Source organism: Paenibacillus sp. (genome assembly GCF_035645195.1).
In the GTDB taxonomy this organism is placed as follows: Bacteria; Bacillota; Bacilli; order Paenibacillales; family YIM-B00363; genus Paenibacillus_AE.
In genome coordinates this window covers 57672-115342 of the sequence record NZ_DASQNA010000045.1, presented here as the reverse complement: position 1 = coordinate 115342, position 57671 = coordinate 57672, and the positions used below count along the sequence as shown (strand labels likewise).

The window sequence follows — 57671 nt, the reverse complement described above, 5'->3', positions numbered from 1 at the left end:
TTTTCAGCAACGCCTCGGGATGCTTCGCTTCCTTAAGCACCGCGTAATACGCGCCTACCGCCAAATTGACGCCCGGCCGGGCCGGTTCTCCGTTGGCAGAGACGATCGGATACGCCTGCCACTCCGCTTCCGGGTCGTTCCGCTTGTTGTCGACGAGCGGCCATAACGGATTGGACATCGTGCCGAACTGCAGTCCGAGCTTCCCGGCGGCGGCGAGCTCGGCCGCTTTGCCGACGTCCTTTACGCCGAATTCGCGGTCTATTAATCCTTGCTTGAACATGGTTTGCAAATGGAGCAGCGCTTCTCTCATCTCCGGCTGAATGCTTCCGAAGACGAGCTGCCCCGATTCGTCTTTCACCCACTGTCTCGGGTAGGCGTGGAAGCCGTTCGCGACGCCGTTGATCGCTGCATAGCCGCCGTACAAGTCTTTGTACAACGATAAGCCGATCGTATCGTTCTGGCCGTTCCCGTCCGGATCGCCCTCCGCGAATGCCTTCGCGATGGCGACGACGTCGTCCATCGTCTTCGGCTCCGGCAGGTTGAGCTTCTTGCGCCAATCCTCGCGCACCCAAATCATCGCGGCGCCGTCCATCGACGAGCCCGTATTCGGTATTGCCATCAGCTTGCCGTCGAACGTGGCGGAGGCGAGCGCGTTCGGACCGTCCTGCGTCATGATCGCTTTCGTGAACGGAGATGCGTATTGCTCGTACACATCGGTCAAATCCATGAGCAAATCCGCTTCGACGAGCTGCTTCAGCTGTCTCGCGTTGACCGGGATGAAGTCCGGCAGGTCGCCGGACGCGATCGAGACGTTCATTTTTTGCTCGCCCTGTCCGCCCGGGCCGTCGCCGCTGACGACCCAGTCGTATTTGACCGTAATGCCGAGCTTCTCCTTCAGCGATCGCGTCCAGACGTTATTGTTGATGTCTTCGCCGTCCGCGTAGCGGAACGTGTCGTTGACGATGCGCACCGTCGATATTTCGATCGGCGGATCGTATTTGCCGAGCGGATCCGCCGCGGGCGCGGCTGCGCCTCCCGCATCGCCGCCGGTTGCGCCAGCCGCGCCGCTGCCCGTTGCCGCCGGGGCTTCGCCTCCCGCGGCGCCGCCTCCCCCGGCATCGCCGACGGTGCTGCCTCCAGATCCTGAGCAAGCGCTTACAACCAACAGCATCGCGCTTAGCCCTCCGACGAGCCAAGTTCTTCTTCTTTGCATGATCGGAACCCTCCCTGCATCGAATCGCGGTTCTTCGTTCTGCCCTCAGTATAGTCCGCTCCGCAAAAGCATTAAATGGTACAATGTTCGGATTCCTTCGCTTTTGTTCTGGATTATCGAGGCGCCGACGCGTTCCGGTATTCTTGCGGCGAAACGCCGGCATGCTTGCGGAAAAACCGCGTGAAATAGCCGGGGTTATCCAGGCCGACGGCCGCCGCCACCTCGTGAATTTTCAGCCGCGGATCGGCGAGCAGCTCCTTCGCCCGCTCGAGCCGGACTTGCTGAATCGTATCGGAAATGTTCGTTCCTTTGATTTGTTTGTACAGCATGGACAAGTACGTGGGGTTCAAATACACCGCCTCCGCGAGCGCGGTCAGCGAGACGTCTTCGCGAATCCGTTCGCGGATGCATCGGTCGACTTTGTCGACGATGCGTTGCGCGCGTTCGTCCTGGACGTTCCGCCTTGCGCGAAGCAGCCGCTCCGCGGCGTCTTGCAGGCAGCGAACTGCCTGATCGCGCGATTGATGCGCGCGGAGGTCCATCAGGTCGTCGATGCGAACGCCTGTGTCCTTCCGCTCGGCGACGCCCCACCGGTTCGCGAGCGAGAGCAGCCGGTTCGCCGCCGCGTAATACGTCTCGACGTATGCCGCATACGCCGCGACGTCCTCGAAGCCGGCTTCGATCGCACTTCTCGCCCCCTCGATGTCACCGGTCTCCAGCGCGGCCTCGAGACGCTCCCGGTGGCGTGCGGCGGCCGCTTCGTCGCGCGCGTCGCCGCACGGCGGCTTCTCGCCGCTGCGCGAAAGCAACATCATGCTTCGCCCGTCCCCGACGCCGACGACGAGCGATTTGCGCATGGCGTAGCACGCTTCGGGCACCGCCTCCCAGGGCAGCGGCTCGCGGCCGCACACCGCGGACACCGTCAGCTTGAGAAGGCGGGAGCACGCGGCCTGCACCGTCTCGAGCGTGCCCTGCGCGAATTTGACCGTCTGCGCCCACGCCGCTTCGTCCGCCGCCGCGCCCGCGCCCGGCTGCACAAGCAGGACGAAGTACGTTTCGTCCGCGGCGATCCACTGCATACGGACGCTTGCTAGCAGCTCGGCGGCGATGTTCTCGATCGCGTACAGCAGCAAGGAGCGATCGGCCGCCGTCGACCCGTCGGGCCACCGATCCACGCGCGCGACGATCGGCAGCGCGGGCGCGTCCGCCGAGAGCGGGCTTTCGAGCTCGTCCAGCTTCGCCTGCGGCACGCCGTGCTCCTCGACCCCATAGTGCAAGAGCCGACGGAACCAATCGTTGCGCATGGCGGGAAGCGCCTGCCGAAGCCGCGCTTTCGCCGTCGCGAGAAACCGGTCGTTCGTCAGCTCCCGCTCGATCGCTTCGAACGCGGCGCGGATGGCGTCCAGGATCGGCGCGTCGCCTTCCGTTTTCAGAAGATAGTCCGCTCCGCCGCCCCGCATCGCCTGCCGGACGACGTCCGCGTCGTTCAGCCCCGTTAGGAAGATGACCTTGCAGAGCGGCCATCGCGCGCGGATGCTCCGGTGCAGCTCCAAGCCGTCCATACCGGGCATGCGGATGTCGCTGACGACGACGTCGACCTTCACCCGATTGAGGCAGGCGAGCGCTTCTTCCGCCGCATACGCTTTGTACAGCTCCATCTCCGGCAGGCCGGGGGCGTCCTGCAATATTTCGAACAGCCCGTCGACCGTGTACGGCTCGTCATCGACGATCAATAAGCGGTACATCCGTCATTTCTCCCTCCTTCTCTAGCGGGATCCGCAATTCCGCCAGTAATCCGCCTTCTATGCTCCGTTCGAGCGACAAGCCGTACGGCGCCCCGTAGCGGATGCGAAGACGCCGGTGTACGTTGAGCAGCCCTGTGCTCTCGGCCGACGTTTCCGGAGCGCGCAGCCGCTCGCGCAGTTCCCTGAGCGCATCCTCGGCCAGCGTCTCGCCGTTGTCCTCGACGACGATCGACAGCGCGTTCCCGTCCGTTCGGAAGCCGACGCGCAGCCGCCCGTCCTTCGTCTTTTTCTCCAAGCCGTGCGTATACGCATTCTCGATAAGCGGCTGCAAGATCAGCCGCGGGACGCGCAGCTCCGCCGCCTCCGGCGGCAGTTCCCCGAACTCGGCGCGGATGCGCGGGCCGAAGCGGAACGCTTGAATTTCCGTATACGTGCGCGCATGGTTCGCCTCGTCGTCGAGCCGCGTGTCGGACTCGCCGTCCCGCGTAATAAACCGGAAATAATCGCCTAGATACGAAGTAAACCGGGCGATATTGTCGTTGTCCTGCAATGTGGCCATTCGATGTAGCAGGAAGAAGCTGTTGTACAGAAAATGGGGATTGATCTGCGATTGCAGCTGACGCAGTTCCGCAAGCCGAACGCGGTATTGCTGCTCGTATACTTCATGGACGAGCACGTTCAGCTGCTTGACCATCGCGTTGAACCGGTTGTACAGGAAGCCGAATTCGTCCTTCCGCGGGTACGACACCTCCACCTGCAGATTGCCCTTCTCCACCATGCCGAGAGACCGAACGAGCGTCCGCAGCGGCCGATCAATAATGCGGTGCACGCTGAACGCGAAAAACACGACGACGATCGCGGACAAGCAAGCGATCCATAGCAGCCATGTCCTGTACCGATGCAGCGGGCCGAACGCCTGCGCTTTCGGCATGGAGATCGAGAGCGACGCGTCGATCCGCTCCGACGCATGCGAAACGACGAACAGGTCGCCGCTTTCGGCGGGCGCGATTTCGCCGACGCCGTCGCTGCGGATCGACCACCGCAGCGAGTCGACGGCGAGCCGGGCCACTTCTCCATTGTTCGTAAACTGACGGAGCGTCTCCCGAAGCGCCCGTTCGGACACCTCCACTGTCAGCAGAAATTGCGGAGGCCGGGCGCCTTCCGTCAGCGCGGGATCGGGGTACGGCACGCTGACGAACAAACGATCGTCCCACAGCAGGAACGGCGCTTCGTACCGGTTCGTTGTCACCGCCAGCGCCTCGAATTGCTCCCGGTCGAACGCGGCGATGTAGTTGTCGTTCGAAGAGACGGTCCGGTCGAGCAGCGGGATGAAGGCGCTCGCGTTTTCGACGAAACGGCTGGACGATTTGACGAGATCGATCTTTTGCTTCAACGCGAGAATCGCCTCCGTTTTTTCCACCTCCGTCATAACCGGGGCGGCGGTGCTGAGCATCATCAAATCTTCATCGTTCACGTACGTCTGAACGAGCTCGATGACCCGGACGAAATCGGATTCGATCAAATGGACGTACAGCTTTACCTTGTCCTCCATCGACCGCGTAATTTCGTCGCGGACGATGGACGCCCCGGAATCGTTCATCATGAAATTAAGCCCGCAGAGCGGGACGAGCAAACCGAGGAACGTCATGACGATTTTATAAAATATGGAGTCCGCAGGCGCTTTCCATAACGGCTTCATTCCGTTCCTTCCTCCCCGGGACGGCGAAAACCCATTGGAACGTTCGCCAATGGGTTTTCGCCGGGTGCCCCGTTATTTCATGTAGCCGATGTAGTCGTACTGGATTTCCGGATTCCAGGCCATGTCGCTGCCGACGGCGCGGAAGCCGATCTCGATCGACGCGACCGCGTCCCTCCCGCTCCAATCGGCGATCGGCACCTCGATCCGATTCCACCGGTCCGCCTGCATCGGCGCGACCGCTTCGATCTTCGTGCCGTCCGCGCCCGTCAGGACGACGCGCGTTTCGTACGTCGCGTTCGGGACGCCGCCGTACGAGTTGATATGGTAGAAGAACGTGCGCCCCTCGGTCATGCGGATCGGCTCGACCGGCGCCGTGCGCACCGTCTTCCACGCGGACGCCGCAACGGCTTCGGCTCTCGCGTTCAGCGCGTAGCTGCCCAGTATCGGGACGTGCGGCCCGTTCGGGAACGATTCGACGGTGCGCAGCTCCGCGACCCGCTCGCCGCGCTCCCAGCCGGCGACGCCGCGTTCGAAATTGTACAGCAGCGCGACGTCATCCGGCACCTGCTCCTCGCCGTCTTCCTTATCTTTCGCGATCGTCTTCGCGAGCGTCGTATTCCGGTAAGCGAACGCCGCCGTCACGAGCCCGTCGGCCGGAGGCGTGTAAGCGGTCACCGTCAGCACGAACGTCTTCGTCTCCCCGGTCTGCACGCCTTTCACCGGCAGCGCCGCCTCGGCGAACGTCAAATGCTCGGAGGACACTGCGATTTCCCCGGTCAGCGGCTTGTCGTCGTAGTTCGTGACCGCGACCTTCACCTGCGCGCCGGGCCCGAGCGGACCGTCGCCCTCGAGCGCAGCCGTCACGTCGAAGTTGACGCGCCCCTCCTGCGCGCCGCCCGCCTTCCGGAACGCCACGTCGTCGATCAGGAACGTTCCGCTCCAGTTCGCTAGCGACGGCGACATCATCCACACCTTGACCCGATCGACCGAGTCAAGTCCGCCCCAGCCGGTCAAGTCGACGATCGCGTGCGTCCATTCGTTCGGCCGCTGCAGCGCGACGACGGACTCCGCGCTGCGGCTGCCGCTGTAGACCTTCACCTTCGCGTAATACGGGCGATCCGCGAGCTCCCCTGGGATCTTGAGCGCCACGTGAAGCGCCGGGTGCTCCGTCGCGTCGAGCGGCGCGTCGAATGCGACGTCGGCGCCGCGCCACATTTTCGAGAGAGCGCTGAACTGGACCTCGAGCGACGCCTCGCCTTCGTACGCGTCGCCGGCATGCCGCGCGACCGCCCGGCTGTTGTCGGCGAGCCGCCAGCCGTCCGTGCCGCTCTCGAACGTCGCGACGCTCAGCTGCGAGGCGCCTTCGCGGCGCGAGGCGTTCGCGAACTCGGCCGGGTACGACGCCGGCGCCTCCCGATCGGTCAACTGCGATGCATCGAAGCCGGGAATGGCGGCTTCCCACGAGTCGATGCCGATGATGGCCTTGGCGAACTCCGTCGCCTCGAGCGATCTTGCCGTGTCGATGTCGCGGAAGACGCCGTAGATCGCTTTCTTTTCATACGGCGTCGCGATTTCCCCCGGCGCGTTCGTCCAGAGGCCGAGGTTAAGGCCGCCCTCCTGCGCGTGATCGACATGGCGGTGCAGGATGAACGAGTCGATGCCGTCGAGAAACTCGACGATGTAATAGGCGTACGCATACGCCGCCGCCTGCAGCGCCTGCGCCTCCGGCGAATTGTCCAAGCTGTGGAATCCTTGCTCGGACAAGATGACCCGCCGCATGTCGCCTTCGTACAAAAACTGCGACTGCCGCAAGTAATCGACGAGCACGGACAAGTTTTTGAACGTGATGCGCTGCGTATGGAAATCGAAGGTCGCCGATTCGTCGTTCCAAAACCGCGGATTGAACAAGTTTTCCGGATACGGATGGAACGCCATGTTCCACGGAATGTCCCCGTGCGCCTTCAAATGCTCGGACAGCAAATCGACGATGTTTTTGTTGTCGTACTTCCATAGCGAATCCGATGGCAAGTTCTCATCCCAGAAATGATCCAAAGAAATATACACGCGCGCCTGGTCGTAATGGCTGCGCACGATCGCGTCGGTCAGCCGCAGCGTCCGCGCATAATCTTCAACGTACTCGTGGATCAGCTTCGGTCCCATGTTGTTCCATATTTTGTTTTGGCCGATCTCGTTGCCCACGATGTAATTGACGGCGCGCCCGAACGCTTCGTCCTCGCGCGTGTACCGCTCCGCGAGGAAGCTCGTCACGGCGCCGTAGTAGCCGACGCCCTCCGCCGTCTTCGTGTTCACGGCGTACACGATGCCGCCCGGCTCCGAATCCGGATGGATCAAGAGATGGTTCGGCGTCGCCGGATCGAGATTCGGGTACATGATCAGAATCAGCGAGACGATCATATCGTTGTCGGACAAGCTTTTGATTTGCCCGTCGAGCCGCTCGACCGTATCCTTCCGGAAGTAATACGTCTTCCCTTGGAATTCGTACGGAATCGTACGGTCCGGACGGCTCCCGTCGATGTACAGCATCTGATCGTACGCGACGTTCAACGCGGCATGGCTGATGCCGAGCTCCTCCGCGTCGTCCGTGTATTGCACCTGCAGCCCCTTCTTGCTGCGCGCTTCGGGGAACGGGTACGAACGCTTCGCGACGGCATCCGGGTTGACGATATACTGCGGCGCGGCAACCCAGCGGCTCTCGCCGTTCTCCGTCTCCAGCGCCACCGCGAACTTCGAGTACAGTCGGCTTCGATCGCCGTCCATGAGCGGGAACGCGAACGCGAAATTCGCCTCCGCCTGCGCCGTCGCAAGAAGCTCGCGCACGGCCGCCGGGTCCGCCGGATCGGCGTACGTGGGAAACTCATATAGCGCAAGCACGCCGTTCTGCGCGCCGACCGCTTCCGCTTCGATCGATCCCGTCAGCGCGACGCTTACCCCGTCCTCCCGAATCGTCGGCGGCGCGACGGCGCCGATGTATTCCGGAGGCAGCGGCGGCATGATGCCGAATTCCGCTTCGTCCACTTGGATCACCCCGCCTTCTCCGGCCTCAAGGACCGGTTGAATTCGAAACTGCCGAAGCGTGCCCGCCCATTCCGACTGATCGGACATATTCAAGGCGTACGTCTTCATCTGCCCGAACGGTTCGATGTCGAACAGCTTCGATTTGGCATCATCCCACTCCGGATCTTCCGCCGTGATCCACTGCACTCGCAGCCGCTCGGCCGGCGTGCCGTTCGCGAGCGCCAGCATGATCGCGTTGCGCTCCCCGAGCGGCAGGGCGAACGAGCCCGACGTCAGCGCGTCGCCCGGTCCGGCGACGGTCCAGACCAGCTTGCCGCCGGTCGACGCGACCGCGCCGCGCGACGCCTCGAACCCTTCGGCGTCCCCTTCCTTGCTAAAGCGCATGTCGAGGACGTTCGTCGCCGAAATCGCGTCGAGCTGGAACCGCCCGTCCCAAAAGTCGTACCCCGGCGCGCCCGGCGGCACGCCCTCGAGATCGAAGTTTTGCATGAACGATATTTCGAGCCGCTCGACGCTCGCCCGCCCCGCCCACGACGACATGTCGACGAATACGGTGCGCCAAGCGTCCGGACGAATGTGCGCGATCGACTCGTGCACCCCGTCCCCGCCGTGCATGCGAATGCGGAGCACGTAATCGACCTGCTGCCAGCCCCAGCTGTTGGCGGCAAGCGCCAAATACCGATAGCCGGACAAATCAAGCGGCTCCGCGAAATCGCGGTATACGGTGCGCCACTCGTACACCTTCACCGGCTCCGGCCGCTGCTCGAGCGCCCCCGCCCCTTCGTAAACGCTTCCAGGACCGTTCAAAATGCCGGTCACGAACGCGACGCTCTTCGTATTTTCGCCGGCCGACCACGTCGCGACGTCTTCGGGCGTGTTGAAGTCGTTAATCGTCAAAGCCGGATAGACGGCCGTGCCGCTCGCGACGTTCGGCGAAGGCGTCAACGTCGGATCGTACGCGCCTGCAGACGCAATCGCCGCAAGCAGCGTTTGGCCTGTTATAACGGCCAAGGCGACGGCCGCGAGCATTCGTTTCATCGGTTTCATATACGACATGTCCTCCCTACTCTTTTACATTTTCAGAGCGCCTTGAGTCATGCCTTGGATGTAATATTTCATGCCGAACGCGAAGATGAGCACAAGCGGCACCGACGAAAGTGCATAAGCGGCGAACTGAACGCCTATATTTTTGATGCCGAATTGGTTTTCGAACACGGTCAGTCCCACCCCGATCACTTGGATGGAGCTGTCCCGAATCGTCAGCAGCGGCCAAATATAGTCGTTGTAAATCCCCACCGACTGCATGATGAACAGCGTAGCCAAGATCGGCACCGCCAGCGGCAGCACGACTCGCGTAAACACGGTGATTTCGTGGGCTCCGTCGATGCGGGCGGCTTCGAACAGCTCGTTCGGCACCCCGGCGATGTAGCTTCTGCAAAGGAACGTGCCGAAAATTTGCCCGCCGGCCGCATGCGCGATAATGATGACCCACGGCGTGTTCGTCAGCCCCATGCTGTTGTACAGCACATACGACGGAATCAGCGTAAGCACGCCCGGAATCATCATCATGGCCAGCATCATCATGAACAGCGTTTCCTTGCCCGGAAACCGCTTTTTCGCGAACACGTAGCCCGAGACCGAAGACAATGCGCAGACGAGAGCGCTTCCCGCCGCCGCGTACGCCACGGTGTTGGCGATGTACCGCCACACCGCAGCGTACGCTTCGCCGTAGTTGCCCCACCTAGGCGGCGCGGGGAGCGACCAGAAGCTGCCGAGAATTTGCGCGTTGCTTTTGAGCGAACTGACCAGCATAAACGCGATCGGCACGAGCGTCAGAAATACGAGCGTCCCGAGCGCGGCATGCGCCGCGAGCTGCCCGGCGGACGAGACGGGAGACCGTCTCCGCCGAGCCTCCGGCGTCGATCGGGCTTGGGCTCTTGCGATGGTCATTCGGCCTCCTCCTTTACTCGTGAGCGGTTTTGATCAGCCTCATATTTACGATCGTAATCGCCAGAATGACCGCGAACATGGCGACGCCGAGCGCGGACGCATACCCGAGGTCGTTGAATACGGTAGCCGCATAGTACATCTGCAGCGCCGGCACGTACGTCGAATCCATCGGTCCGCCGCCGGTCACGATCAAGATGGCGCCGAAGTCTTGAATGACGCCGATGAGGCACAGAATGAGCAGCAGCTTGAACTGCCCCGACAAGAGCGGCAGATGGATCGAACGAATGACGCGCCACAGGCCGGCGCCGTCCATCTTCGCCGATTCGATCAGCTCCTCCGGAATCGCGAGCAGGCCGGCGTAGAACACGAGCAGCTGCAGGATGCCGATGAACGGAAAGCCGATGAAAATGACCGCCCACAACGCGCTGTTCGGATCGCCCAGCCACGCATGTCCCGGCAGCCCGAACGCTTCGAGCGCCTTGTTGATCAATCCGACGTTAGGGTCGTACAAGTTTTGCCAAATGAGCAGCCCGGCGACGGCGGGGACGACCATGGACGCGACGAACAGCGTCCGGTACCCATACTGCGCCCGCTTGTTCCGCAGATGGTAAATCAGCTCCGCGGCGATCAATGGCGGTACGAGCGTCTTCACGAGGCCGGTGACGATCAGCAGCGCCAAGTTGCCGAGACCTTTCGTCACGTACGGGTCGTTCGCCATCCGCTCGAAATTGGCGAGCCCGACGAATACCGTCCGGCCGCCGGGATTCCAATCGTACAGCGAGTGGAACAACCCGGAGAACGCCGGGTAATACAGGAACACGAAGATCAGCGCGAAGCTCGGCAACAGCGCCGCGTACACGTATCTCGCGCGCCACGCCTCGACGAACACGCTTAGCTTGCGCTTGCGCTTCAGCGCGAGCAGCCCGCCGCCGAGCAGCGCCGCAGCCGCCGCGGCCGCGAAGACGATCGCCGCCGTGCGGACGGCTGCGCCGCTCTTCGCGGAGGCGACCGCGCCTGCGACGTCGTACGCATGCACCGTCCCGGCGCCCGAGCCGAGGTACAGCGCGGTCGCCTCGCGGTTGAACGCGACTTGCCGGCCGGCGCCGTCGATCCGGGACGACCAGAGCGTCCGGCCGTCCCGCGAGAACAAATAGACGTTGCCGGAATAATCCGCTGCCGCGACGAACGCCCCGTCCTCGGACAATGCGACGTCGGTGACGACGTCCTTCGCGGTCATCGCGGCCGACGCCGCCCCATCCGGCGAGAAGATGACGATCTCGTTCCGCGACGTTCCGACGGCGACCGTGCCGTCGTCCGTCACGGACACGGCCTCGATCGAGCCGGTCACGCCCATGCGCCGCAGCAGCAGTCCTTCGGCGTCCATCACGTACGCGTACTGGTCCGCCGCCCCCGCCGCGACATAGCGTCCGGCGGGCGAGACGCTCAGTTGCGCGGGCGCGATGCCGATATCCGATTCCCGCACCGTCTCGCCCGTGGCCGGGTCGATGAAGAAGACGGCCGGCTGCCCCTGCGCGATATACGCGGACGTCGCGCCATCCCGCGACGCGGCGACGCTTTTCACCTGGCGCTTCGCATCCTTCTCCCATACCGGCCGCCCGGCTTCGTCCAATTTGTACAGCCGCCGGTCATCCGAAGAGACGAGCAGGCTGCCGTCCCCGAGGAACGCCACTCCGGTCACGACGTTGCGCGCCTCGAACGCGAATTGCGGCGTACCGTCCGCGCCGAACGAATACGCCTTGGCGCCGTAACTGCCGACCGCGATGCGGCCGCCGTCCGCGGACACCGACAGCGACGTGACGTTCTCCGCCGCGTCCAGCGTCCAGGCGGCGGCGTTCCCCGAAGCCGCTCCCGCGAACGTGAAGACGGCGCTGAAGACGATCCACATCGCGACGAGCGCTTGCTTGCTGCGTAACGCCATCTTCGCGGTTCCTCCTTTCCGCGCAGGCGGGCGCCGTTCGCCCGAAGGTCATCCTTCGGACGAACGCCGCGCGTCCGCTCTTTAATTTCGTTCCGGCGGCCTTCGCTCCGGATGCTCGAGATCCGTAAGCTCCAGCTTCTTCTCCTTCATCGCCGGCGCCAAATATTTGTCGACGATGCCCTGATATTCGGTCAAATACTGCTCCGTCGTCACCTGGCCGCCGAAATACCGCTGCACCAAGCCGACCCAATCCTGCACCGACGGCTGGTGGTCCCACACGCCGCGGGCGAGCGAGTTCGCCGCGCTCGGGAACCCTTCCGTATTGCCGATCGCCTCGAAATTCGCGAACGCCGCCGCCATCTCTTCGGGCAGCTCGATATCCCTCAGCGCCGGCGCGCCGGCGAGCGCCGCGTCTTGGCTGTTTTGAATGGCGGTCAAGTACACCTTGTAGCCCTCCGGACTCGTCAAATACATCATGAAATCGATGTCGAGCTCCGTCTGCTTCGCGTCCTTCGCGACGAAGCTGTAGAAGCCGATCGGAATGTGGATCGTTCGAGCGGGGGCCATCACTTCGGCGCCTTCCATGGACGGCATATTGAAGAATCCGTATTCGAACGGCTTCACGCCTCCTTGCGCGCCTGCTTTCTCCTCGCTCGCGAAATCTTTCGGCAGCTGCCAGAACGAGCCCGGCGTGCTCATCATCGTCGCCGCCTTGCCGGTCAGGAACAAGCTGTACGCCTGTTCGTCGTTCACGCCGAAAAATCCGTCGGGCGTATATTGAAACAGCGTCTTCAAGTTTTCCATGAACGCGGCCCATTTCGGATTGCCCTCCACGCGGAACGGGCCTTCCTTATCCTTGATTGCCTTCCATACGCGAAGGTCGTTCTTCGTCACCTTGCTGTTGGAGTCGTTGTACGGATCCGACGGATCGAACGTCCAGGCGTCGTCGATCTCGGGCAGGTACGTGTAGTCCTCCGGCTGCGAGCGGACGACATGGATCGAATCCCGCATATATTGGTCGGCGTAAATGCGGACGAGCCAGCCGGCCTGCCCGCTCCACATCGAATGGGAGTTGCCGGCGAGCGCGAGCGGCGTATAGCCGGCCGCCTTGATTTTCTCGAAGGCTTCGATCAATTGCGAGAACGTCTTCGGCGGCTCCTGAATGCCGACGGACGCGAAAATTTCTTTATTGTACACCCAAACGATCTGCACCGATTCGAAGTTCAACATGTACATGTGGTCGTCCGCCCCGACGTTCGCCAAATTGATGCCCATGGCGTCGAGGTCGAGGCTTTCCTTCCACTTCTTCCCGGTATACGGGTTGACTTTCTCGAAGAACGGGTAAAAATCGACGAAGCTGCCGTTCTCGTGCAGGGAGGCGACTTCGTTCGTAACGACCAAATCGACGTCCGGCGTGCCGGCCGCGAACTGCGCCGTCAGCCATTCCCGGTAGCCCTCGAGCGGCTTGTTGTCGACGACGACGTTCACCTTCGGGTGCTTCTCCATGTACGCTTTGGCGACTGCGTTCCAAACGGAAGCGGAGGCGTTCGGGAGCGAGATGCGAATCGTCCCCTCCAGCTCCGTCTTCGTTTCCGTCTCGGCGGCGGGAGCGGGTGCGGCGGGTTCCTGTTGTTGGGCGGGTTGTTCCTCGGGGACGGGCTGCTGCGGGGTCGCTTCCCCGCCGGAATTCGTGCAAGCCGCGATCAATGTTGCCGTCAGCAGTACGGCGAGCAGCGGGGAAAGCCGTTTGTTCCATTTCATGCGCTGACCTCTCCTTTTTGCGGTAATCGTACGCAAAGACTGGGGTTGGTTAAGCGTTTTCATGATTGCGTGTAACGAGCGGCGGGACGGCGGAAACCAAAATACTTTTTGGCATTAAACGTATACATTTATTAACAATTATATACTTATTTCAAAAACCGATCAATGCATACCTGCCGTTACGGGGAAGCCTCCGCCGCCGTGCCGGCGCCCAGCGGGGCGGCGTCGTCGGCCGGCACGAGTCCTCGCACGCGGATCCGGTCTTTCGACGCGATCGTCGTCGACGGCTGCCTGAGGATCGGGCTGCCCCATTCGAGCGAGGCGGGCAGCTCCGCTTCGAAGACGACGGCGCCGTCCGCCTTGCGCTCCCACCTCGCCGCGACGTCCCCCCAAGGAGTCGGCACCGCCCCTTCCGCCCATGCCATGCCGCTCGGCGGCTGCGGAACGAACGCCAGCGTGCCGGTACAAAGCCGCGACGCGTCGATGCCCAGCACCCGCTGCGTCAGCAGGTATGTGGGAGACGCTCCCCAGCCGTGGCAGTGGCTGACCGGAATATGATCCGCCAGGTAGGTCGGCGTATTGCCTTGGTACGGGCTCGGGATCGCGCTGTGCGGCGTCGCCGGGTCGAACGTCTCCCACCACGTCGTCGCCCCGCGGCGCAGCATTTCGCCCCAGAACGAGCGAATGCGTTCCAGCGCGGCGTCGACGAAGCCGTAGTCGAACAGCGTCTCCAACACGATGTGGTAAAAGAATGCCCCTTTGATCGGCGGGCAGCGATCGGCCAAGTACGTGTCCGTCAGGAACCGAACCGCCTCGTCCGCCGTCGTCACGCCCGTCCAAATGGCCATGAAATTCGTTTGCGCCGTGACGCTGTCCGACAAGCCGTCCTTCGTCCGGCAATCGGCGAGCGCGTCTCGCTCCGGATGCCGGAAGCGAGCGCGGATCGATTCGCGCAGCGTGCCCGCCTTCCGCCGGCACCGTTCCGCGTACGCGCGGTCTCCGAGCGCTTCCGCCAGCTCGGCGGCGTCCGCGTACATTTTGTGCTGGAGGCACGAGACGGCCGCGACTTGATCGCGCTTATCCAAATCGTCCGACCAGTCGATGAAGCACCACCAGCCGTCCCGGTCGGCCCCGGAGAAGATGCCGTTCTCGTCCTCCTGCGCTTCGAACCAGTCGATCAATCGAAGCGCCGCCGGCCACACGTCGCGCAGGAACGCCTCGTCCGCCGCGTACCGCCAATAATCGGCGACGCCGGACAGCCAATGCGCGCAAAAATCCGGCAGCAGGAACGTATTCCGCTCGGGACCCGTTCCCGGGATCGAGCCGTCCTCGTTTTGAATGCGGGCGCCCTGCAGCAAGCATTTGCGGAGCAGCGCCGTATCGCCGAACGTTTGGTAAATCACTTTGCCCATGACGATCGCGTCGACCACCCACAGCGCTTTCTCGCGCAGCGGGCAGTCCTCCAGATGATCTTGGCTGTTCAGCATCGTCGTGTAACGTCCCGTCTCCCAAATCCGGTTCAGCAGCTCGTCGTCGCAGCGGAACGCGCCGGACCTTACGAACGGATAGCCGACGGATTGGACGCCGAATCGTTCGACGACGACCGGCGCGGGCGTCGCCTGCGCCACCGTCTTAACGTAGCGGAAGGCGCGCCGTCCGAACGGGCGCAGCGTATTCGCTCCGCGCTTCAAGAAGAACGTGTCGTGCAGCGCCATATCGAGCGATTCTCCGTAGTGCAGCTGCAGGACGCCTCCCTCCGGCGCCGTCACCTCCAGCTCCATATAGCCGACCCGCTGCTTGCCGAAATCGAACGTCACCGCCGGGAACGAGCCCGGGCGCGACGCGTCCAGCGTCATACCCCCGCCGGTCCCGTGCGGGGACGCGTCCGCCAGCAGCGCGTCCGCGCGCTCGATGCGGCCGCCGAACGGCTCGCTGCCGGCGATCAACTGCGGCGCATGCCGTTCCCGCGAGAGGAACGGTATGTCCCTCGGCAGCAGCCGCGGCCACGGCCCGGCCGGATCGCAGGCGGCCGAGACGACGACCGCGTCCGGCCAATGCCCGTCGTCGTACTCGGGCCGCTCCCAGCCGTCCTCCCGCTCGGCCAAATACATCTCGCGAAACCCGCCCCACAGATGCAGCCGGCTGACGCTTTCGACCCAGCGGCGAGAACGCCGCGCCTTCCATGAACCGTCCGTGCCGACGACGATGCGCTCGCCGCCGGCCGCGGAGATGTCCGCCTCGGCGATCAAGCCGCCCGGCCCTTGCAGCTGCTGCGTGACGATCGCTTGGTCGCCGAAATTGTACGCCAGCAGCGCGATCGTATTGCTCCCGGGGCGAAGCAAAGGCGCGATATCATAGGAATCGTAATACTTCCACGCGTTGTCGCTCGGCGAAGGTCCTCTGCCGATCTCCGTACCGTTAACGTACAGAATGTACTCCTGGTTTGCGGAAACGCGGATCGCCGCGGATCGCCAAGAGCCGTCGGCAAGCGTGAACGTTTTTCTCGCTTCCACATAGATGTTGTGGGGCGGGCCGTCATGAGCGGCCCATATCCACTGGGCTTGCCACCGGTTGCCCAAGCTCATCCCCCCTTATGTATTGGGTTTGCAAAATAACGTATACGTTTAATATTCATTATATACTTTATTAAAAATAGATCAACCGTTTCTTTGGGAAAAAATGAAAAAAACAGACGCCGGTCGGAAGACCGTCGCCTGCGATATTGAAACATCTGAAATGTCTAGCAGCCGCTTTACGGCTCGAACTCCGACGTGCTGTCCCGCACGACGAGCTTCGGCACGATTTCGTCCTTCAGCAGCTTGCCGGATTCGGCTTGCCGCCATTCGAACAGCAGCATTTCCGCGGCGCGCCGCCCGACCGCGGTCGTATTTTGGTTCACGGTCGTCAGCGCCGGCTCGAAGAACGGGCTCGTCAGCGTATCGTCGTAACCGACGACGCTGACGTCCTCCGGGATGCGCATCCCTCGATCCTTCAGCGCCTGCAGCGCTCCCGCCGCCTTGAAATCGCTCGTCACGAACAGCGCCGTCGGCGGCGGGTCGAGCGACATCAATTTATGCGCGCCGGCGTAGCCCATCTCCGCGTGCTCCTCCTCCGCCTCGATGACCGCCACGAGATTCGGATCGAACTCGACGTCGTATTGCGACAGCGCCAGACGATACCCTTGGAGGCGCAGCGTGAATTCCTGGTTCATCTCGAGCGCCGATTTCCCGGTCAAGACGATTCCGATTCTGCGATGGCCGAGCGACAGCAGATGCTGCGTAGCGAGGAAGCCGCCGGTAAGGTTATCGACGATTACATAAGGAATCTGCAGCTGCGGATAAAAGAAATGGACGGTGACGAGCTTGCGCTCCTCCGTCTTCCACCTGCGCAAAATGTCCGGATTCATCCCTGCGTTCGGCAGCACGATATAGCCGGTACGGTCGTCCTTCTCCGGCAGCGAAGCGGCGGAACCGACATCCCACAAATGAAATTTCACCATATTTTCGTCGCACACTTCCTGAATGCCGACCAGCAGGTCGCTATAGAACCGATGGTTGAACGTCTGCAACGAAATCGACGAATGCGCAAGGTATATGCGCTCCAGGGCGACGGGCTTCTCCTTGGGCTTCCCGTCGGGCTCCAGCCGGATGAACGTCCCTCTGCCGCGCACGCGGTAAATGTAGCCTTCGTTAGCGAGCTCGGTCAACGCTCTGCGTGTCGTAATTTCGCTTGTATTATAAATTCTTGCGAATTCCACCTGCGTCGGGAGCGGCTCGTGCAGCGGGAAGGCGCCGGCGGCGATTTTTTGTTTCAAATCGTCTACGATCGTTTGGTACATCGGGGTCTTATCCGTTTTCATCGTTAGCACGCTCCGTTTCTTGAATTAAGTATACGTTATGGAATGCATGTTTTCAAGAAGAGGATGCGCTTGAAGGCTGAAACCGCCGCCCAGGCTTGAAAAGTCTCCAATACGTTACAATTTTAGAGTATACTTAATGTATCTCCGCTCCGCGAAGCGGCAGTCAACGGGAGGGCCCAATGGAATCGGTATTGAAGGGGACGGCGTTTTTCGAGGACGATGCATTTCCGTTTTTTATCCAGCGCTACTGCATCCGAAGAGGGGAAATAATCCCGTCGCATACGCACGACTTTTTGGAGTTCGTCTACGTCGTTCAGGGCGGCGCGGTTCACGATATGGCGCAGCATCGGTACGTGCTGAACACGGGCGACGTGTTCGTGCTGGAACCCCAGACGTATCACAGCTATGAAGGCTCCGCGTCGGAGGAGACCGTGCTGTACAATGTCCTCTTTAAGAAGGAACTGCTGCAAAAGGAGTTCGACGCGCTGCTCGACATGCCCGCCATCATCCGTTCGTTCTTCCTCGCGCCGTTCTTGCGCAAGCAAGCGTCCTTCGTCCCGCATTTCGCGCTGCGCCCCCGCCAGCGGGCGGACATCGAAGGCCACCTCGACGCGATCGCCCAAGAGTTCGAAGAACGGCGGACCGGGTATCGGTTGATCATCAAATCGCGCTGGATCGAATGCCTGGTGCTGCTGAACCGGTTTTACGAGGATCCCGATCGGCCGATCGGCTTGCCGCCCGTCCGCGACGAATGGATCGAATCGATCGTCCATTTCGTGCGGGATCATTTCCGCCAGCCGCTGACGCTGTCCCAGCTGAGCGCCAGCTGCGGCATGAGCGTCTCGTCGTTCACCGCCAAATTCAAAAAAGCGACCGGTATGTCCCTCATGGACTACAAACAGTCGCTTCAAATCGAACACGCCTGCCGGCTGCTGCAGACGACGGACGCCAAAATCATTCACGTCGCCTACAGCTCCGGCTTTCAAGACGTCAGCTTCTTCAACCGCGCGTTCCGAAAACACACCGGCCTTTCGCCGAGGCAGTACCGGCAGGCGCATTCGCCGAATGCTTAGTACTCGCCGAGAATCTCGACCGCTTCCTTCGCGAGGCTCGTATCGATGGCCGCCTCGATGTCGATGTCCCGAATCAGCGCGCCTCTCGCTTTATACCATTCGTACTGCGCTTTGATGTCGTCGACGAACATGTTCCCGTTCGGATCGAGCCCCGTCACGTTCACCTGCTCCCACAGCTCGGGATTTTTCAAGGCGGTATATTCCGTCATGATCCGGATGACTTCGGCCTTGTCTCCCCGGCCCTTCACGAACGCATCGTTGTAATCGCGCAGCCCCTTCAAGTATGCCGCCATGAACCGAACCGCGACGTCGCGTTTTTCGGTCACGAACTCGGGAGAAGCGAGCACCATCGCGATTTGCGCCTCCGGCGCGAAATCCGTAGCGTCCAGGAACTTGACGTGGATCCCCTCGGCTTCGCCCCGCGTGATGAGCGGTTCGATCTGCAGCGCCGCGTCCAACGAATCGGTCTGCATGCCGGCCAGCATGTTGGCGAAATCCGGAATGAGCACGAACTCGACGTCTTCCCGGGTCAGCCCGGCATGATCGAGCATTTGCTGGAAAATGTAATCGTCCACTCCGTTCTCCGAGGAAACGGCGACCCGCTTGCCCTTAAGATCTTTGTAATCCGTAATAAGACCTTCCTGCTCTTTGTCGATTACGAACGTGAAATAGGAAGCCCCTTTGCGGTTATGCCCTTTGTCGGCGATCATGCGAACGTCGATGCCTTGCGCGATCGAATTGAAGAACGAGGCGGTAGAGACGCCGCCGGCTACGTCGATCTCCCCCGTCGCGAGCGCCGGAAGCATTTCGTCGCTGTTGGCGAACGTAGCAAATTCGACTTCGATATTGTACTCGGCGAAATACCCTTTGCTCTCCGCGATGTAAAAGCCTGCCCCGGATGCGGCCCCGTCCTCCGCGATGAGCACCTTCGTCTTCTCCCGAAGCGGCGCCAAATCGCCTCCGGCCGGAGCCCCTTCGCCGACCGGCGCCGCCGGCCGATCCGTCGAACCGCACCCCGCCAGGAGGGCGACTCCGATCAACGCTGCGGATACGAACGCAATACCCCATTTTTTCATTGGACGTTCTTCCTTTCCGTTCATCTCGAACTTTGGACTTCCCGCTGCAAATGGTTCCATATGTGTATGAACGCTTCCGACGTTTGCGCATTCGCCCGAATTTGCTCCATCGTCCGCGGCCGGGGGAGGTCGACGCGCACTTCGCCCGCGATGGTGCCCGGGTGCGCCGACAGCAGTAAAATGCGATCGCTCAGCATCAGCGCCTCGTCAATGCTATGTGTAATGAATAAGACCGTCTTGCGGTCTTCCTCCCAGATGTTCAGAAGCTCCTGCTGCAGAATGAATTTGTTTTGCTCGTCGAGCGCCGCGAACGGTTCATCCATCAGCAGCAGCTCCGGATCGTTGGCGAACGCCCGCGCGATGCTCACCCGCTGTTTCATCCCGCCCGACAGCTCTTTGGGATACAGCTTGGCGAATTGGCTCAGCCCCACTTTATCCAAGTAATACGAGACCCGCTCCCGAATGAGGTGCTTCGGCAGCCTCCTCATTTCAAGACCGAAGGCAACGTTCTCCCGCACCGTCATCCATGGCAAGATGCCGTTTTCCTGAAAAATCATCGACTGCAGCGGCTTGCTTTCGTCGGTCCGCCGAATCGTCACCTGGCCGGAGCTCGGCGTTTCCAGGTTCGCGAGGATGCGGAGCAGCGTCGTTTTGCCGCAGCCGCTCGGGCCGACCAAGCAGACGAACTCCCCTTCCGCCACCTCTAGGGAGACGCGATCCAGCGCGGTGACGTGCCGGTCCTTTTTGTAAAACACTTTCGTCAATTCGCGTACGGTAATTTTGGGCTGCTCCGACACCTTTTTCCCCTCCTCACTACTGCCACGGCACCAGCTTCGATTGCAGCCAGCGCAGTAAAATGGAGAACGTGTACCCGAAGAAAGAGATCAGGATGAGGCCGACGTACATCGGATGAAAGTTAAACACTTTGTAGGAACTCCAAATCAAGTAGCCGATGCCTTGATTCGCGCCGATCATTTCGGCGGCGACGATCGTCAGCAGCGCGATCGCCTGCCCCATCTGCACGCCTTCCAACATGAGCGGAAGCGCCCCCGGCAGTGCGATTCGAAGGAAAAATTGGCTCGGGCCCGCGCCGTAATTTCGGGCGACGTCGATGTACGACCGGTCGATGTTCGCGACCCCGGCGGCCGTATTGATCACGACCGGGAAGAAGACGCTGCCGGCGATCGTCATCACCTTGGACGTCTCGCCGATGCCGAAGACGATCAGGATGAGCGGCATCAAGGCCAAGGTCGGGATCGGCATGAGCGCCATGAGCAGCGGAGAGCAGAACGACCGGAAAGGCCGATACATGCCCATGAGCAGGCCCAGGACGACCCCGGGAATCGTGCCCGCCAAAAACCCGAGCGCGATCCGGGTCAAACTGACGCCGATATGGGTGAAGAGCGAGCCGCTGACCGCAAGCTCCCAGAACGTCCGCACGATGCTTGTAGGCGGCGGGAAGAAGCGCGGATCGATCAAGGAAGTGCGCGAAAGCATTTCCCAAAGCGCTAAAATAAAAATCGGCGACGCGATCGTAAGCCATCGTTGACTTATCCGCTTGCGCTCCTCCTTTCTCCACTCCAGCATGGCGACATCCATCGGGGAGGAACGGTGTGCGCCGTTGTCAGCCTTCAAGCGATTCACCACCTTTGCTGCTTGCATCCTATGCACAGGAGCCCAGATAGGTGCGCGGCGAAATAGGCGCAAAAAATCCCGCTCGCCGGATGCGAGCGGGACATATAGCGTTATGAGGATTTCTTGGTAATGACCGCCTCGAGGAAAGACCAGGGCAGCACTTGTTTTAAAAACAGCATCGTCTTGATGCCCCGCCCGATCGGGTAATAAAACTTCGGCTTTGGTTCGAAGCAGATCCGCTTGATCAAGCTCGCTACTTCGATCGGATCCCCGCCGCTTGTTTTCGCCAACGTCGAGCCTTGCTGCGCCATCAGCATCATTTTCTTGTAATCGTCGTGAACGTCCAGGTTCATTTCCTTGAGGCCCTTATCCCATATTCCCGTTTTGTACGAGCCGGGCTCGATCAAGCTTACGTATACTTGGAAAGGAAGCAGCTCTAACCGCAGCGATTCGCTGAACCCCCGCAAGGCGTATTTGGAAGCGGCATACGGCGTCAAGCCCGGGAACGCGAAGGAGCCGCTGAAGCTGCCCATATTGATGATTTTCCCTTTCCGATTGTTCCGCATCGTCGGAACGAATGCTTTCGTCACGGCGATCGCGCCGAAGACGTTCGTCTCGAATTGCAGCCTGTACGCTTCCATCGATACGTCCTCCGCCGCCCCCCCGATGGAAATTCCCGCATTGTTGATTAGAAAATCCAGCGACGAGTATGTAGATAGGACGTATTCTTTGACGCTCTCGACCTCTTCGGGAATCGTCACATCCAGTTTTACGACGTCGATCCGTTCCGAGACGTTATGCTTCCCGGCTTCGCCGATCACAAGGTCGATCTCGTCCCGCTCTTTGACGCCCGCAACGACCGCGACGCCGGCTTTCGCCAGCTCGATCGCCGCGAGCAGCCCGAACCCGCTGCTTGCTCCCGTTATGAGCGCTGTCTGCTTTGCCAAGCTGGTCACCTCTTAGAAGTTAATGGTTCTAGTAATCGCAGCCGCGCACTCTATGGCTCGACGCTATATTTAATATAGTAAATTATGGGTCGACCATTGTAAATTTTCGTAACCTCCCGCCTCGAACTTCTCCTGCTGGGCTGAATACGATATAGGCAAGAGAGGAGAATGCGAATGCTGTACGTTGTAAGGCGCGGCGATCATTTGTCGGGCATCGCGGCCCGCTTCGGCACAACGGTGTCGACGATTTTAGAGGCTAATATCATCTGCAACCCCAACCTCATCTTCGTCGGCCAACCTTTATTGATTCCGGACCCGGGCATCGAATACCCGAGAGCGGGCGGGTTTCCCTCTTACGTCATTCAGTACGGAGACACGCTGTCCTGTTTAGCTCCCAAGTTCGGGCAGACGGTGTCCAGTCTGGCGGCGGCAAACCGGATCGCCGACCCCAATCTTATTTATGTCGGCAACGAAATCATCGTAGGATTTCCGCAGCCGAACCCCGCGGAGCTGCTTCGCTCGTGGGAGACGACCGCCGAGGAGTCCGCATGCCAGCTGTCGTCTTTGCAAGAGCACGGCATCTATTATATCGGCTCGTTCCAATGGGAAACGCTCGGGGAAACGGCGGTTCCGTACCTCGTCCGCCTGCTGAGGAATTCCTGCCGGACGGTGCGCTATTACGCCGTCATGAGCCTTGGGCGCATCGGCGCCGGGTTCGCGGCGCGCGCGGCTTTGGAGGCGGCGGCGAACGACCCCGACGCCGACGTCGCAAGGCTCGCCCGTCTCGGCCTGCGAAGGCTGTCGGCGGTGCAGCGGTTCTCCAAGCGGCTGCACGTCTCGATCGCGGATCAAACCTTATACGCCGAACCGAATCTACAGTCTTCCGCCGTGCCGCTCCCGGAAGGCGCCCACGTGATATCGCTGCGATGGAATATTCCGAGCGCGACGAACGAAGAAGGACCGCGAGGCGGTCTTCAAATCTACGACCAAGTTCAGGTGTCGGCGACCGGGCAAGTCGGTTATCTGCCTCGCGCCGGCTTTAACGATATTTTGTTAATCTAAAGATGATCGCAACGCAAGAAGGACCGCTGCTTTTTCGCGGCGATCCTTCTGCAAATCGGTCGTTTACTGTTTATCCGGTTTCTTCCCGGCGCTCGGTGTCTCGTGCACCTTCAGCCTCAACTCGTCGACGAACGTGCGGTACGCGGCCGTAATGACGACTTCCCCCTCGCGCAGCGCCGTAACGACGCCGTCGGCGGATACCGCGGCGACGGACGGATCGCTGCTTGCGAAGCTAAGCTCCTCGTTCAGCATCGCTTCCGTCCCGTCCGCATAGTGGGCCTTCACGACGAGCCGCTGTTCATAGCCCGTCTGCAAGGCGGCAGGCGCCACGATCTTAATGCGTGCCGGGTCCTCCCGCAGCACGGTCAGCGTGTAAGATGCGGACATCTCGCCGTAGACGGCAGTCAGCACCGTCGTGCCGACGGCTTTCGCCGTAACGACGCCGCTGCTGTCGATGTCCGCGGCGTCCGGGTTCGAGCTGGCGTACGTCACGCCCTCCGCGACGACGAACCTCGCGCCCGAGAGGTAGACCGCCTCGGTCACGGTCGCGTCCTGCTGACCGACCTTCAGCTCCCCGGCGCCCGCGAACGCGATCGAGGCAATGGCATCGGGCACCGTCAGCGTTGTTTCCGCGTAAACGGACGGGTTCGCTGCCGACGTCGCGCGAACGGTGACGGCGCCCGGCTTCCACGCGGTGACAAGTCCCTGCGCATCGATGGTTGCGGCGCCTTCCGGCGACTGCGCGACGATGTCCCACAGCACCTCTTGGGCCGCCCCTTCGGGCAGCACCGACGCCTGCAGCTGCATTTGCTCGCCGACCGCAAGCTCCGCTGCCGGCGCGTGAATCGTTACGCTTTTCGGCGGAGGCATTTTGACCATATCGAACCGATCTACTTCCTCGCCGTTCGGAAGCCGAGCGACAACGGTCAGCTTACCGCCATCGATCTCCACGACCGTATAAATTTGCTTTTCCTCGGCGTATACCTTCTCCTGCCAAGGCTTCGGCGTCCACGCGTAGAACTTCGGACCGCTCGAACCGCCGATGACGTACCGCGTCCCTTCGCCCTCGGCGACGGGTGCCCCGCCTTTCATCGGGTATGTTCGCAAATAAATGTGGTCGTGCCCGTTCATCACCAGATCGACGCCGTGCTTGTCGAACAGCGGCACCCACAGCTGCTGTACCCTTGTGTTGGCGTACATGCTGCCGTACGGACCTTGGTGGAACAAGACGACGGTCCACGGTTGATCGGACGCCTGCAAGTCTTGGTCCAACCAAGCCGCCTGTTCCTCGAACGACTCGAGCGACAGTTCCGTGTTCATCACGACGAAGTGCGTGTTTTCGATATCGAACGAGAAGTTCGTCCCTTTCGCGCTCGGCGCCCCGTTCAGCGGGTTGTTGAAATGAGCGAGGTAGTCTCCCGTTCCGTTCGTCCCCGTCACTTCGTGGTTGCCGACGAGCGGTACGAGCGTATGGTTCATAAGCTGCTGCTGCGCGACGGCGAACCACATGTTCCACTGTTCCTGCTCGTGGCCGTGGTCGACCATATCGCCTGCATGGATTAACAGTTCCGCGTCCGGCTCCGCGGCCGTCGCCGCGCTCAAGACGTCGCCCCACCGCTGGAACCCGTCGAGGGTCGCCGCTTGGGAATCGCCGAAAAACAGGAATTTCAGCGAATCGCCAGCGGCAGCCGACGTCCGGAACGTCCCGGCCTCGCTCGTATTTCCTAAGCCGTCACCGACGCGGTACATATAAACCGTATCCGGCTCGAGCCCCGTCAACGCCGCTTTGTGCACGCGGTACGTGCCGTCGTTGTTCGTGTTGTAAATGTCGCTCGTCCCTTCCGTGCGCGCGACGTTCGGCGCTTCGAAGCCGGCGAACGCGTCCGCTTTCACCCACTCGACGACCGTGCCGGTCGTATCCGGATGCGTGTGCCATGTCAGCCGCCGCGATGTCGCGGGATCGTCGCCCATCGTGACGCTTATATTTTTCGGCGTCGCCGTGCCGACCGGCGGCGCGACCTTCAGCGTCATGACCGGACTGTACGCGGTTCCGTGCGCCGCCTGGACCGTGTACGTCTTCGCTTCGAGCGTCGCCGCCGTCGTTACGAGCGTGCCGGAGGCGTCGCTTACCGCACCCGGTACTTCGACGCCGTCGACGAGAAGCTTCGCGCCCTCGAGGCGCTCCCCATTCCGTTCGATGGCGAAAGCGGCGGGGTACCCGAGCCCGATCGCGGCATGGTTCCACCGCAGCTTCAGCTCTGCGCGCACCGTAGAGGTCGGCGATACGTCGACGAACGGCGTCGGGGCGTCTCGGTCCGTCCGCCATACCGAGCCGGACACGAACGTAATCGTGTTCGTCGCCGAGACGTCTTCGTCCACGCTCTCCAGCCCGATCGGTCCGACCGCCCCGGGCTTCACCGTATAGCGAACGCTGGCGATGACGTCCGCTTCGGTCAATCCTGCGCCGTTAACGTTCGCAAGCTCGATGCGCACGACGCCCGATGCCGAATCGACGACGGACGTCAGCTGCTCAGCCGACAGCTTGGCGCCGCGTACGACCTCTAGATTGTCCACCTTCGCCGGATCGAAGCGGAACTCGATATGGCCGCCGCGCAACAGGTGCGTCTTCGTCGCTCTCAAATCCAGCGTGTAGGTTCCGCCCGCGTAGACGACGTCCGGCGTCGAATACAGCAGCTGCGGCGAGCCCAGGTTAACGTTGAAATACCATTCGCGAATCGTTTGGTTTTCGCTGAGGTCGCGGACGGCGACCTTCACCTTATGGCGGCCTTCCGTCAACGGAACGGTCGGTTTATACGTAATTAGACCTTCCGGCGGATACAAGCCGTGCGGCACGAGCGCGTCGTCGACGTATACGCGGATCTTCTCCGGGTCGATCAGCGTCGTTCCCGGAGACGTAGACGGGTCATATCCCGCGTCTTCGGCGTTCACCCGAATCGTCGGCGCCGCGTCGGTCACCGTCGCGTTTTCTGCCGGATACATGTTTTTGATGATCGGCGGGTCCCGGTCCTCCGTCACCGGCCCGTACAGCGCGCGGATGTTGTCGATGTAGATCGCCCCGGCGTCTTTCTTTGCGTTGTTCGTTTCCATATATCGTACCGGCATGTCCAAGCTGAGCGGCAGCGCTCGCCCTTGCGGTACGTTCACTTCGAGGTACTTCCAGCCGATCCAATCGACTCCGACCGTCTGATTCGTGAAGTCGAGCGGCACGGCCGCGTTGTTGCCGTCCCGCATCTGTGCGCGTAGCCAATGCTTCTTCCCGTCGCCGTATACCCACATGCTGAGCTTGAGAGGGTATCCCGGAATGGCAATGCGGTTCGCAACGGACGAAGCTTGCAAGTACGCGCCCGACGTCCCCGTCTTGCCGGTGAAGTCGTATTCCAGCTTCACCGCGCGGCTGCCGAAACGGACGTAATCCGGGTCCGTCACCTCCGAGATGCGAACGGTGTTGTATGCGGCGCCGCCCGCGACGTATTTGCCGATGCCCAGCTCGAAATCTTCCAGTATCGCCGGCGGAATGCCGACGGCGACGTCCATCGACGTTTCGATCTCTCCGTGCCGGACGTAAATTTTGCCGGACAAACCGTTGCCGTTCGACGCCGTGAACACGCCGTTCGAGTCGATCGCGCCGATCTCGCCTTCGACGCGCCACTCGAAGCTGTCGTTGCTCGCGCGGACGACTTGCCCGTTCCGCAGCGCGGTGACGGCGAGCTGCGCCGTTTGGCCGGGCGCGAACGTCCTCGCCGCGTCCGGGAATCGGAGCGCGGTCAACGTCTCGACGACCTCGACCTCCCCGACGCCCTGCAGCTCGCCTCCGTTCGCCGCGGCGCGGATCGTCCCGGCGCCGGCGCCGCTCGCGACGAACGTGCCGCCGGCCGCGAACGAGCCGATCGCCGGATCCGCGCTCCACGTCGTCTCCCCGGCGTAAGGCGCCGGATGTCCGTTCGCATCGACCGCCGCCGCTTGGAACGCGAACGACGATCCCTTCAGCACGCGCTCCGCGTTCGGCTGAACGACCAGCTTCGCCGGCACGCCGAGCTCGGGCGCCGTATTCACGAGCAGCAGCCCGTTGCCCGTCTTCCGTTCGCCGCCGTCCGATCCGCGGTTCAGCATCTTCACGGCCGACGTGCCGGGCAACTTCGCCGCGAAGGTGGACGACCCGCCGCCGTCAAGGTTCATGGCGTTCACGACGCCGATGTCCTTCAGGATTTTCGCGAGCTCTTCCGTTTCGACGCCTTCGCTGAATTTCGGCGCGCGGCCGTCGATCTCGAACAGCACGATCGAGCCGTCCGCCTTCGTGCCGATCGCCGTTCGGGGATGCACGCCTCCGGGACCGACGCCCGATTGCACGACCCCGTCCTTCACCAGCGGTCCTTGCCCCCCGATCGCGAGCTCTACGTCCGCCCACTCGCCGCTCAACTGGAAGCTCGCCGTCAATTCGTCGCCGACTTCCAGCCCCGCAATCGCATCTCTCGCCGTACCGGAGGCGGACAGGACGACCTGCCCCTCGTTCAGCGGCGAGTTCCCGGCGTCCTTCCTTACCTCGGCGACGCGCAGCGTCATCGTCTGTCCGCTCTTTACTTCGCCGGACACGATGTCGAGCACGACCTCGTCCCCAAGGTCGCTCGTCCGCGTCGACGTGCTGTAGTCCGTCGTGTACAGCACGAAGTGATTCGTGTCTCGGTAGCGGTTAATCGACGTGAGCGGCGTCGTTCGCCCGTCGATCGTCACCGTCCGCGTCAACGACGGCGTCCCGTAGATGGACGTTCCGTCCGCCTTCAAGCCGAAAGCGAAGCTCGAAATCGAGCTGTTCAGGATGCGGCCTTCGTCCATGAACAGACCGTTCGGCACCCCGGTCGCGAAGCCCGTTAAATCGTAGAAATCGCCGTTGATCCCGGCGATCACGCGGCTGCCGGGGGCGTCCAGATGAGCGGCCATCTCGGTGACCCCCTGCATCCCGTACACTTTGCCGCCTTTCGTGCCCGCGCGAAGCTCCAGATGATCCGCTTTCGGATCGAACTCTACGAAATGCGCCTTCTGCGAGCCTCGCGGAATGTGCATATCGTACCACGTGTACGTCGCCCCGGGGGCCAGCTCCGTTCGCCGCACATCGATGACCGTGCCGAACGTCGTGTCCGGCAGCTCTGTAATCGACGCTTGCACTGCGCCATACGGCAGCAATGCGGCGAACAGCACGGCGAACGCCAACCACGCCTGAATCGCTCGTCTTGCCCTTCTTCTCATGTAAATCAATTCCCTCCCATCGAATCTATCAATTTGCCTAGCCATTCTATGACATTATAAAAAAGGCGTTCGATTGGAGAACACTCCCAAAAGAACTACCTTACAAAAAATTAACGTTCCCGCGGCAGGTGGTCGTGTCGCGGGAACGTTAAGCTTATCGCTCTAATAATGTTTTGACTAACTCGGCCCTATTTTTGATCTGCAGCTTCTGATAGATGGAGGTAAGGTGCTTTTTGATCGTAATTTCACTTACGAATAACCGATCCCCGATTTCCGCATTTCTCAGCCCTTCGGCAACGAGCTGGACGACTTCGCGTTCTCTTGCGGAAAGGAGCTGAAGCTTGGTTGAAGATAAAGACATCGGAGGCTCTTCCAGCGCCAACCTGCCTATGAGTTTCCTTAAATAGCCTTCTAGACGTGCACCGCGAGTATCGAGAACGAAGGTCGGCGTCGGCGTCCGGTCGTCGTAATCGCAATGGTAAACGTTAGGGACAATATCGTACCCCAAGCCGATATGGGCGCCTTGATATACCTGCTGCGGAGGCGGAGAGGCCACGATCAACCCGCCTTTGAGCGCGAGTCTGAACAGCGCCTGGAAGCCATTGAAAATAGCTTGCGGATCGTGCGGTACCCGCATGTCGACCGAGCGAATAAACCAGCCGACTGCCTCCGGCTTCGGTACCCGCATCGCTTCCAGCTGCTCCTCCGACAAAGAGCGAAAGTACGCGCGGGAATACGGCTTCGCCAGCAAGTAGTCCAACGTTCCCGAGTGGATTGGAATGTATGCCGAGAAGCCCGCAATTTTCCCATCGTCAGATCGGAAGAGCTTCACAATGTCCCTGTCCAACTGCAAGAGCTCTTGGAAGTCGACGCGCTGAATTCCCGATAAATCTCCTTCTTTGGAAATCGAAAAATCAACTTCCTCCCCGGAATCCGGGTCAAGCAGCGTAAGCTTCAACGCCTTTGCCGTCGCACGCCTCCACTCGAGGTATATTTCCGCTTCGGCGATATTGTTTTCATCGAGCGGCTCGATTTTATACGTCTCGGGCTCCGCATTTCGCATGAATGCCCGAACCATCGCGTCTCCAAGATAAAAGAAGAGCTCCGACATATCGAGTCCCATCTCATCTCTGCGTGCGGAGCCGATGATATTGCGGAAATAGTACCGAATGGCTTTCCCTTGAAGCTGTTTATACCGCATGGGCGATTGCAGCCGAAGCTGCCGGATGACGGTATCCCTCATCAGATCGTGAAACATCCAGCCTCGGCTCGTGAGTCGAACGAACGATAAATTTACAAGTTGGTCGAACGCCGAACGTTCCAGCGGTTGGTCTAACATAAACGTCAAAGTATCATAATTGAAGCTTCGTAGAATCGATGCCGCTTCTATTGCTCCACGGAGCGACTCCGGCACCTCCTTGAACCAAAATTCGGCCAGCGTCCCGGTTAATTCGGATTCGTCGACGATATCCAGTTTCTTCCCGCCGATGCCGGATTTGTAATAATATGCCGCCAAAGATAACGTTAGCGGATGGCCGATGGTTCGATGCACGAGCTTCTCCATGACCTCCTCTTCGTCAAAGCCCTGCTTCTGCAAATATTGTTTCACTGCTTCCGGCCGAAGCTGCCCAAGCGGCATCCGATAAATAATCTGTCTCCAAGAGTGAGACGATACCCAAGCGCCCTTAAGCGAATGCCTTCCGGCGATAATACATTTGACCCTGGCATCCAACATAGGGAATAAAGCTTCCCGGATCCAGTACTCCATATCGCCCATTTCCTCGAACGTATCGAACGCTAAAACAATCTGTTTCTCCTGAGCCGCTCCGTTCAGCAGTCCGACAGCTTTTTGCAATAACCGTTCCTCGCTGGAATCGTCCTCTGCCTCGCGGTGTTGCTTTTCCTCAAACCATTGAACTAGGAAACGTGCGAAACCGCCCGGCGAATGCTGGAAGTCCCTGCTATCCGCCAGAATAAATACGTTTCCCGTTTCGATGGCTATGCGTCGAAAGCGGTCTAGCAGCGTGCTTTTCCCCATCCCGGCCGTACCGTAAATATTTATTATTCTAATATCGGTCGCATCTTCCCGCATGAAATCGGCAAACTTCGAGAGCTCCTGTTCCCTTCCGACGAAATATCGCTCTTCCAAACGGTCCAACTCGTTACGAAGCCTGTTCACAGTTTGCTCCCCACCTTTTCCTTCATCAGGAAGAAGTATACTTTACTCTTCTACCTTCGTATAGTTCCCCCGCCCTCATCGACACGATACTCTTGAAGCAAAGGAGAGGATAAATATGAACACTGTGGAGGAAGCCGGTCGGACGATATCGAATCCGCTGATCGGCGATGAAGTGACGTTTCTCGTCACGGCGGAGGAATCCCGCGGCGAATACGAGCTTGTCGAGGTACGGTTAAAGGCCGGAGGGGGGAATGGTCTTCATCTTCACACGGATTTTGATGAACATTTCAAAGCCGTGGAAGGAACGCTTCATGTGGATTGCGACGGTAGTTCCTATATGTTGCAACCGGGAGAGAAAATTACCGCACTGCGCGGAAGCATCCACCGGTTTTACAATCCAGGGCCGACCCCGATTACATTTCTTGTTGAAATTAGACCAGCACGCCAATTCGAATCGACCCTTCGCATTGCTTATGGTTTGGCAAGGGAGGGCCGGGTGAATCCGAAGAACGGGATCCCTAAGAGTCTGCTAGAAACAGCGGTCCTTTTTTATATAGGAGAAAGTTATGTTCCCGGCATTCCTTTGACTCTTCAGCGCATCATATCCGCAAGTTTATACCGTATCGCGAAATGGTGCGGAACCGAAGCACGATTGAAAAATAAATATTGTTAAATGGAGGGCTATTCATGGCAGTCAGAATGATCAAAATTGCGGCATTTTATTTCGTTATAGGCGTTCTCATGGGGATGTATATGTCGATGGGCGACGATCATTCCATCGTAAGCGCACACGCACACCTGAATTTGCTCGGTTGGTTGTCGTTGGCGGTATGCGGCATCGTTTACCACCTATTCCCTGCCGCGGCCGGGAATAAGCTTGGAAGAGTTCATTATTGGCTTCATATCCTCGGCGTGCCGATCATGACCATCGGTTTGGTCGGTGCCATGAAAGGCATTATGGCTTTATATGCAGCCGTCCCTCTCGGGGCAACTGCCGTCACCGTCGGCGTGCTGCTGTTCTTTATCAATGTGCTTCGGTACGTTCCTCGGGGGATGTAGCTAGTCGAATGAAAAACCTTCAATGGGCGAAAAGAAAACATCCCGTCGCAAGCGGCGGGATGCCTTATATAGCAAGCACAATTCTACAAACCGTCGTTGTATCTTACCAATTCCTGCGTATTTCCGGGATCGTTTCAGTAATCATTTCAAAGACGATCCCGCCTAACATCGCCAGCGCGGGAACAGAAAACAAGATACAACTCATATAAGCGAATCGTGTCCGCCTCGTCGGGTCGGCTTGCACCCAATCCTTCAAGAGGTCGGCGAACCAAGCCAGCATCGCACCATTGGCCGCGTAGGTGAGCGCGAACAGCGGAACGCCTAAGACAGCCTGGGGTCCGAACAGTTCGCCCCCGGGGTTAGACAGGAGAAGCGGCCCCCCGTATGCGAGCAGCGTAAACATTGCGTAGACGGTTACCAGGGAGCGTCGATTTACGGGAAGCCAGCGGCGCAGAAGCGAGAAGATGACGGCGTTCGTCAACGTCGCTCCCAACCCGGGCCCTAAGATAATGAATAGCGTACTGGTCCAATGAAAGCCTGTCGCCAACTTGGGATAGGCGATGGCGATCAGCGCCATATCGATTCGCAGCAGGATCCCCGTCAGCAACCCGGCCGGCACCGCCGCGGCTAGGGAAATGCCTGCTTTTTCGAAAAAACGGACATACTCTTTGTTCTTAAACACGAATCCGATCCCTCCGTCGTTGTTCTCTCCCCTATGTTACAAGGCAAGATTGAAGTTTTGACGAGTTTTCTACGGAGGATTTGCGGGGAATCGAAATGCAAACCGCCTCGGTCCCTTGGGACCGAGGCGGCGCCGCGGCGGCGCGGCCTTGCTCATATTCGTACGAATCTCTTACTCCCAAGGCTTAAGCATGATCTTCCCGGATTGCTGCGAGACGGCCGTCTCCAGCGCCCTCTGGATGTCGCTCATCGGGAACAAGTGCGTCACCATCTGCTCGACGATCGGCGAACGTTCGATGACCTGAAGCAGCAGCGGCAAGTCGTTCAAGTTGTAATGCCAGGAGCCGACGAGGATGATGCCCTTACGAATAAGATCCCGGCTGACTACGATGGGCGTCTCCGTATGGCATTCGCCTACGAATGCGACCTTGCCCTTCCGGCGCACGGCGTCGATGCAGAGTCGGTGCGCGGCAGGGACGCCGGAGCAGTCGACCGCGCATGTCGGGCCGCCTCCGCCGGAGGCGTCCAGCACGAGCCGCAGCGCGTTCGGGTCCCGCGGATCGACGACGGCTTCGACGCCCATGCGACGGGCGAGATCGGCCCGGTACGGGTTCGACTCAACGGCGACGATACGCGCGCCGCGGAACGCGGCATTGACGACGGCGCCGAGCCCGACGGGGCCGAGGCCGGCGACGAGCACGACGTCGAACGGACCGACGCCCAGCTTCTGCATCGCGCCGAACGACGCGCCGAGCCCGCAGCAGGCGAGACCGGCCCGCTCGAAGCTCATGCCGTCGGGTATGCGGCGCAGCGCGTGCGACGGCTTCAGCACGTACTGCGCCATCGCCGCATCCTGCATCGGGTTAGACAAACAATGGATATAATCGCCGGCGAGGCACAGGTCGCAAGCGCCGCATCCGGACAACGGCATCGCGATCACACGGTCGCCCGGCCGGAACGCGAGCGACGCCGACTCCTCCACGACGCCGACCGCTTCGTGCCCGAGGCACGACTGCGGCGCGCCGGCCAAGAACGCCTTGTACTCCGTGCACATCGGAGCGATTATCACCTTCACGAGCACTTCGTCCCCGACGGGCTTCGGCACGGGCTTTGCGAGCAAACCGGCTTGCCGTTCGCCGACGATGGCGGCCGCCTTCATCATATCGATCTCCTCCTCCGCGTTACCCCTCGCTATCAGCCGACGGCCAGCACCCGGTCGAGCGACGCCTTCGTTCGTCTGGCGGCTTCCGCGGCGCCCAGTCGTGGAAGCGTATCGCTGAACACCTCGGCGGACACGAAGCTGTCGTACCCGATGCTCCGCAGCGCGCTCAGCATGCCGTCCAAATCGATGATGCCTTCTCCCGGAAGCAGCCGCCGATCGTCGATCTGCTCGTCTATCGGCTGATCCGGCGCGTCGTTAATGTGTACGAGCACGATCTGCTCCGGACGCAAGGCAAGAATATCTTCGCGGGTGCCGCCGGACGTGAACCAATGGAAGCTGTCGAACAGCACGCCCACGTTCAGGCGGTCGATCGCGCCGATCAGCTCCAGCACCCCCGGCAGCGTATGGATGAAGTCGTGCTTCATCGTCCGCAGCGTTTTGGTGCCGACCCATTCGATGCCGAACCGGAGGCCGCAGTCGTCCAGGACGGACGCGCAGGCGCGGAGCCGGCGGATGAACCGGGACGTATGCTCCGCGACGGGATCGTCGGTGGCGGGCCACAGCCACGTGCAGCAGCGGTCCGCGCCCAGCCGCTTCGCGAGCCGCGCGAGCTCGGGCAGCTTTCGCAAATCCGAAGCGAACGTGTCCTCGTCCTTGCGGAACTCGACCGGAAGACCGAACGAGCCAAGGGTCAATTTCCGTTCCGCCAGCAGCTCGGCGGCCGCTTCCGGGGAACGGACGCGCGCCGTCTCCGCGAACGGACCGATCGAGTAATCGACCGCCGGGAAGCCGGCGCCGGAAGCCGCGTCCAAAAATTCGAGGAACGGAATCGACCAGCCGCCGACGGTTACCGGATTCAACGCAGGAATCATATGCGATCACTTCACTTTCGACATTAATGTTTCATCTCATAAATGTTTAATGTCATTACTCAACATCGTTCCGCGGCACAACCGGATTTAGTCGATACGGATTACGGATTTAATAAACCCGGGCGGCTTCTCCACGATCGCTTCATACGCCTGATCAACCTCTTCGAGCGTGAAGACGTGCGTCACCAGCTCTCTCATCGCGAACTGCTTCCTTTCGATCAGCCGGAGCCCCGCCTCCATCTGCTTCATGTGCACTTCTCTCCGGCGTTCGTGCGCATTGACGACCGTAATGGCTTTCCAATTCCAAAGCTCCATATTGACGCTGCGCAGCCCGCCGTGGCCTTGATGGTATCCGACGACGGACAGCACGCCGTGCACCGCCGCCATCTCCCCGGCCAGCTGCAGCCCGCCTTGCGCGCCGGTCGCCTCCACGGCGACGTCGACGCCCCGTATGCCTTGTTCCATATGACTCCAAGCGGTCACTTTGTAATCCGCCGGCACGGCTTGCGGGACGTACGTCTCGTTCGCGCCGAACCGGCGGGCGGCCTCCAAACTTTCCTCCCGGACGTCGACGGCGATGAGGCGCCCCGCGCCTTTCAGCCGCATCAGCTGGAGAAAGCCGAGGCCCATGAAGCCGGCGCCGACGACCGCGACGTCTTGCCCTAGACCGACCGGCGTCCGATCCGCGCCGCTCATCAAGCAGGAGAGCGGCTCGCCGAGCGCTTCGAGGTCGTCCAGCCCATCCGGCACCTTAATAATAGCGCGGTAATTCGCTTTGGCGTACTGCGCGAAAGCGTGCTGGATGAGGCCGGTAACGCGATCCCCCGCACGAAAACCGGACACGAGCGACCCGACCTTCTCGACGACGCCTACAGGCTCGTGGCCGAAAATCGGCCGCCGACCCGACGCTTCGAGCCAGCCGGCGCCTTCCATCCACGGGTGCAGCTCCGACGCGCAGACGCCGCAGGCTGTCACGCGAATGAGCACGTCCTCGTCCCCGATCGACGGAATCGGCACCGTTTCCAGCTCGCTTCTTCTCGGTCCCGCGATCACGCTGGCCATCATAGTCATAGGCGTCTGTCCCCCTTCGTTTCGTCTTCCTTGTACACCGGAATTCGGGCGATGCGCGGTTCGGTGAAGATGTCGCATTCGTCCCGGCTCGTGCTGGAAAATTCGGAGACGACCGCCCCTTCGTCCTGCTCCTTCGGCGTTAACGCGATGCCGACGGCGCCGAACACCTTGGCGCCCCGCGCTTGCGCCGCTCCTCTCGCGCTGTTGTTCATCCTCGTTCCCCTTCTTGCGGCACGGAAGTATAGTTGCGGAGCAGCGCGTCGCAAATCATTCGAAACAACGCCAGATCCTGCTTGTAATCCTCCGGAGTCGTTTTCGGCGCGGCGCCTTGGGCGACGACCTCGTAAAACCGCTCCAGCTCGACGGTGTACGGATCTTTGAACGTCGGACGGTGAACGGATTCCTCGTAGGCGTCTCCGATCGTCTCGGCGATGCGCAGCGTCGTCGGCAAATGACGGATATACGGCGTATCGTACTGGAGGCGCATCTGCTTCGATTTGCCGAACACTTCGATGTGCGCGTCGAACCGCCGCTGGAAGTCGACGCCGGTTTCGAACGTCGCGCAGTACCCGTCGAATTCGAACGTGGCGGCAATATAATAGCCGTCGTTCCAATGCGAGGCGGATACGACGCGCTTCGGCATGCCGAGCAGCTCGCGCATGGCGGACAAATCGTGGCTGTTCAAGCCGGCGAGCAGCCGGTACGAGTTGCGGATCGGCTGCGGCGCGTCGCCGACCGCCTCGTCGACCATCCGCTTCGCGCGCGCCCGCCGGTCGTCGACGGCCTCCTGCGGAATATCCGCAAAGCGCTGGACGACGCTCGACTGCTCGATAATCATCGCGTTCTGTCCGATAATATCTCGAATTCTCGCGTATTGAATCGGCCCGAGCGACGCCAGCTCCTCGCACGCTTTCGCGAACGCAGGGGCGTACCGGCGCATGTAGCCGACCATGACGTGCACGCCCGCCGCATCCCGCGCCGCGATCAGCGCATCCGCGTCCGAGACGGTCAGCGTCATCGGCTTCTCGATCAAGACGTGCTTGCCCGCCCGAAGCGCCGCGATCGCGTGCTCCGCGTGGTACTCGTCGCTGTTAAGGACGAATACCGCATCCAAGTCTTCCTGCCGGACGAGTTCATGCGCGTCCGTATACAAGTTCGATACGCCGAAGCGTTCGCCCGCCCAAGCGACGAGCGACGGCGAAATGTCGCACAGGGCGGCGATCTCGTACCGGTCGCTTAATGCCTGCAGGATCGGAAGATGAATGATTTGCGCGACTTCACCTAATCCGATGATGCCGACCTTCACTTTGCTCATGGATCGTCTCTCCTTTTGTCGATAGGATCATCCGCAACCGGTTGGGAATGAAGGGCTCGCGCCCCGCAGCTGTCCCGGACGACGAGCGTCATAGGAAACACAAGATGGCAATTCTGCTGCGGGGCGTTGCCGGTTTCGATGGCTTGCAACAATCGCTCGACGATCGTCCGCCCCATCTCCTCGACCGGCTGGCGCACCGTCGTAAGCGCGGGCCTCGCCAAACCGGCCATATGGATGTCGTCGTAGCCGACGACCGCGACGTCCTCCGGGACGCGCCATCCTTCCGCTTCGAGCGCCTGAAGGGCGCCGAGCGCGATGAGATCGTTGCCGCAGAACAGCCCGGTGAACCGTTTCCCCGCCGCGAGCAGCCGGCGGACGGCGCGGCTGCCGAACTGGAAGGACGGCTCGCCCCTTATAATCAGCTCCTCGTCGACGGCAAGGCCGTGGATCGTATGCGCGTTCCGGTATCCGAGCTCCCGTTCGGGGCTGACGAGCGGCCCGCCGATATACGCGATGTCCCGATGCCCGAGCTGGATGAGATGTTTGACCGCATCCATCGCCCCCTGCAGATGATCTCCGTAGATTTGACTCATGCCCTGGATTTTTTGGTCGAAGGCGATGATCGGCAGGCCGTACTGCTTGATTTGTTCGGTGAACGCTTGGAACGATGCGTTGAGGCCGCTGGAGGTGCTGTAAATAATGCCGTCGACCTTCCTCTGGATGAACGAGTGGATCGCCGCTTTCTCCTTCTGAAGGCTGTCCTCGCGCGTCGACGACGTGCACAGCAGCAGCGTGTATCCTTGCATCCACAGCGCTTCCTCGACGACCTCCGCCAAAGTGGCCCAATATTCGTTGGACAGCTGCGGGACCAGCAAGCCTATGGTTTTGGACTCCTTTACGATCATGGACCGAGCGATCTGATCCGGTGAGAAGTTGTACTTCATGATCGCCTTCTCCACTCGATCCTTCGTGGCCGGTTTGATGCCGTCCTTGCCGTTCAGCACGCGGGAGACGGTCGCGATGGACACGCCCGCTTCCTTCGCCACTTCCTTGATCGTAATCTTCATTGCACCCACCTGCCTTTTCCCGTCAGCATCCATCGCCGTCATGGCGCCGTTTCGCTCCGTTCCGCGTCAGCCGGCCGGTTCCGCTCCGATCGCCCGAAGAATCGACCGCTCGAGCGGCGTATGCGTATCGCCGGCTTGCCGACGCAGCTTGATTTTCTCTTTCAGCGGCGCTTGATTGTTGCACATAAACCGCGGGATCCCCGAATGGTTCTGGGACGCGGCGTGGAACAAAAACGGATGCCCGATAATGACGTCGCCCGGGCCGCCCGTCGTCTCGACGACGCGCAGCCGGACGCCCGTTTCGTCGACGGTGTCCCGGTTCATGAACCGTTCGATGCGCGACGCCCCGTCCGGTAGCGGAGCGCGCCCCGTCAGCTCCGCCAAGTACGGGTGCCGCTTCGCGAGCTCGTTCACGTCCTTCACGGCGAGCCCTTCGGGATGGTCGCGGAGAATGCGGGCGACGATGCGGTGCGACCCTTCTACGACGAGCGTGCCCCCGCCCCGCTCCCGAATGTCGGAAAACAGGCAGAGCAGCAGCAGCCCCTGTTCCGGACTGTCGATATATTGAGGATGGTGAATGCCGTCGATATGCCACGCCTCGGTCGGCACGTCCCACGGCTTGTCGGCCCCCAGATGGAAATTGACCGGCCACCAGCCCCAATAGATCGGACGGTCCCGGAACGCCCACTGCCCGGCGCCGATCAAATCCTCAATCGCGCCGCGCAGCCGTTCGGTCTGGCAGGCGCGAAACTCCGGCGTGTCGTAATTTTCGTTCATCCGCAAGATCGGCTGCGTCCACGTCGACGGGTCGTCCCGGCGGACGCCCCGCTTTTCGACTTGGCTCCACACGTACGCCTTAGCCGCCAGCGCGGCTTCGACCGAATACGCCTGCTCCAGCTTTACCCAGCCCTTCTCCATGAACTGCTCGACTTGAGCTTCGCTTAATTCGTTGAGCGGCATCCGTTCCCTTCCCCTTTCCTATTCCCTATCCCGCCAGGCCTCGCGGGGCCTCGTTAGTCGCTCCCAAGAAGCGAGATCCGCGCGCGGCTGCGGGAAGACGCCCGTATCGCATCCAAGACGCGCATATTCGCGACGGCGTCGCGAGGGCCGAACGCGGGAGCGGCGCCTCCCAGCACGCTGTCCGCGAACGATTCGACCTGCAGGACGTAATGGTCCGCCGGCGCGAACGTTTCCTCCGCCGTCCGCCCCTCGCTGCGCACGATCAAGCGGAGCGCCGCCGGCGGGTCGTAGTAGAACGCTTCTGGAATGACGATGCTCCCCCGGCTCCCGAGCACCTGGATTTCATTGCGCCCGTCGCACCACATGCCGAACTGCAGCGTGGCGCCGACGCCGCCTGGAAACTCCAACAGCGCCGCGTTCATCATATCGACGCCGCCGTGCCGCTCGGACCGGTACGCGTGCGCCGTGACCGCTTCGGGCTCCGCGCCGAGCGCAAGCCTCGCTCCGCTCACGGCGTAGCAGCCGTTGTCGTACACCGACCCGCCGCCCAGCTCGGGGCGGAACCGGATGTCGTCGCCTCGGCCGGACAGGTCGAACGTGAACCAAGCCGCGACGCCGCGAACGTCGCCGATCGCCCCCGCGGCGATCAGCTCCCGCGCGCGGGCATACCGCGGGTGGTGACGGTACATGAACGCCTCCGCCAGCGTCACGTTCGCGTCCCGGCACGCCTGCGCCATCCTCGCCGCTTCGTCCGCGTTCATCGCGAACGGCTTCTCGCACAGCACGTGTTTCCCGGCAAACGCCGCGCGGATCGTCCATTCGCAGTGCAGATGGTTCGGCAGCGGAATGTATACCGCGTCGACGTCAGGATCGCGGAGCAGCGCCTCGTAGCTGCCGTAATGGCGCGGCACGCCGTGCCGTTCGGCAGCCGCCCTCGCCCGCTCGGCGTCGCGGCTGGCGACGGCGAGCACCCTTCCGTTCGCCGATTGCCCGATGGCGCGGATCACATGCTGCTCGGCGATCGCCGCGCAGCCGAGCACGCCCCAATTCAGCATGGCAGTCCCCCCTTGGAATCGGCCGGAACCGCCCCGAGCAGGGCGGGTCCGGCTGGGATGCGAATGTTCGACGTACGGATCAACCTATTACTGGGCTCCGATTTGCTTCTTCAGCGCTTCGATGTCCGGCCCCAACACGCGTTCCACCTCGTCTTGTATGTTTTGCAGCGCCGTTTTGGAGTCGATATTTTTCTCGAGCGCCTCTTGTATGCCTTTGTCCCAAATTTCCTGCGCTTTCCCGTCGAGCGGCGTGGAGATCGACTCCGGAATTTTTTGAATGAGATCCATATACATCGTTCCGGTCTTCTGGCCGCCGAGGAACGCGTTCGGCGTCTCCACCTCTTGAAGCAGTTCATAGGCGGGCAAGAACGCCGGCGTGCCGCCGTACTGAATATTCTCTTTGTTCGCAAACACGTTGTTCAAAAGAATCAAGCGGATAAACTCCCATGCGAGCTCCTTGTTTTGGCTCTGAGTCGTAATGCCGAGCGACGCGCCGCCCCATCCGCCGTACGCGCCGAACGGAAGGTTCGTCGCGCGCCATGCGCCTTCGGTTTCCGGAGCTTTGTTGCGAATTTCCTCCACGCCCCAGTTGCCGAGGAACGTCATCGCCGTCTTGCCGGACGCGAGCGCCTGCGTCCCTTCGTCCGACCAGAAATCGATGTTCGACGCCAATTTTTCCTGCCGGAACCGTTTGGCGAGATCAAACCCTTTGACAAATTGGTCGGTGTTGCGCTGCCATTCCAGCTGACGGTTGAAAAATCCGATGCCGAACGTGTAAATCGTCAGCGGCTCCGTGTCCCATTGGATCAAATATTTGTCCTGCGCCTGCAGCGTTTTCGCCATGGCGATGAAGTTATCCGGATCCGCGATATATTGTCCGAGCTCCAGCGGATCCGTCGGGTACCCGTTCTCTTCCATGATGTCCGCGCGGTAAAACGTAACGGCGGGAGCGGTATCCGTCGCGATGGAGATCAGCTTCTTGCCGTCCAGCGACATGAAGCGCTGCCATACGGAAGGAGGGAAAAATCCCTCGTAAATGCCGGCGTTATAAGGAGGCTGCAGCAAATCCTCGAAACCGTCGATCGTGTTGTAATTGCCCATCAACCCGCCGTCCAAGAACGCGATGTCGGGCGCGCCGGATCCGGCGGCGAGCGCCGTCTTCAGCTTGCCTTCGATTTCGTCCATGACGACGAGCTCTACCTCCACGTTCGGGTACACCGAATTCATGAACCCGATCCAAGAGTCCAGCGGCCACGCGGCCCACAAGGTGAGCTTGCCTTTCGTGTCCGTCGGCAGCGCCGGCGTGAACGTGTTATGGTCGAGCGCCCCGCCGGATCCTCCAGCCGCCGGTTCGGTTTTGCCTTCGCCGGACCCTCCCCCCGCGGGCTGCTCCGCCGTTTGCTCCGCGGGCTTTCCCGCATCCGCCGGTTCCGTCGGTTCGACCGCGCCCCCTCCGCCGCCGTTGCAAGCAGCGACCAACATCGCGAACGCAAGCAGCGCGATCCAAGATGCCGAAAACCGTTTTCTCATATTCGACAACCACCTTTTTATGGATTTTTAGGTTGGTGTTCCCTTGAAAAATCCTGCGCCGGCAACGATTCACGCGTCGATAGGCATCACGCTCCTTCCAGCGGTTTGACGGTTCGGCGGTTCGGCTTCGTCATTCGCCCGCGATGCCGGTCCGCTCGACGCTTTCGATGAAGTAACGCTGCGCGAATCCGTAAAGCAGGATCAGCGGCAAGATCGTAATCAGCGCCCCAGCCATATTCCGGTTGAAGTTGGTCGGCACGGAGCCGAGCGTCCGGCCGCCGGACAGCATCTTGGCCTGCTGGACGCGGAACACGCCTTCCGTGTCCAAAATCGCCAGCTGCTGCGGCAAATTGAAATGCTGCTGCACCATGTAGTACAAGTTCGGCTCGAAGACGTCGTTCCAATGCCAGACGGTGGAGAACAGGAATACGACGAGCAGCGCGGGACCCGCGAGCGGCAGCATAATTTGGAAAAACGTGCGATACGCGCCGGCGCCGTCGATGCGGGCCGCTTCCTCCAGCTGGTGAGGCAGGCCGCGGAAAAACTGCATGAAGATGAGCACGAACAGCGCGCCGCGCAGCCCTTGGCCGAACAGCCCCGGCACGACGATCGGCAGCGACGTGTTCAGCCAGTTGAGCTCCCCGAAGAAAATGAACAGCGGAATGACGATCGTCTGCGGCGGCACGAGGAACGCGAACAGCACGAGCGCAAGCAGGAGCGAATGACCCGGGAACCGGTAGCGGGCGAAACCGTACCCGACGATGGAGCAGCTGAAGATTTGCGCGGCCGCCGCGAGCAGCGCGGCCGTCGCGCTGTTGCCGAAGCTGTGCCAATACTCCATTTTGTGGAAGGCGAACCGGTAATGCTCGAAAGAAAGCGTCTTCGGAATCCACTGCACGGTGGCGTCCGTAATGTCCTCGACCTGCATGAACGACTGGCTGACGATGTACAGCATCGGGTAAATGAAAACGAACGATAAACTAAGCAGCACGGTATAGTGCAGCGTCAGCCCGGCGGCTTCGCGGGCGCGGCGCGCCGTTTTCGACCGCAAGAAGACGCTTGTTTTCGCTCCGATCCGCTCCAGCGTATCCTCCATGGGCGCCGCGTCGGTTCGTACTCGCTCCACTGACATACGGTTCACCTGCCTTCCCGAATGTACGGATTTTCCATCCGCCGAAACAACAGCATCACGAGCAAAATAACCGCGAAAATGATGGCGAAGTAAATCCAGCCCAAGGCGGCGCCGTACCCGTAGTTGTTCTCTTTGAACGCCACGGCGTGAATGTATTCCATGACGGCGTTGTTCACCTTCGTGAACGAATTGACGATGCTGAACAAAATGTTGACCAGAATCATCGGCGTGATCATCGGAAACGTAATTTTCCAAAAGCTCTCCCACGGCGTCGCCCCGTCGCACTTGGCCGCCTCGTACAACGAGGGCGAGATCGACTGCAGTCCCGCGAGGAAGATCAAAATTTGCACGCCCGAGTCCCACATGACGAGCGTAAGCGAATCCGCCATGCGCAGAAGCGGCAGCAGCACCTCTCCCGGCACGTATTGGCTCAGGATACGGGCCAAATCGTACTGCACGAAAATCGGAAGCGTCGCCGCCCCCTGGTCGAGCAGTTTCTGCAGCACCGTGCCCGAGGCGATGATGACCGGCAGGAAGAAGATGGACCGAAACGCCATCCGCCCTCGGAACGGCCGGTTCAGCAGCAGAGCGCTGAACATGGCGAACACGATGATGAGCGGGACGTGCACGACCATCGTCGTCACCGTCGACAGCAGCTTCGGTACGAACTCGACGTCGAGCGTGAACGCCTCCCGGTAATACTGGATGCCGTTGTACGTCGCGACCAGCCCTTGATTGGTGAGCTGCATTTGATTGAACGAATAATAGAGCGATTGGCCGAACGGAACCGCCAAGAAGAGCAAAAATCCGACAACCCACAGGGAGATGAAGGAGTATCCTTCCAGCACGTGCCGCGCGCGCATCGACAGCTTCGTGGTTTTCCTCACGCGGATCCCTCCTTCACCGCAAAACCGTACGCCGGAACGGACACGCCTCCCGCTTCCGCCGGCGCCCCGTTATAGTTCACGATCACCTCTACGCCGTTGCCGTACGTCGTCCGGAAGACGCCGGGCCGAAGCTGCTCGTGGTCTGCGATCGGCTCCCCCTCCACCTTCCCGAGCGCTTCAAGCACCCGACGGTATTCCTCGATCGACGGCTCCGCCCACAGGTCGAAGCGGGAGCTGAACAAATCGTCGACCATCGTCCGTTTCAGCTTCACCGGGTCTTCATGCGTCAGCAGGAAGCTGGGAAACGCACCGTATTCGATCGCCCGCAGAAACTCGGTCCGCGGGTCGTCCCGCAGGTTCGACGGCTTCGCGGTGTACGGGACGAGGCCGCGGATCGCGATTTGGTAGAACGGGATCGACCGCTCCTCGAACAGGAAGTGGCTCGAATCGATCGGAATGTCGTCGATCCGGTCGACGTGTCCCAACGCATACCCGAAGCCGTAGTCGACCGCCGCCTTTCCGGTCGCCGCCCGCGCGGCGTCCATCGCACGCACCCACGCGTCCATCGTCGTTTCCCGGTACGTCGGCCGTTTCGATCCCGGATCGGAATACAGCATGCTGCCCATAAGGCCGAGCTGAACCCCCGACGCCCCAAGTTCCGCGAACGCGGGCGCCTCCCGCTCGACGTACCGGTCGAGCACGCGGTCCGCTTTCAGCAAGTAGTACAGCTCGTAGGAGGCTTGGCGCGTCGTGACGTACGGCTTATACACCTTCAGCACTTCCTTGTTCAGTCCCCGGATGGCGTCGGCGGATTGTTTCAGCGCACCGCTTTTGCGGAACGGCTTCACGTAGTTCGTCTTCAAGTACACACCGATGCCGTTCGCCTTCGCGTACGACGTCAGCGCCTTCAGCCCCTTGGACCCGCCGAGCCGGCGATCGGCGGGCAGATGCGCGGGCTGATGGCCGAACTGGCCGCCGTCATTCCACCCCTCGTACGTCAATTCGATCGAACGGACGCCTCGTTCGAGCAGCTTCTCGACGATCGCTTTCGCCTGCGCGAACGTCGTCATACCGATGTACGTCCGCCCCAAAATTTCGTCCTGCAGCACGCCGCCGAACAGCCGCAGCTGGTACGCCGGCGCTTGGTCTTCGACCGGCCGCACGCCCTTCGCGTCGATTAAATATTGACGGTACGCCGCGGCCATGCCGACGTAATGCGCCTCGTCGTCCTGCAGCAGAATGTACCGGATCGACCGGTCGCCGGGGATCATGTCGCTCAGCGTCAGCGGTATTTCCCCGGAGCTGCCGAGAAACACGACGTCGTCGTTTCGGTAAATGAATTCCGCGCTGGTCCGGTACATCGCGATATTGCGCAGCCCCGACGGCGTCGCGTTGATTTTCGCGTCGGCGTCGCCGTCCTGCACGACGGCGAGGAACGCCTTTTCCCCTTCCTTATAAAGGCCGTACACGGGCAGCGCCGCCATCTCCCTCGGCCCGTAGCTCAGCAGCTCCCGCTCGTTCTGCGTTACCTTCTGGTACACGTTCTTCCGGAACGCGTGGTCCCCGCCGTAAATAAACTCGCTGTAGATTTCGAAGTACGGCGGATGCTCCTCCCGGAAAGGAATGAGCGCGCCGGAGCCGTCCGGTACGACGATCGCGCCTCGTTCGGTATCGGCCGCCGCCTCGAAGAACGGCATCACCTCGATCGAGACGAGCTTCTTGTCGACGCCGTCCCGCACGGAGTCATACGGGATCGTCACCGTCAGCCCGTCGTCGGTGAGCCGGTACTCGAGGTCGAACCCGATGCCCAGCGAAGGCAGCGTCAGCGTCGCGACGATGCGCTCCCCGTCCTCGGACAGCTCCGCCTTGAGCTCGCCCTGCTCTTTGAACGGGTACGTTTGGGTATTTCCCTTGCCCTGGGTGTACCGAACGTGCACGGGAGAACGGATGTACCGCTGATTGTTCGGCGGCACCGTTTGCTCAAGCGCGGGCACGCTGTCCCACGTTCGGCCCGTCGTTTTGTCCGTCACGTGCACGCTGCCGTACCTTCCGTCGAATCGCAGCCGGAATCGTCCGTTCTCGAGCGCCAAATCCGGCGCGTCGAATCGGTCCAGCTCCAGCTCCGGCTTCGCCTCCGCGGCCGCGGCCTCGACCGGCGCGGTCGGCTCGGCGGGAGGCACGCTGATGACGGCGATGAAGGCGCCCGTCAGCGCGGCCGTGAGGGTATACCCCGCGATTTTCCGGTAATGGGTTCTCAGCGCGGTCAGCAGCTTCGTCTTCATCACGGCCCCCCTCACCATCGGAATGACAGCTCCTTATACAGGCCGATCACGAACGAGAACGCTTGGTTGATGAGGCCGAAGAGAAGCAAGCCGATAAACCATACGACGAACATGCCGGCGATCGTCAGCAGCGTGACCCAAACCACCTTGCCCGGTTCGAAGTCATGGACCACTTTCACCTTGATGAGCAGCAGCAGCGCGACCCAAGCATACACGCCCCAAGTGACGCCGGCGACGATCATCGTTTCGCTGAGCGCCAGCACGTTCGTCAGCGCCGCGACCGGCGGCATGAACACGATGTACGGCACGAACGCGAAGGCGCTCGCGGACAGCACGTCGACAAACTTGCCTTCCCCGTCGATGATCGCGCTGACGCCCCAATTCGCCACAGCCCATGTCAGCCAAGGCACGATGATCCAGACAGCCTGCAGAAAGACCGAAATTTGGTACGGCTCCCGGGTTTGGAAAGGAAAGCCGGTCGTCATGAGCGATACGACGCGCACCGCGACCGTCAGCAGAATGACGATGACGGCGCTGACGATCTTCGCTTTGCCGATGAATTGGATGTCGTAAAAAAAGTCGAGCGGATGCAGCAGGACGTTTTTCGCCATTCGAATCGTATTCACAGCTTCGCCCCTCCCCTCCCCGACAGTCCCGGCGCTGCCGCGGCCGCGCGAGCGGCGCGGCGCCTGCGCCTCAACCGCCATTCGAACGCTTTGATCGCCGCATACAGCAGCGCGGCGCCGCCGAAAAACCATTCGAAATGCTCCCGCAAGAAAATTTTCCGGTATTCGAGGTACGCTTCGGAGTAACCGGCGCGGTCCTTCGCGGCTTTGAAATACGCCATCGCTTCCTCGTATCGCTCCGCGCGGAACAGCGCTTTCCCGATCGATTTGTACGCCAGGTCGTAATTGCTGTTCATGCGCAGCACGTCGTGCCAAGGCGCGGACGCCTCCTCGTACTTGCCTTCGACGTACAGCTTCACCGCTTCGTGCACCTTGTCGGCGAACGGCGTCGTACGGAACCGGTCGATCCGGTTGCGCGTTTTGTCCACGACGTACATCGTGCCGTCCGACGTTTGGTCGATGGCAGCCGGCGTCAGGAACAGCCCGTTCTGATTGCCGAGCCCGCCGAAAACGAACAGCAGGTTGCCGAGCTGGTCGTATTGGAACGCCTTCCCCGTCGTTTGGTCGATGGCCGTAATAACGCCGTTGCGGTCGACCGTCACGTCGACGAACGCCTCGTACAGCGTCGACCACCGTTCCACCGGCATTCGGTAGTCGCCGTACCGCCTCGCCTCGTTGACGTTCAATATATCGACGCCCACCGCGCTCAGCCGCTTGATCTGGTTCGTCCGGATGCCGAGCGTCGTCGTATAGACGAATCCTTCCTCATCTTGAAACAGGTTCGAAAATTCCGGCGGGCGGACGCTCGCGAGCTGCTCGCGCTGCTCCTTCGTGGCAATGTATCGGACGAGCAGCCGGGTCCAACTGAACTCGACGTGGTTGGCGCCGAAGAAGCCGGCGAAGCTGCCGTCCGGGCGCAGCTGCACAAGACCTTGATGCGCGCCTTCGCTGACGGCGAACACATACCCGCGCTTGTCGTACGCGACCTTCGCCGGCGAGAACGTGAAGCCCGACTCGAGAAGCGGCGAATCCGGCTTCCCGTACGTCTTCACGAACCGGCCGGCCTTGTCGTAATGGACGATGCGCTGATTGCCCGTGTCGGCGACGTACATGTCCCCGTTCTCCGCGACGTAAATGCCTTTGGGGGACGATAGCGCTCCGTCGCCTTCCTCCGGTCCGATGACGCGGAGCACGCGGAGGTTTGCGTCCATGTGCACGATGCGGTTGTTCCCGGTGTCGACGATATAGAGCGTATCGTCCTTAGCTACGAACAGATCGGACGGCTCCTTGAACGGTCCGGTTTCCAGCTCGTAGCCGTCGATCGAATCTTGGTAGAGATAGCCGTTGATCGATTCCGGCGTATTGCGCAGGCTGTCGTAAATGTACCCTTCGTATGGACTGTCCGCGGACGCGGCAGCGGGCAGCAGGCAGCAGCTTAGGAGGACGAGCGTCAAGATGCGCGTTACCCGTTTCATGACCGGCCCCTCACTCCTTTATCCCCGAATGCGCCATCGTCTCCAGCACCATTTTCTGCGTCACGACGAACACGACGACGGTCGGGACGACCATCAGCAGGCTCGCGGCTCCCAACGTGCCGGCGGTCGCGATCGCGTTCGCCGTCCCTCCGTTGATCGTCGTCAACGCGTACGGCAGCGTCTTCATATCCTCCGTCGTCGTGTACACCGCGGATGACCACGGGTCGTTCCACGCCGCGACGAAGACGAACAGCGCCAGCGTCGACCAGGCGGGCTTCAGCAGTGGCATCACGATTCTCCAGAAGAGCGTCCACTCTTTGGCTCCGTCCATTTTGCCCGCTTCGAGCAGCGCGTCCGGAATTTGATCCAAAAACTGCTTCATGAGGAACAGTCCGACGGGATACGCGAGGAACGGAATGACGAGCGCGAAGTACGTGTTCATGAGGCCGAGCTTGTTAATGACGAGATACTGCGGGATTTGCGTCACCTGCGGCGCGAACATCAAGGCGAGAATAACGACGTTGAAGATGGGCCTTCGGAACGGCATGTCGACATGCTTGCTGAGCGGGTACGCGGCCATGGCTGCGATGACCACCCCGCCTGCTACGATGCTGACGGAGACGACGACGCTGTTGAACGCGTATCGCGTGAACGGCACGAACGACGTGCCCGAAGCGAGCAGCAGGTTATGAAAATTTTTCAGCGTGGGATTCATGACGAAGAAACGAGGCGGGAACAAAAACAGCTCCGAAATCGGTTTGAACGCAGTCGAGATCATGTACACGAGCGGCGCCAGCATGAAGACGGCCAATACGGTCAGGAAGGAGTACAGCACCAGTCCGCCCCAATCGAACCGGCCCCTTACGATCGTGGATGAAGACACGGCCATCGCGCTCACTCCCTATTTCCTAAAATTTTGAAGATGAACCGGTTGAGTCCCACCATGATGAGGAACAAGACGACGGCGATCGCCGATGCGTAGCCCATCTCGAACCGGATGAACGCGTAATCGAACAAATGCGTCATGACGGTATGCCCTGCGTACAGCGGACTCGGTATGCCGACCAGCTGGACGCTGACGTCGAACACCTGCAGCGAAAACACGACCTGCATGACGGCCCCGAACAGCAGCTGCGGCTTCACCGACGGAATCGTGATGTACCACAGTTCCTGCCAGCGGTAACGGACGCCGTCGATCGCCCCGGCTTCGTACAAGTCGCGGGGCACGTTCTGCAGCCCGGCGAGGAAAGCGAGGAAGCCGATGCCCATGCTCATCCAGAGCGATACGAGGATGAGCACCGGCATGATCGTGCGAACCTCCTGCAGCCACAGCCACGGCTCCTGCAGCAGGCCGAGCTCGATCAGCCAATTGTTGATCATTCCGTACCGGTCGCCGGAGAACAAATACGTCCAGACGACGGTCATCGCGACGGCGCTCGTAATGGCGGGCGTGTAAAAGCAGAACGTGTACAGAAAGCGGTACCGAGTCGGGATTTGGCTGATCAGCCACGCGAGCAGGAACGCCATGAGGTAGCCGACCGGGCCGGTGACGACCGCGAATTTGAGCGTATTGCCGATCGCTTTCAGGAAAATGTCGTCGTCGACGAACAGCAGCCGGTAATTGCCGAGGCCGATAAACCGCGGCGGCTCCAAGATGTTGTAATACGTAAAGCTGAGCCCGATCGACGTCAGCACCGGGATGATCGTGAACATCGCGAAAAAGACGAGGAAGGGCGCTAAAAAGAAGTACGACATGCGATGCGCGTACACGGCCTTCCACAGCAGCTTCCATCGGCCGGGCGGGGCGTAGGCCGCCGTCCCGGGCGCTCGTACGGACGTTCCGTTCATCTATGCCCCCCCTATTCAGAAGCCATATCGGCTCGGTCGTCCAAGCCGAATTCTTCCCGCTTCTTGCGCAGCTCCCGGTCGATTTCGCGGATGCCGTCCTCGACGGCCTCGCGGCGATTTTTCCCGTTGAGCACGATTTCGTTCCATATGTTCGCCACGTGACGCGTCGTATAATATCCGCCGAGGACGACCTCCCGCTCGCGGAACCACTCCCACTGCTCGAGGATCGCCTCGATATCCTGCGACGGCCACGGCAGCCTCGTCAGCGCTTCGACGTTGGCGGTGTTCCAGCGCGCTTCGACGCCGAGAACCGCCTCGAGCTCGCCGCCGAACCGTTCCTGCACGTCGGCGCTGGTCCACCATTTTAGAAATTCCCAAGCTTCCTCTTCCATGCCCGTGCCTTTGAATATCATGCCGGTTTGCGCCGACCCGCCCGTCGAACGGTTGATGCGGCCGTCCGGCTGGCGTACGCCCGGCATCGGCTTCATCTCCCACCACCCGGCCAGCTCCGGGGCCGCCGTCGACAGCAGCACGTAGGTCGAGTAATCGGCGACGCCGATCGGCATTTCGCCCGAGCGGAACCGGTTGTAGAAATTCGCGTCCTTGTTGATCTTGTAGTTGGTGTACAGACCGGTCCACATCTTCACCGCCTCCATCGCCTCCGGCGAATCGAGCGCCGACCTGCGTCCGCCGTCCTTGTAATACTCTCCGCCGTATTGGAACAGGAACGGAGAAAACTCGTTGACGGCCAGCTGCGGCATGTTCGGCGCGTGCGGGTAATAGAAATCCATCCCGTTTTGCTGCAATATCGGAATGATATCCGTCACTTCGTCCCACGTCTCGGGTATCTTCGCTATGCCGAGCTCGTTCATGATGTCCGTCCGGTAAAACAGCATCGTGAAGTTCTGGTTTTCCGGCAGCGCGTAGTCGCCCCCGTCGAACGCATACGGGATGAGCGCGCCCGGACGGAACCGGGCCGCGACCTCCTCGTAGTCCGGGAAATCGTTCAAATCGACGACGGCGCCGCGAATCGCGAAATCGATCGGCACCTCCGCCTCGACCCCGAGCGCGACGTCGGGCTGCTTGCCGGACGTCGTGGACAGCATGAGCAGGTTCATCGCCTGCGCCGGAATGACGTTGATGTTCACTCGAATGCCCGTTTGCGGCGTGAAGTCTTCATCGGCCATTTGCTTAATGATCTCGACCCAATCCCGCCCCCGCGCCACCCAGACGTCAAGCGTCTTCTCGTCGTCGCCGTACACGTTGCCGATCCCGCTGTAATCTTTGCGGAAGGAGAGCAGGAAATCTTGGAATGCATACCACGCTTTCTTGGGTACCGACGCCTCCGCCCTCGGCCAAGGCTGATCCGGCGATTTTACGATCAAGTAATCCAGATCGAGCGCCTGTTGGCTGGAGTTCGTGATCCACAGTCCAAGCGTCGACTGCGAATCGGCGAACGCCTGCAGCCGGCCTGGGATCGTATTCGGATCCGCCGCCATATCGAGCAGCTGGTCGCGGATGACGCCGAGCTGACCGACCTCCGCGCTGCTCGGGCTGACGCCGAGCTCGAACGTCATCTTCATCGCGTCGTCGATGCCGCGCGCCATCAGATGCAGCCGGGGAATCAGATTCGGAATTTTTCGCTCCAGCTCCCAGTCCCGGTTCGGATCGGGATTCGTTCCTGTGTACAAGATGATTTCCCGGCTGAGCAGCGACATTTTGCGCGATACGTCCCGAACCTGCTCGAACACTTCCCCGAGCGAGCCGACCTGCACCTCCATGCGGATCCGATGCTCGCCTTTTTCGAGGTAAAACAAGTACGGCTCATCCCGCAGACCTAAGTCGCCGACCTGCCAATTTTCCTCGTAGGGGAACTTCACGGCGTTCATTTCGCGGAACGGGATGCGCCCGTCGATCATGACGATCCGCTCGACCGGAATGCCGTTCAGCCACCAGCTCCCGAACCGGGCGCCGATTTCGTACAAGCCGCTTTCCGGCACCTCGAACGTCCACTCCGCCCATTGGCCGCCGCGCTTCCACGCGAGGTCGCCGAATGCGTTCAGTCCGACGCCCTTCTTGTTGAACGGCTCCGTCAGCGGCTCCCGGTTTTCGATGCGGCGCAGCGTCGGGTCTGATTTGACGGCCGGGCGCTCCGCTTGAATTTTGATGAAATGGCCCTGCGTCGGCTTATAGCCGTTCGCCCCGTACGTCTCGGCCACTTCCTCGTACGTCGGCAGCGCGACCGGCGCGCGCACCGTGATTTCGCCGATCGCCGCAGGCTCCCGAATCGCGTGGAGGCGAAGCGTGTGCTTGCCCTGCGTCAGATGGAAGCGGAACGGCTCCACCACCTTCGCTTCGGCATCCCGGAAATCGCGGTGCTGCCAGCCGAACACTTCGACCTGCTTTGCGTTGTACTCGTTGCCCTGATTGTCGAACCACGTGTCGCCGTCGTCCGTCCACATCCTGGTGAACTCGAGCTTCTTAGCTTGGAAGAACGGGTAGGCGCCGTCGATCTGCAGGCTGCGCAGTACCGATGCGCGTTTCCCGGGGAGGGCGTAATAAGACATTCCGATCTGGTAAAATCCGTCCTGCGGCACATCGATTTCGTATTCCACCCAGCTGTTCTCTTCGCTCATGACGAGCGCCTCGCCGGGACGCCCTCCGACGCCGGTCTCCACGGCGATGCCGAATTCGCTCGACGCGGAAAACTGCGCTCCCGGCACGACGATTTCAACGTCGGCCGCATCGACGGCGCCCCGCCCGATGCGATCCTTTTCGTACGCCAAATACGAGGGTTCCAGCTTGGAGTTGATGTCTTGGTCGGCTAAAATGGAACGTTCGTCCACGCCGTCGTATGCCGGAATTTCGGCCATGGCGTTCCGGTCGTATCCCCTCGACAAGTACCAATCGACCGCGACATACGCGATCGACGATGCGACGGCGATCCCGACGACAACCTGCGGCAGCTTTGACATCATCGTTCCGGCTCTCCCCTTTTGGCTCAAGTCAAAAAAAGAAAACGGTTACACGAGAGGTTAACGAGATTATATTAAAACGTTTACAGTAATATGATAAAATATAAAGCGGTTACATAGACGGGTTGGCACTGGTTTTCAGGGTGCACCCCGCCAAAACTCGCAAATTTTCAAAAAAAGGAGCTTGTTAACGGTGAAAATGCGGAATTATGTGAGGAATTGTGGGTAATTAAGCACGTGATGGATTGTAAACGTTTTTACACCACCAAAATATACCTGACCCCAGCCTGTTGTCAACGACTTTTTTTTTGCCGGGAGGATCATTGGATGATCACGCTGCTTGCCAAAGACATCTTCGATGCCGAAGCCGAGGTGCATTACGCCTGCCACAAATCGCTTTCCACCGTCACCGGCTTGCATGATCACGACTTTTACGAACTGTTCCTCGTGTCCCATGGCACGCTCGTTCACATCGCGAACGGGCAGCGGGCGGTGCTGGGCGAAGGCTCCTTCGTCTTCGTCCGGCCGAGCGACGCGCATTGCTACGAAGCGCCGGTCGGGCGGCCCGGAACGTTGTGGAACCTCGCGTTTCCGGTTCGCCTCGTCGAGGCGGTGCGGCAATATTTGGGCGAAGGATTCGACCTCGATCGGCTTACGCAAGGGGACGCCCCCCCTGCCGTTACGCTCAGCCCGCCGGATTGCGACCGGCTGCTCGCCCGGTTCCAAGCGTTGACGCTGCTCCCTGCCGCGAATAAAGCGCGCATCAAAGCGGAGGCTCGGGCGATGATCGCCGACGCGTTCATGCGGCATTTCGCCGCCGAGCCCCATAGGGGCGGCGAACCGATGCCGGTCTGGCTGGAACAGCTCGTTCGAGCGATGAAAACGAAGGAATGCTTCGTCTCCGGCATCGCGCGCCTGCATGAGCTTTCGCCGAAAAGCCCGGAGCACCTCAGCCGCAGCTTCAAAAAGTATCTGGGCCTCACCCCGACCCAGTGGATTACCGAAGCGCGGCTGCAATACGCGGGAAACCTGCTGACCTACACCGACGAGCCCGTCGTCTCCGTCTGCTTCGAGTGCGGGTTCGAGAACGTCAGCCATTTCAACCACCAATTCAAGCGGTTTTTCGGCGTGTCGCCGAGCGTGTATCGCAAACGGAACCAAACGACGCTCATCCCTCAGCGATGAGCGCGGATCAATACAGCACAAGTTTGCGTCATTCCGACGCAAGAAACCTCCTCCCGGTCCGCTGTATAATCGTTTTCGAAAACGTTTTCCAAAACGAGAAGGGCAATCCGTAAAGGAGGCTGTTTCGATGGCAGCGACGCTGACGCCGCAGGAGATCGAGCATTATAGGACGCAAGGGTACGTTCTCTACCATAAGCAGCTGTTTTCCGAAGATAAGTTGAACCGGCTGACCGGCATATTCGAGGAGCATTTGGAAGCGAAGGGCTCGAAGCTGTCCGACGAATTGGATACGCCGCATTTTCGCGACGAGCGGCTACTCGAGTTTTTGCTGAGCGAGGAAGCGTTGGATTTGGTGGAGGGTGTAATCGGACCGGATATCCTTCTATGGTCCAGCCACTTTATTTGCAAAGATCCGTTCAAAGGCCGAATGACCCCTTGGCATGAGGACTCCGCGTATTGGAACGGCCGCTTCGACCGGTACGACAACATCGTGACGATTTGGCTCGCGCTCGACCGCAGCACGAAGGAGAACGGCTGCATGCGCGTCATTCCCGGGACGCACGTCAACGGCTTCTCGGAGTACGAGGCCGTCGACAAGACCTTCAACACGTTCCATGCCAAAGTGAAGCACATCGAGGAGGAAAAAGCGGTGTATTTCGAGCTGGAGCGCGGCGAATGCTCGCTGCACGACTCGCGCATCATCCACGGCGCGGCGGCGAATACGAGCCCGCACCGCCGCTGCGGCTATACGATGCGGTACATTTCCGCCGATACGAAGGTGAACCCGGAGAAAAATCCGGGCTGGCGCTTTTGGCTGGCCCGCGGGCGCAACCTCGCCGGCAACCCGTGCGAGAACGCGTAAAGGCGCAATTTAAGGCCAAGTCGCGGGCGTCATCAGCGCCGCTCCGCAGCTCTCGCGAACGATCAGCTCCGTCTTAAACGACACGTTCTTGCGCGGAGCGGTCCGCCGCGCCTCCGGATCCATCGCGAGCGACTCCAGCAGCAGCTGCGCCAGCGCTTCGCCGATTTCGCGGACCGGCTGGCGCACCGTCGTCAGCGGAGGCTTGAACATGGCCGCCATCTGCACGTCGTCGTAGCCGACGACCGCTACGTCCTGCGGCACGCGCAAGCCGGCCTCCTCGAGCGCGCGCACGGCTCCGAATGCGACGGCGTCGTTGTAGCCGAAGACCGCCGTGAAAGGCGTCTTCTCCTCCAGCAGCCGCTTCGTCTCCTTGTACCCGACTTGGAACGTTGCGGAGCTGGAAGTTCTTCGGACGAGCGCTTCGTTCACCTGCAATCCAAGCCGGAGATGCGCGTTGCGGTAGCCCAGCTCGCGGTTGTCCGGCAGCGTCGGACCGCCGATGAACGCTACGTCGCGGCGGCCGAGCCGCAGCAGGTGATCGACCGCGTCGGTCGCTCCCTGAAGATGGTCGCCGACGACGCAGTGCATCCCTTTCACCTTCGGATCGAGCGACACGGCAGGGATCGAATAGCCGGACAGCCAGTCCATCGTTTCGTCCCGCTCCGGCCTCGGCAGCGCCGTCCCGAACACGATGCCGTCCACCCTTCGCTCGAGGAACGACTTCAAGATGGCGGCTTCCTTCTCCAGGCTCCGCCCCGTCGTCCCGACGATGATCGTATACCCGTTCCCCCAGAAGTGATCCTGCAGCGCATCGAACAGATGCGACCAATACTCGTTGGAAAGCTCCGGAACGATCATCCCGATCGTTCTCGTTTCCTTCTTTATCATGCTCCTCGCGTTCTGGTCCACCTGGAAGTTGAGCTTTTTGATCGCCTCTTCTATTTTCTCGCGCGTGCTCGCCTTCACCCGGTCCTTCCCGTTCAGCACCCGCGACACCGTCGCGATCGATACGCCGGCTTCCCTTGCCACTTCCTTAATCGTCGCTTTCATCGTCGGCTCCTCGAGGTTTGTCTAAACGTTTTTATTCGTTAATCACATTATTTATTAAGAAAGCGGCGGATGTCAATGAAAACGGAAAACCATTCTAGTCGCGGCTACAGGGGGAATCGCGGTTGACTCATGTCGAAGAACAAGCGGAGAAAAAAACGAAAGCCCCACTCCCAGGAAACGAGCGGGGCTTCTCTAACATTTCTTTAACGGCTTCAGCCGCCTGCGGCGTCAGCGGATCGACCGACTCCCGCGTCGGGCCTGCCGGTATGCCGATTTTGTTCAGCACATGCTTCAACACGGAAGGCAGCGTACCGAGAGAGAAGGCGCTCCGCAGGTCGAAGACGGCGTTGCGCCCGCTCGGCGCCGGCGAAATCTCCGTTACGCCAGTTCTCGTAGATCGAAACCAGCACCTCCGGGAACACGTTGGCCGTTGCGGCGATCGCCCCTTTCCCGCCGGCCATAAGCGTTGGCAGAATCAAGGAACCCGTCCCGGCGAGCAAGGCGAAGTCGGAGGCCGCAACCTCCAAATATTGCTGAATGTTGTCGAAGCTTCCACTGCTATCCTTGATGCCGACGATATTCGGCAAGGCCGCGAGCTCCGCGACCGTCTTCGGCGTCAACGCGTTCGAGGTTCGCGCCGGGATATTATTTAGAACGATCGGCAGCGAAGTGGTTCCGCGGCGCCAGTTCGATCGCGGCGCGAATCGCCTCGAGCATACTGCGTTCGTCCGCGAGGTTGCGGCCCGCAATATCGAAAGCGGTGCCGTGGTCGACGGACGTTCGCACGATGCCGCCCTTGAGCCCGACGGTAATGTTTACGCCCGCTTCGATGCCGAGCACCTTGACCGGCGCATGCCCTTGGTCGTGATAGCAAGCGACGACGACGTCGAAGTCGCCCCGCATCGCCCGGAAAAACAACGTATCCGCCGGATGCGGACCGCTTGCGTCGATGCCTTCGGCCCTCGCCCTCTCAATCCCGGGTTTAAGCTTCTCTTCTTCCTCGCCGTTCCCGAACAACCCGTTCTCGCCGGCATGCGGGTTTATGCCGCAAACGGCGATGCTCGGCCGCTCCTTCCCGGCGCGGCGCAGCATGTCGTGGGCCAGCTTGATGACCCTGTACGTCCGCTCCGGCGTAATCATCTCGATCGCCCGAAGGAGGCCGACGTGCGTCGTCAAATGAATCACCTTGAGGCGTGCCGTCGACAGCATCATTGAGTAATCTTCGGTGCCGGTTAAATCCGCCAATATTTCCGTATGCCCCGGGTAGGAATGACCGCCTAAGTGCAGCGCCTCTTTATTCAGCGGCGCCGTGCAGATGGCGTCGATCTCCCCCGCCAACGCGAGCTCCACCGCCTTCGCGACGTAACGAAAGGCCGCGTCCCCCGCCACTGCGCTAATTTGTCCGAACGGCAGGTCCTCCGGCAGCAGATTCAGATCGAGACAGTCCACCGTCCCGTAATCAAACGCCGCTTCTTCAACGTTTTGAATTGAACGAACGCGCAATTCCTCAGCTCCTACGATCTCCGCCGCCTTCCGCAGCCGCTTGGCATCCCCGATGACGACGGGGCGGCAAGCGGCGTACACCTCCTCGCGACGCAGCGCCCGAACGATAATCTCGGGGCCGATGCCCGCCGCGTCGCCCATCGTTATCCCGATAACGGGTTCCATTCCGCAACACCTCCCTGAAATAATTCCAACGCCCGCACCAATACATCGTCCGCCCCGAAACCGCCCGCTTTCGTGACGACATAGATACCGTCCGCACCGAATAGTCGGCCTAGCGGAACGCCCGGTTCGATCTCGTCGATCAGCTCGATTTCGCCCGCCCCGAGTCGAAGGCACGCTTGTTTGGCCGTATCGCCCCCGGTCAGCACAAGATTCCGGATGCGGTACGACCGAACGATCCGCGCAGCCGTCTCTCCGAGCGCCCCGCTAATCGCATCGCTGACTTGATTGTCGTCCATGCCCCGACGCCTGCCGGCGTCCTGCGCCTTCGCTACGTCCTCCGGCGAACCGGAAGAGTAGAGAACGACGTGCTTCTTCGTTCGGTAAGCGGCTTCGGCGAGCGCCGTAACGGCTTCGATCGCTTGCGCTCTGCCGTCGGGGCTCAGCGCCGCGACCGCTTCCATCTCGATCCCCGT

General features: G+C 61.0%; 43 protein-coding genes (2 of these 43 cut by a window edge). 6 read left to right on the top strand and 37 right to left on the bottom strand.

The genetic code is table 11. The annotated features are described in order from the left end of the window. The 9 genes from VE009_RS25175 to VE009_RS25135 all read right to left on the bottom strand — a co-directional run. Positions 1-1213 carry the 5' portion of an extracellular solute-binding protein gene (locus VE009_RS25175; RefSeq protein WP_325012558.1) on the bottom strand. Its footprint begins 536 nt before the window's first position, so only the first 1213 of its 1749 coding nucleotides appear in the window; it begins with the start codon at positions 1211-1213; its stop codon lies beyond the left edge, outside the window. 113 nt (positions 1214-1326) lie between these two features. After that, entirely contained in the window at positions 1327-2958 is a 1632-nt protein-coding gene (locus VE009_RS25170; RefSeq protein ID WP_325012556.1) for a response regulator, read from the bottom strand. After that, on the bottom strand, positions 2933-4657 hold the full coding sequence (locus VE009_RS25165; protein ID WP_325012554.1) for a sensor histidine kinase: 1725 nt from the start codon (positions 4655-4657) through the stop codon (positions 2933-2935). Before VE009_RS25165 ends, VE009_RS25170 begins: the two co-directional genes overlap by 26 nt. 72 nt (positions 4658-4729) lie before the next feature. Beyond that, a complete protein-coding gene (locus VE009_RS25160) occupies positions 4730-8740 on the bottom strand; it encodes a DUF5722 domain-containing protein (protein ID WP_325012552.1) in 4011 nt (1336 codons plus the stop codon). Positions 8741-8764: 24 nt separating this feature from the next. Next, the gene (locus VE009_RS25155; protein ID WP_325012550.1) at positions 8765-9643 is read right to left on the bottom strand and encodes a carbohydrate ABC transporter permease; all 879 of its coding nucleotides are present in this window, start codon (positions 9641-9643) and stop codon (positions 8765-8767) included. A 13-nt stretch (positions 9644-9656) separates the two neighbouring features. Next, positions 9657-11582, bottom strand: coding sequence for an ABC transporter permease subunit (locus tag VE009_RS25150; protein WP_325012548.1), 1926 nt, complete (start codon positions 11580-11582; stop codon positions 9657-9659). Between the two features lie 81 nt (positions 11583-11663). Continuing rightward, the gene (locus tag VE009_RS25145; RefSeq protein WP_325012546.1) at positions 11664-13343 is read right to left on the bottom strand and encodes an ABC transporter substrate-binding protein; all 1680 of its coding nucleotides are present in this window, start codon (positions 13341-13343) and stop codon (positions 11664-11666) included. 179 nt (positions 13344-13522) lie between these two features. After that, complete coding sequence (locus VE009_RS25140; RefSeq protein ID WP_325012544.1) at positions 13523-15922, bottom strand: family 78 glycoside hydrolase catalytic domain; 2400 nt, start codon at positions 15920-15922, stop codon at positions 13523-13525. Positions 15923-16095: 173 nt separating this feature from the next. Continuing rightward, positions 16096-17202 (bottom strand): GntR family transcriptional regulator, encoded by a 1107-nt coding sequence (locus tag VE009_RS25135; protein ID WP_325012542.1) that lies wholly within the window; start codon positions 17200-17202, stop codon positions 16096-16098. Positions 17203-17381: 179 nt separating this feature from the next. Between VE009_RS25135 and VE009_RS25130 the strand changes: the two genes are divergently transcribed. After that, entirely contained in the window at positions 17382-18275 is an 894-nt protein-coding gene (locus VE009_RS25130; RefSeq protein ID WP_325012539.1) for an AraC family transcriptional regulator, read from the top strand. Here VE009_RS25130 and VE009_RS25125 read toward each other — a convergent pair. The 4 genes from VE009_RS25125 to VE009_RS25110 form a co-directional block, all read right to left on the bottom strand. Then, a complete protein-coding gene (locus tag VE009_RS25125) occupies positions 18272-19351 on the bottom strand; it encodes an ABC transporter substrate-binding protein (RefSeq protein WP_325012537.1) in 1080 nt (359 codons plus the stop codon). The two genes, VE009_RS25130 and VE009_RS25125, sit on opposite strands and share 4 nt — an antisense overlap. Before the next feature lie 20 nt (positions 19352-19371). Continuing rightward, positions 19372-20148: an ABC transporter ATP-binding protein gene (locus VE009_RS25120; protein WP_325012535.1), complete on the bottom strand. Its 777-nt coding sequence runs from the start codon at positions 20146-20148 to the stop codon at positions 19372-19374. Between the two features lie 16 nt (positions 20149-20164). Continuing rightward, positions 20165-20950, bottom strand: coding sequence for an ABC transporter permease (locus VE009_RS25115; protein ID WP_325012598.1), 786 nt, complete (start codon positions 20948-20950; stop codon positions 20165-20167). A gap of 146 nt (positions 20951-21096) precedes the next feature. Further along, the gene (locus VE009_RS25110; RefSeq protein WP_325012532.1) at positions 21097-21933 is read right to left on the bottom strand and encodes an SDR family oxidoreductase; all 837 of its coding nucleotides are present in this window, start codon (positions 21931-21933) and stop codon (positions 21097-21099) included. Positions 21934-22107: 174 nt separating this feature from the next. Between VE009_RS25110 and VE009_RS25105 the strand changes: the two genes are divergently transcribed. Next, positions 22108-22995, top strand: a complete 888-nt coding sequence (locus VE009_RS25105; RefSeq protein ID WP_325012530.1) for a LysM peptidoglycan-binding domain-containing protein — start codon at positions 22108-22110, stop codon at positions 22993-22995. Positions 22996-23058: 63 nt separating this feature from the next. On the opposite strand, the gene VE009_RS25100 is transcribed toward VE009_RS25105, so the two are convergent. Together VE009_RS25100 and VE009_RS25095 are read right to left on the bottom strand one after the other, a co-directional pair. Next, entirely contained in the window at positions 23059-28257 is a 5199-nt protein-coding gene (locus VE009_RS25100; protein ID WP_325012528.1) for a phosphodiester glycosidase family protein, read from the bottom strand. 154 nt (positions 28258-28411) lie between these two features. Then, complete coding sequence (locus VE009_RS25095; protein ID WP_325012526.1) at positions 28412-30436, bottom strand: LuxR family transcriptional regulator; 2025 nt, start codon at positions 30434-30436, stop codon at positions 28412-28414. A 115-nt stretch (positions 30437-30551) separates the two neighbouring features. On the opposite strand from VE009_RS25095, the gene VE009_RS25090 reads away from it, so the two are divergent. Continuing rightward, a complete protein-coding gene (locus VE009_RS25090; protein ID WP_325012524.1) occupies positions 30552-31109 on the top strand; it encodes a cupin domain-containing protein in 558 nt (185 codons plus the stop codon). A 14-nt stretch (positions 31110-31123) separates the two neighbouring features. After that, positions 31124-31495, top strand: a complete 372-nt coding sequence (locus VE009_RS25085; RefSeq protein WP_325012522.1) for a cytochrome-c oxidase — start codon at positions 31124-31126, stop codon at positions 31493-31495. A gap of 103 nt (positions 31496-31598) precedes the next feature. Here VE009_RS25085 and VE009_RS25080 read toward each other — a convergent pair whose 3' ends face one another. The 18 genes from VE009_RS25080 to VE009_RS24995 all read right to left on the bottom strand — a co-directional run bounded on the left by VE009_RS25080 (position 31599) and on the right by VE009_RS24995 (position 52436). After that, on the bottom strand, positions 31599-32177 hold the full coding sequence (locus VE009_RS25080) for a hypothetical protein (protein ID WP_325012520.1): 579 nt from the start codon (positions 32175-32177) through the stop codon (positions 31599-31601). 171 nt (positions 32178-32348) lie between these two features. After that, positions 32349-33338: a zinc-dependent alcohol dehydrogenase gene (locus tag VE009_RS25075; protein ID WP_325012518.1), complete on the bottom strand. Its 990-nt coding sequence runs from the start codon at positions 33336-33338 to the stop codon at positions 32349-32351. 32 nt (positions 33339-33370) lie between these two features. After that, positions 33371-34210: a sugar phosphate isomerase/epimerase family protein gene (locus VE009_RS25070; protein WP_325012516.1), complete on the bottom strand. Its 840-nt coding sequence runs from the start codon at positions 34208-34210 to the stop codon at positions 33371-33373. An 87-nt stretch (positions 34211-34297) separates the two neighbouring features. Further along, positions 34298-35281 (bottom strand): alcohol dehydrogenase catalytic domain-containing protein, encoded by a 984-nt coding sequence (locus VE009_RS25065; RefSeq protein WP_325012514.1) that lies wholly within the window; start codon positions 35279-35281, stop codon positions 34298-34300. Beyond that, entirely contained in the window at positions 35278-35493 is a 216-nt protein-coding gene (locus tag VE009_RS25060) for a hypothetical protein (protein WP_325012512.1), read from the bottom strand. The genes VE009_RS25065 and VE009_RS25060 overlap by 4 nt, the downstream gene beginning before the upstream one ends. Further along, positions 35490-36596, bottom strand: coding sequence for a Gfo/Idh/MocA family oxidoreductase (locus VE009_RS25055; protein ID WP_325012510.1), 1107 nt, complete (start codon positions 36594-36596; stop codon positions 35490-35492). The genes VE009_RS25060 and VE009_RS25055 overlap by 4 nt, the downstream gene beginning before the upstream one ends. Then, complete coding sequence (locus VE009_RS25050) at positions 36593-37663, bottom strand: LacI family DNA-binding transcriptional regulator (RefSeq protein ID WP_325012508.1); 1071 nt, start codon at positions 37661-37663, stop codon at positions 36593-36595. The genes VE009_RS25055 and VE009_RS25050 overlap by 4 nt, the downstream gene beginning before the upstream one ends. A gap of 66 nt (positions 37664-37729) precedes the next feature. Beyond that, positions 37730-38623: a phytanoyl-CoA dioxygenase family protein gene (locus tag VE009_RS25045; RefSeq protein WP_325012506.1), complete on the bottom strand. Its 894-nt coding sequence runs from the start codon at positions 38621-38623 to the stop codon at positions 37730-37732. 53 nt (positions 38624-38676) lie between these two features. Beyond that, a complete protein-coding gene (locus tag VE009_RS25040; RefSeq protein ID WP_325012504.1) occupies positions 38677-39678 on the bottom strand; it encodes a Gfo/Idh/MocA family oxidoreductase in 1002 nt (333 codons plus the stop codon). An 87-nt stretch (positions 39679-39765) separates the two neighbouring features. Then, entirely contained in the window at positions 39766-41208 is a 1443-nt protein-coding gene (locus tag VE009_RS25035; RefSeq protein WP_325012502.1) for an ABC transporter substrate-binding protein, read from the bottom strand. Between the two features lie 130 nt (positions 41209-41338). Continuing rightward, positions 41339-42334, bottom strand: a complete 996-nt coding sequence (locus tag VE009_RS25030; protein WP_325012500.1) for a carbohydrate ABC transporter permease — start codon at positions 42332-42334, stop codon at positions 41339-41341. A gap of 11 nt (positions 42335-42345) precedes the next feature. Further along, the gene (locus VE009_RS25025; protein ID WP_325012497.1) at positions 42346-43227 is read right to left on the bottom strand and encodes a sugar ABC transporter permease; all 882 of its coding nucleotides are present in this window, start codon (positions 43225-43227) and stop codon (positions 42346-42348) included. Then, positions 43224-45509: a DUF5696 domain-containing protein gene (locus VE009_RS25020; protein WP_325012495.1), complete on the bottom strand. Its 2286-nt coding sequence runs from the start codon at positions 45507-45509 to the stop codon at positions 43224-43226. Before VE009_RS25020 ends, VE009_RS25025 begins: the two co-directional genes overlap by 4 nt. An 11-nt stretch (positions 45510-45520) precedes the next feature. Then, complete coding sequence (locus VE009_RS25015; RefSeq protein WP_325012493.1) at positions 45521-46135, bottom strand: YIP1 family protein; 615 nt, start codon at positions 46133-46135, stop codon at positions 45521-45523. Then, a complete protein-coding gene (locus tag VE009_RS25010; protein WP_325012492.1) occupies positions 46132-47610 on the bottom strand; it encodes an NHL repeat-containing protein in 1479 nt (492 codons plus the stop codon). The genes VE009_RS25015 and VE009_RS25010 overlap by 4 nt, the downstream gene beginning before the upstream one ends. A 10-nt stretch (positions 47611-47620) precedes the next feature. Then, positions 47621-48499 (bottom strand): carbohydrate ABC transporter permease, encoded by an 879-nt coding sequence (locus VE009_RS25005; protein WP_325012490.1) that lies wholly within the window; start codon positions 48497-48499, stop codon positions 47621-47623. A gap of 5 nt (positions 48500-48504) precedes the next feature. Next, complete coding sequence (locus VE009_RS25000; RefSeq protein WP_325012489.1) at positions 48505-49458, bottom strand: sugar ABC transporter permease; 954 nt, start codon at positions 49456-49458, stop codon at positions 48505-48507. 11 nt (positions 49459-49469) lie between these two features. Continuing rightward, on the bottom strand, positions 49470-52436 hold the full coding sequence (locus VE009_RS24995; RefSeq protein ID WP_325012487.1) for an extracellular solute-binding protein: 2967 nt from the start codon (positions 52434-52436) through the stop codon (positions 49470-49472). A 324-nt stretch (positions 52437-52760) separates the two neighbouring features. Here VE009_RS24995 and VE009_RS24990 point away from each other — a divergent pair, with 324 nt between their 5' ends. Continuing rightward, positions 52761-53618: a helix-turn-helix transcriptional regulator gene (locus VE009_RS24990; protein WP_325012485.1), complete on the top strand. Its 858-nt coding sequence runs from the start codon at positions 52761-52763 to the stop codon at positions 53616-53618. A gap of 127 nt (positions 53619-53745) precedes the next feature. After that, on the top strand, positions 53746-54480 hold the full coding sequence (locus VE009_RS24985; protein ID WP_325012483.1) for a phytanoyl-CoA dioxygenase family protein: 735 nt from the start codon (positions 53746-53748) through the stop codon (positions 54478-54480). 9 nt (positions 54481-54489) lie between these two features. Here VE009_RS24985 and VE009_RS24980 read toward each other — a convergent pair whose 3' ends face one another. The 4 genes from VE009_RS24980 to VE009_RS24965 form a co-directional block, all read right to left on the bottom strand. Next, positions 54490-55530 (bottom strand): LacI family DNA-binding transcriptional regulator, encoded by a 1041-nt coding sequence (locus VE009_RS24980; RefSeq protein WP_325012481.1) that lies wholly within the window; start codon positions 55528-55530, stop codon positions 54490-54492. A 212-nt stretch (positions 55531-55742) separates the two neighbouring features. Further along, positions 55743-56150 (bottom strand): dihydrodipicolinate synthase family protein, encoded by a 408-nt coding sequence (locus VE009_RS24975; protein WP_325012479.1) that lies wholly within the window; start codon positions 56148-56150, stop codon positions 55743-55745. Between the two features lie 25 nt (positions 56151-56175). Then, positions 56176-57198 carry a 4-hydroxythreonine-4-phosphate dehydrogenase PdxA gene (pdxA, locus tag VE009_RS24970; RefSeq protein ID WP_325012477.1) on the bottom strand — a complete coding sequence of 341 codons (1023 nt, stop codon included), beginning with the start codon at positions 57196-57198 and terminating at the stop codon, positions 56176-56178. Next, positions 57177-57671 carry the 3' portion of a four-carbon acid sugar kinase family protein gene (locus VE009_RS24965; RefSeq protein WP_325012475.1) on the bottom strand. 822 nt of this gene lie beyond the right edge of the window, so the window shows 495 of its 1317 coding nt (coding positions 823-1317); its start codon lies off the right edge, out of view; its stop codon occupies positions 57177-57179. Before VE009_RS24965 ends, pdxA begins: the two co-directional genes overlap by 22 nt.

Excerpts from the sequence above, each read along its gene's own strand:
- VE009_RS25170 (WP_325012556.1), bottom strand. The coding sequence starts at position 2,958 with ATGTACCGCTTATTGATCGTCGATGACGAGCCGTACACGGTCGACGGG.
- VE009_RS25165 (WP_325012554.1), bottom strand. The coding sequence starts at position 4,657 with ATGAAGCCGTTATGGAAAGCGCCTGCGGACTCCATATTTTATAAAATC.
- VE009_RS25160 (WP_325012552.1), bottom strand. The coding sequence starts at position 8,740 with ATGAAACCGATGAAACGAATGCTCGCGGCCGTCGCCTTGGCCGTTATA.
- VE009_RS25155 (WP_325012550.1), bottom strand. The coding sequence starts at position 9,643 with ATGACCATCGCAAGAGCCCAAGCCCGATCGACGCCGGAGGCTCGGCGG.
- VE009_RS25150 (WP_325012548.1), bottom strand. The coding sequence starts at position 11,582 with ATGGCGTTACGCAGCAAGCAAGCGCTCGTCGCGATGTGGATCGTCTTC.
- VE009_RS25145 (WP_325012546.1), bottom strand. The coding sequence starts at position 13,343 with ATGAAATGGAACAAACGGCTTTCCCCGCTGCTCGCCGTACTGCTGACG.
- VE009_RS25135 (WP_325012542.1), bottom strand. The coding sequence starts at position 17,202 with ATGAAAACGGATAAGACCCCGATGTACCAAACGATCGTAGACGATTTG.
- VE009_RS25130 (WP_325012539.1), top strand. The coding sequence starts at position 17,382 with ATGGAATCGGTATTGAAGGGGACGGCGTTTTTCGAGGACGATGCATTT.
- VE009_RS25125 (WP_325012537.1), bottom strand. The coding sequence starts at position 19,351 with ATGAAAAAATGGGGTATTGCGTTCGTATCCGCAGCGTTGATCGGAGTC.
- VE009_RS25115 (WP_325012598.1), bottom strand. The coding sequence starts at position 20,950 with ATGGATGTCGCCATGCTGGAGTGGAGAAAGGAGGAGCGCAAGCGGATA.
- VE009_RS25105 (WP_325012530.1), top strand. The coding sequence starts at position 22,108 with ATGCTGTACGTTGTAAGGCGCGGCGATCATTTGTCGGGCATCGCGGCC.
- VE009_RS25100 (WP_325012528.1), bottom strand. The coding sequence starts at position 28,257 with ATGAGAAGAAGGGCAAGACGAGCGATTCAGGCGTGGTTGGCGTTCGCC.
- VE009_RS25090 (WP_325012524.1), top strand. The coding sequence starts at position 30,552 with ATGAACACTGTGGAGGAAGCCGGTCGGACGATATCGAATCCGCTGATC.
- VE009_RS25085 (WP_325012522.1), top strand. The coding sequence starts at position 31,124 with ATGGCAGTCAGAATGATCAAAATTGCGGCATTTTATTTCGTTATAGGC.
- VE009_RS25075 (WP_325012518.1), bottom strand. The coding sequence starts at position 33,338 with ATGATGAAGGCGGCCGCCATCGTCGGCGAACGGCAAGCCGGTTTGCTC.
- VE009_RS25070 (WP_325012516.1), bottom strand. The coding sequence starts at position 34,210 with ATGATTCCTGCGTTGAATCCGGTAACCGTCGGCGGCTGGTCGATTCCG.
- VE009_RS25065 (WP_325012514.1), bottom strand. The coding sequence starts at position 35,281 with ATGACTATGATGGCCAGCGTGATCGCGGGACCGAGAAGAAGCGAGCTG.
- VE009_RS25060 (WP_325012512.1), bottom strand. The coding sequence starts at position 35,493 with ATGAACAACAGCGCGAGAGGAGCGGCGCAAGCGCGGGGCGCCAAGGTG.
- VE009_RS25055 (WP_325012510.1), bottom strand. The coding sequence starts at position 36,596 with ATGAGCAAAGTGAAGGTCGGCATCATCGGATTAGGTGAAGTCGCGCAA.
- VE009_RS25050 (WP_325012508.1), bottom strand. The coding sequence starts at position 37,663 with ATGAAGATTACGATCAAGGAAGTGGCGAAGGAAGCGGGCGTGTCCATC.
- VE009_RS25045 (WP_325012506.1), bottom strand. The coding sequence starts at position 38,623 with ATGCCGCTCAACGAATTAAGCGAAGCTCAAGTCGAGCAGTTCATGGAG.
- VE009_RS25040 (WP_325012504.1), bottom strand. The coding sequence starts at position 39,678 with ATGCTGAATTGGGGCGTGCTCGGCTGCGCGGCGATCGCCGAGCAGCAT.
- VE009_RS25035 (WP_325012502.1), bottom strand. The coding sequence starts at position 41,208 with ATGAGAAAACGGTTTTCGGCATCTTGGATCGCGCTGCTTGCGTTCGCG.
- VE009_RS25020 (WP_325012495.1), bottom strand. The coding sequence starts at position 45,509 with ATGAAGACGAAGCTGCTGACCGCGCTGAGAACCCATTACCGGAAAATC.
- VE009_RS25010 (WP_325012492.1), bottom strand. The coding sequence starts at position 47,610 with ATGAAACGGGTAACGCGCATCTTGACGCTCGTCCTCCTAAGCTGCTGC.
- VE009_RS25005 (WP_325012490.1), bottom strand. The coding sequence starts at position 48,499 with ATGGCCGTGTCTTCATCCACGATCGTAAGGGGCCGGTTCGATTGGGGC.
- VE009_RS25000 (WP_325012489.1), bottom strand. The coding sequence starts at position 49,458 with ATGAACGGAACGTCCGTACGAGCGCCCGGGACGGCGGCCTACGCCCCG.
- VE009_RS24995 (WP_325012487.1), bottom strand. The coding sequence starts at position 52,436 with ATGATGTCAAAGCTGCCGCAGGTTGTCGTCGGGATCGCCGTCGCATCG.
- VE009_RS24990 (WP_325012485.1), top strand. The coding sequence starts at position 52,761 with ATGATCACGCTGCTTGCCAAAGACATCTTCGATGCCGAAGCCGAGGTG.
- VE009_RS24985 (WP_325012483.1), top strand. The coding sequence starts at position 53,746 with ATGGCAGCGACGCTGACGCCGCAGGAGATCGAGCATTATAGGACGCAA.
- VE009_RS24980 (WP_325012481.1), bottom strand. The coding sequence starts at position 55,530 with ATGAAAGCGACGATTAAGGAAGTGGCAAGGGAAGCCGGCGTATCGATC.
- pdxA (WP_325012477.1), bottom strand. The coding sequence starts at position 57,198 with ATGGAACCCGTTATCGGGATAACGATGGGCGACGCGGCGGGCATCGGC.